The organism is Methanosarcina sp. UBA411 (assembly GCF_002495725.1).
GTDB lineage: Archaea > Halobacteriota > Methanosarcinia > Methanosarcinales > Methanosarcinaceae > Methanosarcina.
This window is the reverse complement of sequence record NZ_DAGK01000034.1, coordinates 69064-126734: the sequence shown is the minus strand read 5'-3', so window position 1 is coordinate 126734 and position 57671 is coordinate 69064. Positions and strand designations below refer to the sequence as shown.

Below are 57671 nucleotides of genomic sequence, written 5' to 3'. Positions count from 1 at the left end.
TTGTCAAAAGCATCCGTAAATTCTATTCCAAAGCCATCCCGGACCTCACGTTCGTACCAGCAGGCTGAAGGGAAAACCGTGGCAATAGAAGTAGTTTCCATCCTGACAAACCGCATAAAAGCAAATACATCAGTAAAACCATTAAGCCTGAAAATATAAAAAAGAGTAAAATCAGGGCTTTCCTCAAAATCCTGGACACAGAACAGGCTTATCAGCACAAAACCCTTCTCGGGAAGCGAAAGTACGGTTTTTAAAAACTCTTCTTCTCCAAGAGGAATATAATATTCATTGTTTTTTCCCCTCCTGATTTGTGGCTTTTTGCCTGCAATGTTGACGATTAAATCCGTAGCGTACTGAGTCGCCAGAAGTGTAGAATTCACTGGAATCTGGTAATCCTCTCTTAATTGCAGGCCTGCCGGGATTAGGGAACTTACTGTGTTTTTGTTTGAATTCATCATCTCTTTGCCTCCCATTTACAGGTATCCAAGTTCATACACGATTACGTTCAACAGGTTTTCCAGAGGTTCCGGAAAGAAGACTCCAAGGGCCAGAATCATTAAAAGAATGGATAATATTGGAAATTTCATACCACTTCGGACTGTATAGGGAAGAAGTGGAGTTTCCAGACTTTCGGTTCCGGTTTCTTTTGAGCTCCGGGTAAAGGCTTCGATTAAAAATCTTGCAAATGCAGCTGATGCAATGACCAGAAGAAGAAGAACTGCAAAGACAAGAGATTTAGAAAACCCGAAGGCTTCCAGCAGGATAAAGAATTTGGCCGAAAAAATCGGGAAAGGAGGCATGCCTATGATTGCAAAGCTCCCAATAACGAAGCCCCAGCCTGCAATTGGCTGGAGTGAAAAAACGTCTCTGATATCCTGAATCATATTACTTTCATACTGCCTGTGCAGAATGCCTGCCGAAAAGAAGAGTGAGGCCTTGGTCAACGAGTGAGCAAGGATGTAAAAAAGCGCCCAGAAGAGAGCAAGAGGCGTTCCAATGCCTATTCCAAGGAGGAGAATACCCATATGTTCTACACTTGAAAAAGCGATCAGCATTTTCAGGTTTTTCTGCAAAAGCATATTCAGGACTGCAACTGCTACCGTAAGCAGCCCAAAGCCCAGAAGGAACTGAGAGATCATATCTTCGGCCTGGGTCTGCCTGACAATTGCGTACATCCGCAGAATTCCGTACATGCCTATATTCAAAAGGACTCCGGATAAGATGGCGCTTACTGCTGAAGGGGCTTTAGAGTGGGCGTCCGGAAGCCAGGTATGGAAGGGGAAAATCCCGGATTTCGCTGCAAAGCCAATAAACAGAAACACAAAACTTGCAGTCAGCATTTTAGGGGACAGAAGAGCTGCATTTTCAAGCAGTAGGGTCCAGTTCAGAGTTCCGCTGCCCAGGACTTCCCCGGAAAGCGTGTATAAAAAGATCAGCCCTATAAATGAAAAGAGCATGGCTCCCGAGGCTATGAAAATGTATTTGATGGCAGCGTCGATGTTTTCTCTGGCAGACAGGATTGCCACGAGTGCAGCTGAAAAAATTGTTGTCAGCTCGGCAAAGATCCAGAATAGAGCAAGGTTATCCGAAAAGAAAGCCAGGGTTACTATCGTAAGCAGGAGGCTGAAATCCATATAAAAAATTTTCAAGTTATTCCTGTGCAGTTCCTGGGCCTGCATTAGGCTCTCTACATAACCATTTGCATAGACAGAAGCCAGGAAGAACAGTAAGGCCGCAATCAGAACTTCATAGAGGCTGAGATGATCCACATAGAAATATTCGCTTCCGGTCTCAAACGGGACAGTGGTGGTGAACAGTGCATAAATCCCGATTGCAAGAAATGTAAGGGTGTGAAGGATGAAGAAGGCATTCATTGTCTTGTGGGACTTTGAAAGTGTGATAAGGGCAAGAACTATGGCTCCCACTGCCAGATAACTGAGTATTATCATTAATCTTCCCTCCCTGACCAAATTTTAAGTGTCTGGAGGCGCTGGTGATATTCCTCCCTCGTAGAATCGAGACCAATCGCCAGGATAGTTGTCAACAATACGAGAATCATAAGGTCTATTACGATCAGGATTTCTATGATAAAGGGAAGATCCGCAACAAAGATTCCAAAGAGGAGTACTCCATTTTCCATTGTCAGGTATCCTATGACTTTTGTAATCACCTTTTTCCGGCTGAATATCACAAGCATACCCATGAGAGTTAGGGATAAGCCTATAACAGCCCCGATGAAAAACAACTTCCCTAGGATATACTCACTGAAAAAGCCTGAGAGGAAGACATAGGCAAGCAGGATCAGGCCTATACTAACAAGGAGGGAAGCTGTCGGCTCCAGATAATTAAACTTCAGGTCACGGCTGATTTTGATTTTTTCCCCTATGAGGTTTATAAAAAGGGGAATTAGTAGCACCTTGCTCACAAGCGTAAGGGCTGCAATCGCAAGTAGCGTTTGGTTTCCCTCAATCATGTAAAGGAAAGAGGCGATCAGGACCAGTAGCAGGGATTGGACAGCATATACGGTCAGTAACGAGGCGATATTCCTTGTGGAAAGGGTAAAAGCTGCAGTGATCAGTACAAAGACAAAAAGGATTCTAATTATGCCTTCGAGAAATTCCGGATCTGCAAGGAAGGAAAATATCATGCGAACACCTCCATTAGGATGGTAAGTGCGGAAAAGAAAAACGCCATCATATAGAAGCTGGGTAGCCTGAAAAGCCGCATTTTTGCAATGGAAGATTCAAAAAGGCCTATTATTCCTGCAAGCAAGCTGGCTTTTACAAGGAAATATAGGCATGAGACCACAAAGCCTGCGATAGTAAGCTCGGTTGCAAGCCCCCAGGGAGCCAGGATATTTATCAGGACTGCCATCAAAATTGTCTGTTTAACAGCATGGGCAAGCTCTATTAAAGCTAGGTTTTTTCCGGACTGCTCCAGAATCATCGCTTCGTTCATCATGGTAAGTTCAAGATGTGTTGCCGGGTTGTCCACGGGAATCCTTCCGGTCTCCACTATAATAATAATGAAAAGGGAAATCGAAATAAGAGGCAGGGTTGGGCTTTCCGGGATTGTGGATCCGGCAGTTATTGCAAACATTTCATGAAAATTCATGGTTCTTAAGACATATGCAAGCGCAGCAAAAGCTATAACCATTGTAGGTTCAATCACGGCCGAGAGGCTCATTAAGCGGGAACTGCCCATACCTCCGAAAGTGCTACCTGCATCAAGCCCGCAGAGCGCCATAAAAAAGCGTTCTATTGCGAGCAGGTAAAGGAAAACTATTATGTTTCCGATTCCTGCAGGGGCATCAGGGATAAAGACAATCGGGACAAAGAGTGAGGCTAGGAGAAGGACTGCCAGGTTGAGGTAAGGAGTAATTCTCATAATTCCGGAAGAGTTAGGCGAGTACACAACCTCTTTTTGCAGAAGCTTGCGCAAATCGAAATAACTCTGCAGGAGCCTCGGGCCTTTTCTTCCCTGGGCAGATGCCTTAACCTTTTTAATCAGGCTCATAAAGAATGGTGAGACCAATAAAATAAAGCCCGTATTTAACAGGGCGAATAAGAGGAATGAAGCATTCATGCAAAATACCTCGTAAATGTCATCAGTGTTAGTACTGCAATGAAAACGTAGAGTACATAGGTATCCAGCTTCCCACTCTGCATTCTGGAAACCTGGGAAGAGACATGGCTGACCGCAGAGGCTACAGGAAGATAAAGGCGCTTTTCAAAGACTTTTATTAAATACATTCTGGCAGTCCCGTTTTTAAAAATGCTTTCTCTGGTATCTGAATATGTTCTCGTACTGGAGATCTCAGTCCTGTAAATCTTTTTGAAAATAACCACAAGAGGCTCCGAAAAACCTGCAGAGCTATACTCCATTGTCGGGTGCTGGGCCAGGATTCCACAGCCCCAGGTTTCTTTGCTTATCCTCGCTTTCGTAGGGCCGGAATTGCGAACCACAAGCCATACAATCCCGCAGGCGCCTGCAAGAATCAGCCCAAGAGGCAGCATGTCCGGGATCCCAAGGTCAAAGCCGAGCAGATTCAGAATTTGGGATGAAAACAGCCCTGAAAGGATACAGAAAGCTGCAGGCACAGCTTCCCCTAACAACATGGGTTTTGGGACTTCGGCGGCTTCCTGTGCACATTTCGTCCTCGGAAGGGCAAGGAAGGTAATTCCAAAAAGCTTTACAAAAAGAGTTGCTGCAAGCGCACTTGTAAGGGCAAAGACTGAAAGTGTAATAATTAGAAGAACCTTTAGAAGAGGGTCCGGAACTGCTGAAGAGTAGAAATAAGCCTGAAAAAGCATCATCTCACTTACAAAACCGCTTGTTGGAGGAAGGCCGACAATTGAGACCGAACCTATCAGAAAAAGAGCGGCAGTATGGGGCATACTTTTTACAAGGCCTCCTAAGGCCTCGATATTCCGTGTGCCGGTGGCATGGACCACTGAACCTGCGCAAAGGAAAAGCAAACTTTTGAAAAGAGCGTGGTTAAATGCATGGAAACAGGCTCCTGCAAGGCTTAACAGGGCAAGGTACTGAAGTCCTTCCAGTTTAAATATCAAATACAGGCCAATTCCTGTAAATATGATGCCGATATTTTCGATACTGCTGTAAGCAAGCAGCCTTTTTATATCGCTTTCTTTAAGGGCGTAGATTACCCCTAATACGGCTGAGAGACTTCCTACTATAAGGATTAGGGTACCCCACCAGAGTTCTGGGGCGGAGACCGAGAGTAAAAATCGCAGGAAACCGTAGATTGCAACTTTCAGCATGACGCCTGACATTAGAGCTGAAATGCTCGAAGGGGCTGCAGGATGAGCATAGGGCAGCCATTTGTGGAATGGAACAAGTCCTGCTTTAATTCCAAAACCTGTAAAAAGGCAGAGGAAAGGCAAAGTCAAATCGTTTGTCGAGTAATCCAGCGGTCCGAATTCGGCAGAGTCCGTCAGCCTGAACAGACTTATAAAGCCCATGAAAAGAAAAGCTGTACTCAGGCTTGTCATTATGAAGTAGAAGAGCCCTGCTTTTTTGTTCTCTTCCGAGGAATAGTCGTGGAGTACAAGCATTAAGGAAGAAAGAGACATTATTTCCCAGAAAACAAGGAAACCTACCATGTTTCCTGCAAGCACGACCATGAGCATGGCAAGAATAAACAGGTTTGTAAGTGATACCTGAAGACTTTTTCTGGCTTCACTTTTAGCGTGTTCCACATATTCAATAGAATATATCGAAACACCTGACACAACGGCTGCAATCAGCAGAATAAAGCCTGCCGAAAGTCTGTCTGCAACTAAGGTGAAATCCAGTCCTGGCAGAAATCTGAAAACTGGAAAAGTAGGCCCTTTTCCTGTATAAAGGACCGTGCCTGCAAAAACCAGAAGCAAGATTGAAGAAAGAAGTGATAGGCCAAAGGAGGCCTTTCTTGCATTCTTACTGCGACACAGAAGAGGCAGGACAGTTCCGGAAATGAAGGCTATAAAAGAGACGTAAATGAAGGCTTCAAGCAAATTGCTTCACTCCTTAAACCGGGTTGTGGCGGTTAAAACGAAATCTGAAAATTGTATTTCAGTCCGAACCGAGCGTTGAAACTCTTCATCCCATATACCGCTTAAAGCGAGATTTTTGAAACTTTCCTTCCTATAAGAGATAATGGAAATAATTCCATAAGTCGTGTTAGCATTCCCCCGTAAACCTCTATTTCAAGGGTTTTTCCCGGTAATTTTTGGCCCAATATTTCCTATCATTATACAGATTTACTTTATAAACTTTTTTGTAAATATTTGACTTCTCATTCATGACATTCACTTTCTAAAAAATGAGGCTAGTCGAGCTTCCCAATATTTAATAAAAAAGCTTTTTTCCTATTCTAAAAGGAATACATTTACATTTTTATTTTATCTCTCTATTTTTATACTACTTATGTTTGTACAACTCTACCTGATAATGTCTATTACACATTTAAAATAATTAAAAGCCTACACCACTGAGAAAAAGAGATGGATTTGACTTTTCGGCCCGATTCTCGATAAGGCAAACACTGAAACCTATGGAAACCCTAAGCTACAGTTGTTAATATAGGTGTGAGAAACAGGCCAGGAATCCTGATCCGCGGACACGACCTTCGGGATCTGGAACAACTTCTTGAGCAGACAAAGGGCACAGGAATTGACATTTATACGCATGGAGAAATGCTGCCAGCAAATGCCTATCCTGCCTTCAAGAAGTATGATAACTTCGCAGGTAATTACGGGGATGCCTGGTGGAAACAGAACGAAGAATTCGAAAAGTTCAACGGCCCAATCCTCATGACTACAAACTGCATAATTCCTCCAAGAGGATCATATAAAAATCGGATCTATACTACAGGGGCCGTTGGATTTGAAGGGCTCACCCATATCTACGAAAAAGAAGACGGCACAAAGGATTTCACTCCTCTCATCGAGCAGGCAAAAACAAGCAAGCCTCCCGAGCCGATCGAAAGCGGAACTATAACCGCAGGACTCCCTGAAAAAGATGGGAAGATGCATTTAATGTTTCTCCCTTCCCATCTTTTTATTACTCTAACACACCATCCTTCAACCTTATTATCCGGTCAACGTACTCCACATGCCAGTCCTCATGCGTGACCATTACAATCGTCTGCTCCACCTCTTTATTGAACTTCCTGAATAGCTCAAGAACCTGCTTTGAAGCCGTACTGTCCAGGTTCGCACAGGGCTCGTCTGCGAAAAGAACTCTTGGTTTGTGGGCAAGCGCCCTGGCAATCGAAACTCGTTGCTGCTGGCCTCCACTCATTTTGGAGGGTAACTGCTTCAATCTGTCTTCAAGCCCAACGGCAATCAGCATCGCAGAGGCTGCCTTTTGGCATTCCTCTTTGTTCTTACCCTGCATCATTAGGGACAGATATACATTTTCAATTGCGGAAAGTTCGGGCAGCAGGGCATAGTCCTGGAAGACATAGCCAAGGTTGCGTAGACGAAATTCTCCTTTTTCTTTTTCGGACATTCTGGAAGTGTCAACAGAATCGATAATAATGGTTCCTGAGGTAGGGATGTCAAGGAGACCTAGCTGATTTAAGAACGTAGATTTACCACTACCACTTGACCCCATTATGGCTACGAATTCTCCGCGTTTGATCTTGAGGCTCACATCGCGGAGGGCGCGAACTTCAACTTCTCCCATCCAAAATGTCCTTGTGACATTCTGCGCTTCGATAATCACATTACTTTCTGTATTATTCTCCATTTGATTCACTATCCCTGATTTTTATTTGCCCCATATTAATTCAAGAAGACCTTTTTTAGACAATTTATAGGCAGGAATGAAAGAACCTATCACAGCTGCCAGGAAGAGGAGAACCGCTCGACTTAAGGCTTCGAAATTTTCTAGTATCAGGCTGATAGGGCCTACGGCGATCTGGATGGGATGAGTGATAGTATAAGGGCTTATGATGTAATGCATGATGAGATAACCCAGCATAATTCCAATGAAGGCATAGAGCATAGCCTGGATAACAAAGGAGTTAACGATAACTTTTTGATCAATTCCTATGGCTTTCTGGACTCCAATCTGACGTTTTTTGTTTACAATGTTTACGTAGATCACAACAAAGATGATCACGAATGCGATCAGGAGGCCAATTGCACTGAAAACATTTCGGAGCATTGTAAGGGTATTTTCTATCGTCTTCAGCATACCTGCAAACTCATGCCAAGTCCGAACCTCTTCCTTTATCCCCAGGGAAAGCAGCTTCATCCGAGCATCTTCTTCATTGATATCTGAAGTAGTTTTTACGGCAATTTCATTCGCCCGGTTCTTTACGCCGATGATTTCTTCCATATCTGCCTTGTTAACATAAGCCGAAGAGTCGGTATTGGAATAGAGAGTGCTATAGATGCCCTTTACTCGAAATTCGCGATTTATGCCTTCAATTTTGACGTCTACAGTATCTCCTACCTCTACCCCACCAAGGGATTTGGATTCCATAAGAGCTCCATACCCTCCAGAAACTTCCCGCCCAAGTATTATCTCTCCCCGGTCAAGGCGGCTTATAAATTCCCCGTCGATCATGGCTGATTCCAGATGGGTAACCAGAGATTCGTCCCCGGCATCAATACCGTAAATAGCAGTTCCCACTTCTTTTCCCTGATAACTGATGACTCCTGAATTTCTCAAACGAGCTGAAGACCCAATAACTTCTGGAAGTCCTTCTATTTTTTTCTGGAGGGATGAGGTATTTTCGATATATTTTTCTTCTTCCGAGGGCTCTATGACCAGGTTTCCTGTTTGGTAATCCACCATCAGTTTATTGAACTGAATCGTAACTCCGCCAAGAATACTTGAAAAGAGTACAATCTGCAAAAAGATAAGGGTCATGACTAGAATCGTAAACGTCGTGATCCCTTTGTTGCCTCTTATAATGGAGCGGCTTGCAAGGAAAAAGGAGACTTTCTCTTTTTCAAGAATAATCAGACACCTCTTTCAGTTTGTTTATCTGATTTTTTTCCCTTCACTTTTCCCTTTATCTTTCCAAAACGAATGGCAAGAGAACCCATACGTCCCCACGGACAGACTTTTCCATGAGAGCAGTTTTTCCAATTGGGACAGACCTTCCTTTTCCTTATTACTAAAAATATTATAATAACCGGTATAACAAGGATGAAGAAAGGAACTTTCACGGAAGGAATTTTTGAGTTATTCCCGAGCACGTTGAGGTTAAGGTCTTCGTTAAGCTGGTGCTCTCCAAAATCATCCTCATATTCTATTAGGAGGGTCACTTCCTGCTCGCCCGCTTTTTCAGGGACAAAAGTGAAGACTGCAGGGGCATCATCATTCTTTCCCAGGCGCCCAAGGAAGGCGCTTGTGCTTCCGTCGCCTTCAAGCCCTTCAAGCCTGGCTTTAACGATGCGGGCTTCCCCTTCTCCTACATTTTCAAGCCGCAAGATCATGGATACCTGCTGCCCCTTTACAGGCATCCCTTGATCAAACTTTAGACTTGAAATGTCGATCTTTGCCCGGTTAAGGACGTTAATTCCAATCTCCTGGATTTTGTCTATCTGGAAGGTTTCAGCGTCATTTGAGGCCGTTATCCTTAAGGGTATCTTGTAAGGCTGAACAGGTGCATTGCTGCCTAGAAGGAGTTTGAATGATATATTTTTGGAGCTATCTGTACTCAGGTTTTCAATGAAGTGAACATTATCTTCCAATGGGATTAAAGGTGAGGACTCATTAAGGCCAAGCATTACCCTGACATTTTTTGCGTCCCCGTTTCCTGCGTTCTTAACTGCTGTCCTGAGGTAAAATTCCTGTCCTGGAACTATGGCTCCTGATGACGAATTATCCTCGTTTACAGGAAGAATTTCAGTGCCTGTAAGTACAAGGTCCGGGTTTCCATCCACCCGAATCGGAATTATTTTAGAAAAACTTGTTCCGTTATCGTCTTTTATAGTAAATTCAAGCTGGTAGTCTCCAGATTCAGCATTTGCATCCACTCTGAAATAGAAATTTAGTTCTACCTTTGAACGCTGCCGGATCTGATCAATTTGAAAGAAGCGTTCTGTGTTCGTTCCGGAACCATAAATCTCTGAGGTACTATACTTAAAAATAAAAGGGGAAATTTCCTCAATTCCGACTATCACGTTTTTTGCGGGATCATCTCCAATATTCTCCACATTAATTTTTATAAGTAAATCTTCGCCCGGTCTGGCAGGGTTAGGGGAGATTTCAGAGACTTCCACTCCAAGATGAGTGTTTCCTGAAACTACAATTGCAGAAGTTAGGTTTGTCAAAAGGATGACTATCATCAATAAAGAGATCAGGAAACGGGAGGCTAATGAGAAATCTGTATTTTGTTTTATGACCCGTTGTTTTTTATTTGGATTAATTGATTTCATATTACTATCGAACCTGAGTTTGGTATATAGCCATTATACTCAGTTTGCAACTCACATTGGGGGTATTACTCATCACAAATATCGGAATTGAAGGACAGGATAGTGATTCCAAAAAGAAATGTCTAGTGTCAGGTAATTATGGCATTTATGGTTGTGACTAAATATCAAAGATAAGGGCCATATTTGGATTCTTCTTGGAAGTTGTTATTAATTATAAAAAATATGTGGATGTTTATAGGGGAAGACTTCTGTAAGGAAGACAGAAAAGCAGTTTTCAGAAAGAAGGATTCTAAATCACCATTCAATAATATAGAACTTACACTGTTGGAATCAAAAATCAATAACATTAAATCTTTAATTTCTGCCCCAGAAATTCTTATACATGTAAACGCTTAAAATGATTCCTTTTTAATTAAATAAAAGGGGTTTTGGATAACCTTAATGCAAATTTCTGATATCTTTGAGGCATTGCTGCTATCCTGAAGCTCTACAAATTCTCAACATCATCATCTGCCTATCCTCATACCCTAAAATCTACTTTAAAACCTGCTACGAACGTATATCTATTTTTTATCTTAGTTCCTAGGTGCAGGAATAATCCCTAGCTGTTGCATCAGCCCAAAAAGGTTAGCCTCGCCCCATATCTCAGTAATCTTACCGCCCTTAATGCGGAAGATCTCTATACCAGTCATGGTTATTGGCTTGCCTGTAGCTGACAAATCCATAAAATCACCTTTATGTACGCCGCGAGCTGTGAAACGAACAGCCACGTTATTACCCTCGGCAATCATATCCTCAATTGTAACATTAAGGTGCTCAAAGGCTGCCCTGCATGTGGTAATTATTTCTTTCATTCCTTCGATTCCAGGAGATGCAGGAAGAGGACCATGTATAGAGAAATCAGGTGATAACAATATGTCAGCGATGCTTAGATTTCCTTTAGAAGGGCCTTCTTCAAAGAATTGGCGAACTATTGCTTTGTTTTCTTCTGTAGACATGTTTACCCCATTTGTGTCTTATCTGTCCTGTTTTTAGTTTCTTTGTTTGCGATCTGTATCTTCTCAGAGTAAATAACCCATATTTTTGAGCTTTTTTATAATTGTTCTCCCACTTGCTATACACTTTACAGCAGCCGTGTAGATGCAGTTTGCCTTGGTGCTTTTACGACCAGCACCCGGAAGATATCATCTCCGGGGTTCAGGAGGCGGTGGGGGATATTTGCAGGACTATCTATTAACATGTCCTTGCTGACTTCCTGTTGTTCGTCACCAATCTCAACAACACCTTTTCCCTCAAGAATATAGAAAAAGACGTCTGTGGGAGTGATGTGTTTTCTTAAGGACTCCCCTGGCTTGAGTTCTATATGTGCTGCCTGAGCATGTTCCGTATCATAGAGCACCCGGACGCTTACATTGTTAGGGTTCGGCTTTTCAGGTGCGGATTTCATTTCAACAACTTTCATTTCATTTACTCCTTTTGACAACAATTTTTGTGTTTTTCAGCATTATGCCGGTCATGTAAGTGACTTTGAAAATTATTTTTTTGGCTATCCTTTATATCCCAGATTCCATTCTGAAACTTGGTATATAGCCATTATACTCGGTTTGTAACTCGCATCTAGTGTATTAGTATTAAATTTTGGAATCTGGGGATATGGTCGTTCTTCAAAAAGAGGTATTCAGGTTTTCGGGCAATTCATGGCATTCATTGCTGTAGATTGTAGGTAAATGAACAGGGAAGTACGTAAAGAAGATAGATGAGGCCGTTTCCAGAATATGAGATTCTGAGGCACTATCAACGATAGTTAAGAGTTCAAGAGTGTGTCCAACTTTTTACCGGCATATAGAGAAAGAGGATAACGACTTTTTTCCAATAGCTAATGCTCGTCTAACTCAGAGGGTTGAGGGGGTTAACTGAAGCCCTTTGAAATTATAGGGTTTTGAGAAATGGAGACATTTAAGCATGAGGAGTTCAACAGGTTATTGTATAGTCTGAAAGAGACATATGTGAAATCCAAATTAATTATTCATTCCGTAGCCTTTTCTTCCAGCTCAAATATCTTCCCTACTTTCCACATTATATCGAACTCTTTCCGAAGGCTTTTGGCAAGATCAGCATCCCAGATTTTCACAACTGAAATGAGCCGGTCTTTATCTAGGGGATGAGGTTGAAGTAATATCACCAGATTATTGTCAATGATCCCAAAATGCGAATTGGTACTTCTGACGGCTCTGATTTCCAAGTTTTTTTTCAATACTTCTAAAGTTTTTTCATCTTTTCTGGAAAGAAAAGAAACAAAGTTATTAAACTGTGGGGAAACCAACATTTTGACTTTGACCCCTCGTTCAAGGGATCTTACAAATTCATCAAATATTACAGTCAATACTGGCATTCCTAGAGAGTGAGGAACTACACATGACGACTCTCTTGCTTCGCTGAAGAGAGAAATTACAACTTTTTTAATATCGGTTTCAGTGACCGCAGTTGCCCAGAATATCTCATCTTTTGTTTTAAGAGATGAGGTAGTCATTAGTATCTTTTTTAATTCATCAGTCTTAAGCTTCAAAGCCTCCAGTTCTTTTTCGACTTCAGATTCCTTTTTTTTAATAACTCTATCTAAAGCAATGTCTGGCTTGACTCCCCTGAACTTTTTGGGTCTTGAACGCTGGACTTCAACAAAACCCTTTTCTACCAAGGAATCAAGGGCGCTGTAGACTTTCCCATAGGGTACCTCTGCATCCTTATAGATAGTACTTGCTTCGGAAACGCCTAATTTCAGAAGAGAAAGATAGATAGCCGATTCATAAGCACTTAGGCCAATTTCCTTCAGAAGCTTAGTCTTTTGCATATTGAAATTTAAATCTTGATTCCTTAAAGTAGTTTCTAAGGGAAAGCATAAATTATATAGTGTGAAAACCCACAAACATTATCAAAAATACCCTCATGTTATGCAAAAATAGATTTTCATCTTATGCAAAATCCTGGGGCAGTAACTATGAAATCCAATTTTCTATCTTGATGATATTGCAAAGCACGTAGAATGTACTTTTTATAACAGCAAAAGCTACACAGGTACAGTAAGGTATACAGTATTTCTTCTATGATAAAGCTCTTCTTTGTAAGATGTTTCAGGAGTCTTCCGAAATAAGTAAGAGTCAAAAATTATTTATTCAATTGGTTATATAAAACTATTAATTCCAGACTGTATAATTTGGAATTTTAGTTTGGATTCTCACATAAAAACTATAGTAAGTTTGTCAAGAGGGGGTAATGCTATAAGAGCATATACTATGCTATTTACAGCATTTTTGGTTATCTTGGGAATTGCAGTTACGACGCCTGTAAGCGCACATTGTGATACTATGGACGGCCCGGTTGTCAAGGCGGCCCAGGAAGCGTTGGAAACGGGAAATGTAAACTTGGTCTTAATCTGGGTTCCAGAGAAGGACGAAGCCCAGATTAAAGAAGCCTTTAACAACACCATCGCTGTCAGGAAACTGAGTCCGGAAGCTAAGAAGCTTGCAGACATGTATTTCTTCGAAACTCTGGTACGTGTGCATAGAGCAGGAGAAGGAGCGCCTTATACCGGCTTGAAACCTGCAGGGCTTGATATGGGGCCTGCAATTCCTGCCGCCGATGAAGCTCTTGAAACCGGTTCGCCTGATAAGCTTGTAAAGCTCTTAACCGATGCAACGGAGAATGGAACTCGCGAAGAATTCAGTAAAGTAATGGAAAAGAAGAATTTCAGCGCAGATAACGTCAGTGCCGGCAGAGAATATGTTGAGACCTATGTCCCGTTCATTCACTATGTGGAAAGAGTCTACGAAGCTGCTACAGCTCCTGCAGAAGGCCACTATATAGAAGCAGATAACGAGAGTGGAGAAATACAGATCCATGCTGAAGAGACAAAGATGGCCTCTGCTAAATGAATAAAGTAGTTCTACGAGGCTCTTGCATAAATATTATGCTGAGTAAGGATAAATAAAAATTTCCAGGAGGAAAGGGTTTGCCACCACATTGTGATACAATGGATGGGCCTGTTGTTAAGGCAGCAAAAATGGCTTTGGAAACAGGGAATATCAATCTTATACTTCCCTGGGCACCGAAAGAAGCCGAGGACGATATTAAGAATGCTTTTGAGAAAACTCTGAATGTAAGAAAACTTGGCAAGGAAGCTGCGGAGCTTGCAGATTATTGGTTCTTTGAAACTGTTGTGCGTCTGCATAGAGCAGGAGAAAGGGCGCCTTATACGGGACTGAAGCCCGCAGGGCTTGATTGGGGTCCAGTAGTTCCAAAAGCGGAAAAAGCTATTGAAGAAGGAGATGCAAAAGAAGTAATTGACTTATTGTTGCATACAGTTGAAGAAGAACTGCAAAAAAGATTCAGAAACGCAATAGCTAAGAAGAATTACGATGACAATGATGTGGATGCGGCAAGAGAATACATACAAGCGATGCTTGGTTTTGTCCTATATTCGCACCACCTGTATGCATATGTAAAAGACGTAGGAGAACATGACGCAGAAGGAGCTCAAGGGCACAAGGATTGATTATTTGTCTGTATTCAGAACTACAGTTTCCAGCTCTTTCACTTCTTCAAAACCCTGTAAACCAGACGTACATATTTCTTTTCCACAATTTCATTTTTTAAAAGTCCAAGCTGAATCCCGCTTTTCTCAAGATTCCTGAAAAGGTTTGTCCCATTTTTCCCTACAATCTCAGGGGTAAGAATCAGGCTGATTTCCTCGACGAGATCCTGTTCGAGTAAAATGCTATTCAGTATCCCACCGCTATCCGAAACTACAAGTTCAAAACCGTACTTTTCGTTTGCAATCTCCAGTGCCTGTCTGATGTTTACACGATCTGCTCCGGTCTGAATGAAATCATAATTTCTTTCTTTAAGGTAATTTATATAAGCTTCAGGAGTCTTTTCCGAAACAAGAACAATTACATCTTTGCTGAACTCGGAACGCCTGAAAACATGCATTAACCCTTCAAGGATTCCTCTTGAGTCAGCAATTAGCCAGTATGCCCTGGGATCGTCGGGTTGGATTTCAGGTTTTTTGAAGTCCGATTCCTCTTCAGGTGGAATTTTTTCGCAGAAGAACTGAGTTCCAGTTTTTGCAGTGTTTGAGCCTACTATCATGGCATCGGGCTGATAACTGCTCAGGATTTTATAGTGAACTTCAATATTTGCTTCGAAGCCAGTAGTAGAGCCGTCGAGACTTATACTGTTGTGAATAATTACTTTCGGTATCATACTATCCCCTGGATTTTCCTTACTTATCCTGTTGAACTCCCACTAACTCTTTTAATGCTGAAAAATTACTTTTAAACGCCTAATCAGTTTTTAATTAATTTGAAGTTTCTATAATATATCGAAGAAGTTATCTGTATTGGAATGTATTTAATTTTAATGCATACTATAGAATTTGAAAACGTATCAAAGTCTTTCTCAGAAAAGAGTGTTCTCGAGGATATATCGTTTTCAGTCAGGCAGGGCGAGATATTTGGGCTTCTCGGGCCAAACGGAGCAGGAAAGACAACACTTATAAGGCTTCTTCTTGACATTATAAGACCGGACTCCGGGGAAATACACATCTTTGGGGATTTCCTGAGCCCTGCTGCAAAAAACAGGATAGGATACCTTCCTGAAGAACGGGGACTGTATAAGAAAACAAGACTTCTTGATATGCTGGTCTATCTTGCACAGCTTAAAGGCGTACCAGAAAAACAGGCTCATTTAAACGCCGAATTCCTTCTCAAATCCCTTGAATTAGATCAATATAGAAATAAAAAAGTTGAAGAGCTTTCCAAAGGAATGCAGCAGAAGGTCCAGTTCCTTTCCGCAATTATCCATGAACCTGAGCTTTTAATCCTTGATGAACCCTTTTCCGGGCTTGACCCTGTGAATACGAAGACGGTTATGGCCAGAATCCTGGGACTCAGGGAAGCAGGAAAAACAATAATCCTTTCTACACATATGATGGAGCAGGCCCAGTCACTTTGTGACAGGATTCTTATGCTTAATAAAGGCAGGAGAGTACTTTACGGCCCTGTAGATGATATCAGGAAGGAACGTGGAAATAACTCCCTGATTGTAGAATTTGCAGAAAAAGGGGATTTGAAAGCAATTAGGGAAATTTCTGGCATAAAGAAAGTAATAGAACATGGAAAATCGGTTGAAATTTTCCCTGAAGAAGGAATAAGCGCCCAGATCCTTCTTGAAGAGCTTGTCCAGAAAGCAAACCTTATACGTTTTGAAAAAACACTTCCCTCCCTGAATGAAATCTTTATTCAAACTCTGGAGAGTGCCTCAAATGAATAATTTTCCCGGGAAAACCTTTATTGTTGCAAGGCATGAGTTTTTAAAAACAATAAAGCATAAAGAATTTATTTTTATGACCTTCCTCTTCCCCCTCCTATTTGCAGGAATCACTATTCTTCCGGCAGTGCTTTCAGGTATGAACCAGGCAGAAGACCAGAAAGTAGGTTATATTGATATGACTGGCTCTCTTGGATTTCCAGAATCAATCCAGAGCAAAGGCTTTTCTCTAGAGCCCTCAGAGGCAAAAACCTCAGTTGTAGAATTTGTAATATACAAGGATATTTCCGATGCAAGGCAGGCCTTACAGGCAGGACAGATTTCTTCCTACCTCGTTATTCATGAAGACTTTCTTAAAACCGGAACAATAGAACTGTATAGCCTTGAAAAAGAAGCGTCTATGCAAAATTTTGAACTGTCCGCCGAACTCTCTAATATCGTTATTACTTCCCTCCTTAAAGACAAAGTGGATGAGCTAACGCTCAACAGGATCCGAGATCCGGTTAACATAAGGTTTTATAATGTAGGAGAGAGTGGAGAGTCTTCCGAGCAGGGTATTGCTGATATCTTTGCCAGCTTTGGCCTTCCTTTTCTTACAGCTTTTCTCCTCTTCTTCAGCATTTTTTCATCATCTGGCTTTCTGCTTCGCGGTGTTGCCGAGGAAAAAGAGAACAGGATAATAGAGATCCTGCTGTCTTCCGTAACTCCTTCCGAAATCCTTACAGGCAAGATCTTTGGTCTTGGCGCAGTCGGCCTTCTGCAGGTTGTAATCTGGCTTGCGGCAATAACACTCGGGAGCGGGTATGCCCTTACTGTAAAAATCGAACCTATCACTCTCTTCCTTGCTATCATTTATTTCATATTTGGTTTCCTCTTTTTTGCCAGCGTGATGGCAGGAATCGGGGCTGTTACCAGTTCCCTTCAGGAGAGCCAGCAAATTGCAGGATTTTTCACGTTTGTAGCCGCATTTCCCCTCATATTCATGCAGATGATTGTTACAAACCCGGACAGCTTATTTTCAGTCTTTCTTTCTCTCTTTCCCATCAGTTCGCCTGTAGCCATGCTTGCCAGGATGGGAACTACATCTGTGCCTCTTTACCAGATTCTTGCCAGCATCTTCATTCTGTTGATTTCAGTTTATGTTGTGATCTTGCTTTCCAGTCGGCTTTTCAGGACTTATCTGCTCATGTATGGAAAAAGACCGAAAGTAAAAGAAATCTGGAAGAATATCTGGACAGGATCAAGATAAAGGAAACAAAACGATGCTTTTAATTGTCGTATAAAACTCTTAAACTCTTTATTCGATTAAAAGGGTTTTTGAGTACCTGATCTTTAAGGGAGGCAAATAGTAAAGTTGCCTCCTAAGGCTAACTTGTTAAAATGCCAGAATAATAAGACCCTTTTTTAGGTAAACAAAGGTGCTCAATTGATTAATATAAAAACTTGTTAAATATATTACACTTCTATCGTTAGTATTTTATAATATTATTTACATACTAATTATTGGTTCATAAGGGAGTAACTGTGAAATGGAGGAAAATGCCGGGCAGCTTCAAAACTGACCCAGTCATGAACTTCATTGACATAGAACAAACCTTGTGAACCACCTAACTCACCTTTTCTAGATGACCTTTTAATTCTACTCTTTAATCTTTAACTTCTTTTCCCAGGCTTTTTTCAGTTCTATCCTCAGCTTTTCATTTCATTTTCTGTTGTGAATCCAGCAGTCTCTCGATTTCTACAGCAGCTATTTCGTTGCTTTGCCCTAAGTAATCCAGAATGTCCATTGGGATGTTGTGGTTTGCTCGTCCTGACAGCAATTTTTTCGGCATCAAACTACCTTCTTCATGGGATCTTTATGAGGGTTTGGAGGGTTTTGAAGCTTATAGTAGTTCCTTATGAGAGTTCCGCTTGAATGCAGACCGGAGCGATATAGTTTACCACCTGGAGAGCAGTACTCTCTAGGAAGTTTCGAATATTCAAGGGAATTCTATCCAAGGTATGGGAGGTGTAGTTCAGGCTGCCTACAATTTCCCCTCTGTATTTCAGAGGGATTATAGCAACAGCCTTTATTCTTTCTCTCTTTATTGCGTCAGCCATTTCATCGGAGTAGAACTCCAGTGAATATATGGGCTTTCCAATCTGGATTTGCTTTGCCTCCAGAGAATCTGCCTTATATCTGGAAATATTTTCTCTAAACTCGGGGGAAATTCCCCTAGATGCTACCAGGTTTATCTGATCCAGGAGTTCATCCTTAAGATATATAGCTCCTGCATCGAGTCCGTTTATTTGCAGGCAGGCATCAAGAACCAAGTTGAGCATTGTCTGGAAATTCCAGGTAGTGCTCAGTTTCGTCCCGAGTTCTCGCTGGATTTCAAGCATTTTCTGGGCTTCTTTTCTTTCTGTAATATCAACTACAAGGCCCTGGAAATGGGTTGCTTTTCCATCTTCATTTCTCTGGATAAAGGTTTTCTCATCTACCCAGAGCATTTTTCCGTCCCCGGTAAAAATCCTGTATTCTACGTCGAAGGAATCCTGTTTCTCTTCGATGTTGCGTTTGAGGGTTTTAATAACTGAACCTATATCATCTCTGTGAATAGTGCTTTCGTAAGGAATTTTCCCTGAGGTAAAGTCTTCTACCTTATACCCGAACTGAGTTACATTTTCGGAAACGTACACTGTTGGCAGGTTTTCTTTGTTCTCCCATAGAAAAGCTACTGCCTGGCTATTGTTTATTATGGTTCTCAACATCTTCTGAGTTTCTAAAGACTTTCTGAGGGCTTCTTCGCTCTTCTTCTTCTCAGTTACATCCAGCACAAGCCCTTGCAGGTGAGTCACTTCTCCGTCAGGACTCCGCTGGATAAATGTCCTCTCATTTACCCAATGGAGGTCTCCGGCTTTTGTAAAGATTCTATACTCTATATTGAAGTCGACTTCACCTCTCCGGATACGCTCTTTAAGTGAATCCTTAACCCTCTTCAGGTCATCGGGATGGATAACGTCTCCATAGAGGACCCTGCCTGAAATAAAATCCTCAACTGTATATCCAAACTGGACTACGTTTTCAGAAACAAACTCTGAAGGCCATTTTTCTTCGTTTTTCCAGAGAAATACTACTGCATGACTGTTATTTACAACTGTCCTGATTATTTCCTGCATCTCAAGGATTGAAAGTAAATCCACGATTCCTATTGCCGCAATAACCTTCCCGTCCTCTGAGAAGATTGGAGAAACAGCCACGTTCCTACCCAGATACGTACCTTCTTTGGGCACTCCGCGTATGGTTTTTCCGGTCCTGAGCACCTCTTCAAGTATAGGGCCTGTATAGTCTCTGTCAAGGATTTTACCATTCTCAAGGCGAAGTCCCTTTCGATTGAGGCTGCGGATAGTGGTTGGAAGCCCGATAAGGGAGTGCACCGCGACCGCTATTGACTCAAGTTCCTTAGGTCCTGCATTTTCAGATATCAAAGAAGTAATCTTCTCACCCCCAGAGAGATTCTGAAAATTCTTAAAAGTAAAAGGTAGGAGAGTTTCAGCAGGAAGAAACTAAGAGCTGAACCCTTTATACATTGTTTTTTCCTTATTTTTCCTTATTTTAATACATTTTTAGTGGTTATATAATGATTCTTAATTTATATAATTAAGATTTCCTCAAATTTCGAGATTCCAATTATCTTTTAGATGGTTCTTTTCTAATCTCCATCCCTGTTAAAATTCCGGGGTCGGCATTTTGTCTGTATTACGGAAGGAAAGGATCACTGCCCACTTAAAGACGAGTCTTCGGTTCTTGAGCAAAAGATGCATGCCGCTGATGGTGTTATTTTTGCTACTCCTGTCTATGTCATGAATGTCTCTGCACTTATGAAAACGTTCATTGACCATTTCTCTTATATTTATCATCGCCCCCGCTTTTTCGATAAAAAGGCCCTCCTTCTCTCTACTATCCTGTTTACAATGCTATCGGCTGGATCTCCGAACAGATAGTGGAAAGAAAAGCACAAAAGGAAATGGCTGAATTAGGAAAATAAATCCTTTCTTAAATCAGCCGCCAATTTTTACTTTATATATAAAAATTAGATTATAATCCTGAGCGGTTTTTTCCTCGGTTACTGCTGGAATGATTGGGACTACTATTATTAGCGATTGAAAGATTAGTTCTGCAGTAATTGAGATATTAACGATTTGGATCCTTGGTAGGGCTTATGAACCTGAAGGGCAACGTAGAAAATGAGAAATATGTCATATAATGAGAAATATGTCATATATCATGATCTAATCACCTGAAGTCTCAAGCTACTTGCTTTTCAGTCCAATTTTGTAAGTCTTACGGAATTGAGGAAAAGGACATGCTTAATGAAAAAGAGTCTACGCTCTTAGAAAATATATATTTATAATGAGTTCATCCCAAAACTTGAAATTTGCTTCTTGGACCTTGTATTTCGAATAATCAATCAAGCTCAAGATCATGAAGACAACTTTGAATATTCCCAACGATTAAGAATAAGGTGGCTTTTGAGACAGGCTCAATATATTTCCCGATTCACTTATTTTTATATTATGTAAGTCGATATTAACTTTGATCTTATTTCAATTCTTAGTAAGTGAGTAATATTCTTGTAATGTTATACAATAAATGAGAATAAATTGTGATAAATATCATTACTGAAGACATATCTATGGTAATCTGATACAATTATTTCAGATTTTTAATATTTATTGGTTTCGTATTTATATTTCTATTGATATTATATTTTCTCAATGATAATCTCGTAGTGATACAATTTGAAATCGCTTTCATAGGCACATAATACATCAAGCATAAAATAAAAAAAGTACATGAAACATAAAATAAAGAAAGAATGATCAACATACTCTTCAAAAAATAAACCTGGACGATTAATTAATAAATTAAGTAGTATTTGCTCAAGACATCTGCCTGTGAAAAATGATTATAAAGCGATAGCTTTGAATTGTATCAATTTTAACAAATGTTAGGGGTATAGACAAATATGGGGGAACAAGCATCTATCATAAAAAAGACGCTGGTCATCTTGCTGGTTGTCTTTTTTGTAGCATCTCTGACAGCTGCATCAGCAAGCGCCGCTGATGGACACGATGGAACAGGATCTGGTGGACAAGATAGAGCTATATCTAGTGGGCAAGATGGAACTGGATCTGATGGACACGATGGACATGATGGACACGGCTGTGACTGGCGGGGCGGTTGTGATAGGAACAATGGGTATAGCTGATGATTGCTGAGATGTAGGTGTCTTTATCTTACTTTCCTATCCACTTCCTCACTTTATTCCTTCAATAAAACAGATTTCTTTATCTTATTCTCTCACTTCTCTATTTATTTCGTAAAATCGATCTCTAAGCCTGGTTGGGATGGGCTCTGTCACTATTTGTACTCTACTTCTTCTCCCTTCAAGTCCTCTTTTTTAAGGGACGTGGCAACGTTTGAATTTTCTACAGTGCAGGGACAAAGGCTTATTGCATCCGGCGCTGGAGATAATATTGTGAAAACTTCATTTCGAATGCGATCTCAATCATTTCTCTAAAAGTAATAAAATTTATAGATCTCTATAAATAATGACTTCAGGACGCGACCAGAGTTTTGAAAGAGCTTAAAATGAATTAAAAATCAATTTGTGAAACCGTGAAATGCTTAGAGACCAGTCCAGGCAAGGAAGATACAATGAAGATTGATAAATCCTATCTGAACAAGCATAAACAACAGAGTTTAAAAATAATATTTGGTTAAAATTATTAAAAATATTTTTATAGTCCTGGGCGCCCTATTAACTACCTGGCTCTAGTGACTTGGCTGGCTTGACAGGCTCCTAGCTTGCTGTTTCTACAAGTCTTTGAACTCCTCATTATTCTCCACGATAAAACTTGGAAATATATTTATCTCCATACAACATTGGAGAATGTGTGAATCCGGGAAACAATTCTATAGTTTTTCACGGTGACCTGCAGCAATTATTGAAAAAAGTAGAAACGGGCGAGATGATCCCCAAGCTGCAGGCTTCGCATGCTCCCATGTGTAAATTTTTTACTTCATACTACGTCATCAGCGGTATTCGGCATGTTGTACCTCTTGTCCATGGTCCTACCGGATGTCCGCTGTACATGTCGGATTTTGTCAGGACACGGGAGTGCTGTGAGATCCGTGGAGTTCCGCTCGAACCAACAGCCTGCACTGCTCTTAATGAGAGCAACATCATTTATGGTGGCGAGGGGAAACTCCTGGAAGCAGTAAAGGAAGCATACGCCAAGTATCACCCAGATCTCATTGTCATCCTCTCTTGTTGCTGCTCCGGGATTATCGGCGATGACGTTGAAAGCATTGCCCGCGAGGCAGAGAAGCTAGTGGGCTGCCGGGTATTGGCCCTCCGCAGCGAAGGATTTGGCGGTGATTTCCGAAGTGGCTATGAGGATGCTTTCAAGCTCATCATGGATTTGATGGAGCCTCCTAAAACAAAAATGAAAGGAACAATTAACATCCTTGGAGCCCGTTGGGGCCCTACCCCCACAGAGTTCAACTGGGACATGGATGAAATAGAAAGACTCCTTGGTGAAGTCGGAATAAAGATTAACGCCATCATCGCTGGAGGATGCACAGTCGAACAAATCAGGCATGCTAGAGAGGTTGAACTGAACGCCTCATGGTGTTTTGATTGGGGACAAAAATTGGGCGACCTGATGCAGGAAAGGTTCGGCATCCCTTATAGCAAAACAGGGCAACCCTATGGGCCTGAAGCCACAAAGGAATGGCTGCTTGGAGTTGCAACACCTCTTGGAATGGAAGCTGAAGCCATTAAGGTAATTGAAAGAGAGTTAAAGGAAGTGAAACCGGAAATTGAATACCTGAGAAAGGCTCTTTCAGGGAAAACAGCCATTATCGAAATCTCAGAGTTTCCAGGGCCGATACGAGCACTTTCACTTGCACGGATGGCAGCAGAGTTTGGCGCCCATCCTGTCGTAATCAACGTCCACCCATACACTATCAAGGAACGTATGCCAAGCATCAAGTTTCTCCTGGAAAGTGGGGTTAATCCGGAGATTATTCTGACAAAAGGGCTCTTCCGTCTGGGGAGTTTTAGGTCGTCAAAAGAGACCGAGGACGAACTCGAGGAGATCGTGAAGGGGTATGACAATCCAATCTTTTTCGGGAATTCCGGTCGGTTTCCTCCCTGTCCGGTAGTAAATTTAACACTCATGAATCCGGCATTTCAGCCCCAGTACGGCTTCAGAGGGATAAAGAACATTGCAGCTCTCGTCAGGCAAGCCCTTGAGAACAAAGACCTTCCACGTTCACGCTTATTTAGGGGGATGCTCTATGGAACAAGAACCAATTAAGGAACCAACTGCGCCGTTAGCCTCATCTTCGGAGAATTGTACTGACCCCTACCTACGCTGTGCTTTCAACGGCGCTGCCCTTACAGCATTGGGAATATCTAATTCTGCCTTGTTAGCCCATTCTCCGCAAGGATGTGAGTACCTTGTCAACAATGCCTTCGCCTCACAGGAGTGTGACTACATGGAGACGATGACCCTATGTACGAAGCTCTGTGTAGATGAGATCGTCCATGGCGGAGAGGATATACTTGCCCGCACAATCCGGGAGGTAAAAGATCTTCCGATCTCGGCCCTGTTTGTACTCAGTGCATGTGGACCTGAGATAGTGGGAGATGATATCGTGGGAGTGTGCGAAACCTTGCAGCCTGAAGTGAATTTCCGACTCATTCCTATTGAATGTGCCGGATTTAGGGGGTCGCAGTATGACGGCATCGACATCGCACTTGATACAATCCTCAAAAAGCTGGTAAAAGAGGACGTTGAGAAAGTCCCGAATTCAGTCTGCCTTATTGCTCCTCATGCAAATGCCAATCCCACATGGCCAGCAGACCTTGCGTGGGTGAAGCAGGTTCTCTCCCGGATGGGTGTTAAGGTTATAGCCACGCTCACACACCGAACCCCTATTGCTGAAATCAAGAATATTGCATCTGCTGAGGCATCCCTCCTGTTGAGTCATGATGCCGGACAAAAAGCAGCGGATTACCTTTCTGCAACATATGGCATCGAGCAGGTCTGCAAAGGAATACCCCTGCCTATAGGAATGACAAACACGAAACGCTGGCTGATCGCTTTGGGAGAGAGATTTAATTCACTGATAACGGCAGAGGAAATGGTTGCTGAAGGCGAACGCATGGTGATGGCAACTTGCAGGCGCAAATGGCCGATGGCAAGATTCCTATACCGAACCCCAGCAGCAATTGTTGCCGATGCTACAGTAGGGATACCGCTTGTTCGTTTTGTCACCGAGGAGATGGAGATGACTCCGGAATTAGTTGCTCTATACACTTCGCAACGGCCAGTGCGGGAATTGCTGGAGCGAGAACTCCAGACTCTCGGGCTTAATCCTAAGGTTGTGTACGGAACAGACGTGTATAAAACACGAAAGAGTCTCCAGGAGGTCAGGCCTCAGGTCGTGTTCGGCAGTACAATCGAAAGGCACGCCAGCGAGGGACTTTCCGTTGCCTATGTTGTGGAAGTAGTCAGGATGATTCGCCAGTTCAGGATGATCAACCGGGAATACTTTGGGTATAACGGCATCCTTAACCTATTAGAGTGCGTCCAGAACGAGTGGACGATGGGATGGCGTTCGAAAGAAAAGAGATATGGAGCAAAGTGGTGAAAGAACTATGAGACAGATCGCGATCTACGGCAAAGGTGGAATCGGGAAGAGCACTATCTCCTCGAACCTGTCCGCCGCATTAAACGAGATGGGGCATACTGTCATGCAGGTTGGTTGTGATCCCAAGAGAGATTCGACGAGGATCCTTGCAGAGGGAAAGTTCATTCCCGCAGTACTGGAAGAGCACCGGGAACAGCTGAGGGTAGGAAAAGACGAGTACGCGATCAATCTGGATAACATAGTGTTTAAGTCCCCCGGCGGGGTTTACCTTGTCGAAGCTGGAGGACCGGAACCAGGTATAGGGTGTGCTGGTCGAGGCGTGCTGACCGCACTGCAGATCTTAAAAGACCTCAGGGCGTTTTCGACTTACAATATTGACGTGGCAATCTATGACGTACTCGGTGATGTCGTATGCGGTGGATTTTCAATGCCGATTCGCGAAGGATTTGCAGAAGAAATCTATCTTATCTGTTCTGGGGGGTTCATGAGTATATACGCTGCAAACAACATTGCACGGGCCGTACAACGCCTTGCAAAGCGAGGAGACGTAGGGCTTGCCGGAATTATTTGCAACAGCAACGGCGACGAGGCATTTGAGCATGCGTTTATTCCTGCATTTGCAAAAAAACTGGGAACCTCGTTTGTCCAGTTTGTCCCCAGAAGTCCTTTGATTCAGGCTTGTGAACTAGAAGGAAGACCCCTTGTGGAGTATGCCCCTGATTCACGAGAAGCAGAGATCTTCCGGAACCTTTCAAAAGCGATTATGGAAAATGACTCACGGGTGATCCCAACACCGATAAGCGACCTTGCCGAGCTTGAAACGATGTACAGGCAATGTCTGGTAAAGAGATGAGAAGCAAATCATTTCACGGAGGTAACATGTATGAAATATGTCGACGTCGACAAGATTTACAAGGAGACACCGCTTGATAAAATTCCCTGGAATAGCGAGACACCTCCAGAAGCGCTTGTCGAGCTGGTACAGAGTGGGAAGGTCCGGCCTTGCAAAACCATTGATCTCGGTTGTGGTGCCGGCAACTATGCAGTATACCTCGCAGGCCAGGGATTTGAGGTAACAGGTGTCGATAGTTCCCCGACTGCAATAAAGATCGCTACTGAAAACGCACAAAAAAGGGGAGTCAAGTGTAGGTTTATTGTCGCTGATCTCCTCGGGGACTTGCATGAAGTAAAAGAGACTTTTGACTTTGGATATGACTGGGAATTTTTGCACCATATATTTCCGGAAGACCGGGTAAAATATGTAAAAAATGTGTATAATCTCCTGAAACCAGGAGCACAGTATCTTTCTGTCTGTTTTTCTGAGAAGGACCCACAGTTTGGCGGCATGGGTAAATTCCGGAAAACCCAATTGGGAACAACATTGTATTTCTCTTCGGAATCCGAAATAAGGGATCTTTTTTCACCTTACTTTGTCATAAAAGAACTAAAAACGATAGAAATTAACGCTAAATTTGCATCGCATTATGTAATTTATTCGTTCTCTGAGCGGCGCTGATTTCGTTAAGTTTCTCAAACTAATTGCCAACGCATTAGATTTACCTTTTGTATTGACATTGTGCAGGTTAATAGAAGAACTCCTTGATCTGACAATTCTGAAAAATAAAATCAACCAGGTAACTGTAGGCGACCAAGTTTTGGAATGAGCCCATTAAATATACAAACTGATTAAATAAGTTTAATGAAATAACTAGTTTTTTATAATAGTATTTACATAATATAAATTGGTTCATGAGGAAGTAATCTGTGGAGTAAATTCAGGACAGCTTGAAATCTGATCCCGCAATATACTTCATTGCGCGTATCTGTAAAATGGAGCAAATTCAGGACAGCTTAAAAACTGATCCCGTAATATACTTCATTAACGCGTATCTGTAAAATGAAGCAAATTCAGGACAGCTTGAAATCTGATCCCGTAATATACTTCATTGGTGAAGGTCAAACCTTGTGAACCACCTTACAACCAACTTTTTTACTCAACACTTAGCTTGTAGATATTTTTTTCATCTTTTACTGCTTTTCCATCTGCCTTTTTCGTTTTCTTCTTTTCTCCCGTCTTTGCCGGGCTGTAATCGTTAGAGCCTTCGAGCATATAACTTAACCTCACATCATCGTCTTCAAGGACAAATATCGAGCAAGAAGGGTTCTGACTATTACCTTCTTCCCAAAAGTACAATAAATGTAAAAAGAAGTTTGAAAAATAGTAGTATTAATTAGAATTATTAAAAATGATTTTATAGTCCTGAGCGGATTCGAACCGCTGTCCCGGGCTCCAAAGGCCCGAAGGATTGACCACTACCCTACAGGACTGCACATTAAAGCTTTTACTTATAGATTAATTCATGTACTTAATTTTTGTGCCAGATCAAGACTATTTTGTGTTAATTTATCCATCAAAATCTTTCTATACCTTCATTTATTTATACAGTTCTTTTACGGCTTTAAAATATTTCTTATTGAATGATTTTTCGCTTACAGGCAATTTTTCAGATAATTAATTTAAAATAATTTATTTCATTACTATATTGTGGAGTTGGAAGAGGATACATACGATTGAATAGCTAAGTAGCGGGTTGTGACAGAACTGCCCGGGAGCTGGAAGTTCTTGCTTCAGGATATGTTAAGATGGGAGCATATCGGAAGCGGCTGTATGGGGGATACGGTAAAGGAACTGAGTTGCTCTCGGGCTTCTTCTTACTTAACTTTAATGTTCTTTTCTATTTTTTGGTATTTTATTATTTTATTAATACTATTACCTTTCTGCCTTTTCCTATATATTCAATTATTTATCTGCTGATTCTGTTATTTACCACGTGCTCAGATTTGCCAACAGCTTTTCATCTCACAAACTTTTTTGATCTAGACTATTAAACTGCTATTGACCAAAAAATCTTGTTCCACATCCGATTCTATGCTGATATTGAAATCTTTTATCTCAAACTACTTTTTGATTAAAAACAAATTTTCATATAATTAATTTAAAATAATTTATGCTCTTAGTATATTATGGAGTTAAGAAGTGAGGTGGGCTTACCACAATAGATAAGAAAGTAACCTGGAGGCTGGTGATTCTTCTTCGAATCAGTATGCTTGGGGGAGCGTAATATTCGAAGAGACTTTATTGGGGGATACAGCAAACGAATTCAGGGCCTCCAGGTATTTTCTTACTGTTTTCCTACTTTTTTTCCGAGTTTACCAAGTTTTTCGTTCTTTTCTACCTTTTTATTATCTTACTACTTTTTAAGAGCTTGAAGTATTGAAAATACACCGTAAACTTTTATTAATAGCTTCCGCCAGATTATGAATCATAGATTCACTCATGATTATACCTTTTTTAATATATTTCCTTTTTAAGGCTTTTTAATCCTTGGTTAACGCTAAAAACTCGTTTAATATGAAATTATAATTTGATTTTAAAACTTTTTATTCGAAAGCATTTTTCGTTCGAGACTAATTTTTGGTATAATTAATTTAAAATAATTACAGGGATTATTCTATATCGTACTTGGATGGAGATAACAGAACGAGTAAGTAACGGGTATGAATAGTAAATAAGTAAAATAAAGAATTGCCCGGAAGCTTTTGATCCTGTTCTGAATCATATGCTTGGGGGAGTATATCTTCAGACCAACCGTATCGGGGGCTATGGTAAAAGGAACAAAAAGCTTTCGGGCTTTTTCTTATTCTTCAATAAAGGATATTTTTTCCTATTTTTCTATAACGGATAAGGTCTATATTCCTGATAAGATACTTTCACTCAAGGTACTTTTACTCATAACTCGTTTATGATGAAGGTATGACGAAGGTATCGATGAACCATTGATACCTATCCTGATTTCTCAGGTTTTCAGGGTAGTATATTTAAGTCTAAGGAAGAGAACCATAAATTTCAAATTCAGTAGTATTTCAGTAAAATTCAATTTTCGAAAATCCTTGAGACAGCTCTTCTCCTAGAAAATTTTCCACTTCTTCTTTCAGGTTTTCAATAGCTTCTTCAATAGTGGTTCCCTTGCAAATTATATCAGCTTCAGGGCAGATTGAGATATAAAAACCGTTTTCTTGAAGGATAGTAGCAGAAAAAGGAAACAAGATTGTCATACTTTAAAATATCTATCAGTTTATGTTAAGGATTTCGTACCTTCTTGTACATTTAAATCGTTTTTTGCAGAAAAATCCCCCTATGAGCGCAGGACTTTTATACTAAAGCTAGTACCACATTCTAAATATATATTGTCAAGTTCGTGGGGCCTATGTTAGCAGAATTTATACTGTCCTCTCCTGTACCTTTACCTGATCTTTCAGTGCTTATTCTTCTGGGTGTCTTTATACTCACCGCTCTCAGGCAAGTCGGATCTTTAAGGCTACAGATCTGGCAGATCATGACATTTGGAGCGATACTGGTGTTATTGCTTGGTGAGATTTCCCCGCAAGAAGCTCTTGCCGCAATTAATATGGATGTGCTCATCTTCCTTTTTGGGGCTTTTTGTGTGGGCGAAGCACTTAACAGGAGTGGGTATCTTGCTTGGCTAGGGAACCGGATAGTCTCCAGGGCAAGAGACACTGATCAACTTGTTTTGCTTGTGCTCTTTTCTACAGGAATTCTTTCCGCAATTCTCATGAACGATACCCTGGCTATCATGGGTACTCCGCTTGTTCTGGGTTTTTCTAGAAAGTACAATATCTCTCCCAAACTCATGCTCTTTTCCTTGGCATTCGGGGTAACTACAGGAAGCGTTATGAGTCCTATCGGAAACCCGCAGAATCTCCTCATAGCAATTGGTGGAAATCTGGATTCTCCATTTTTAACATTTTTGCGTTCACTTGCCCTGCCAACCCTTATATGCCTTTTAATTGCTTATGCCGTGCTAAAACTTTTTTTTCGGGAAGAATTTGGAAAATCAACCCTTACTCATTCTGAAGAAGTCATTACCGACCCTGAACTTGCCAGTGTCTCAAAAATGGCTCTTTCCCTTTTGCTGATTCTCATAGCCTGTAAGATTTTCCTGGTGGAATTTTTGCCTGCCTGGGATTTTAGTCTTAGCTGGATTGCCCTTTTCTCCGCGTCTCCTGTCCTGCTTAGTAGAAAGCGTGTTGAGATCCTGAAAAATATTGACTGGGCAACTCTGGTTTTTTTCGTTTCAATGTTTGTACTAATGCAAAGCGTATGGATTTCCGGAACATGTCAGGAATTGCTTGCCAGGATGTCTCCTCAGTTAGGCTCTGTGTCAATGATTCTAGCACTCAGCATCGGGCTTAGCCAACTTATCTCTAACGTTCCCTTTGTTGCGCTCTATCTGCCTGCCATAGGTAGTACAGCTTCTCAAGGGCAGTTGATGGCGCTTGCTGCGGGAAGTACAATTGCAGGAAACTTTCTTATCCTGGGAGCGGCAAGCAACGTTATAATTATTCAAAACGCGGAAAAAGAGGGAAAAACCCTTTCATTTGCCGAATTCTCCAAAATTGGGATCTTAATAACGCTTTTAGACGCCATTACTTACTTTATCTTTCTCTAAACTTCAAAAGTTATTAATTCTCTTATTTTGTACTTTGAAGGCTTAATATCTCTTTATATTAAATTTAGAGACTTATTAATCCTTAATAAGCTCCCTCTTTTCTTTTTACGGGTATATAAATGAAGCTTAACCCTCCAATAAACTTGATATACTCAAAGCACATACACTTTTTTGTGGAAGATCTAATATCATGACCCAGAATAATACAGATCCAAATACCAGGCGCAAACGCGCCAGGGGTACTGTACAGATGAAAACCTTTGGGCCTGTTGAAGACCTTGAGACTCATGTCCGGTCCGACTGGTGGCAGACTCTTTTTAACTCACTTTACCTTAAGACCGATGCCGATCTTCTAGATGATATGGAGGTTACCAAGAAAGAGGTAGATCTCATTGTTTCCATTTTGGGGGTGTCTCCTGAAGAAAAAATTCTTGATCTTTGCTGTGGACAGGGGAGACATGTACTGGAACTGGCAAGAAGGGGCTTTTTGAATATTGAGGGATATGACAGATCCCAGTACCTTATAAGGAAAGCTAGAAACAGAGCACAAAAAGATAATCTGCAGGTCCGGTTTAGAGAAGGAGACGCAAGAAAGCTTTCGTATCCCTCTGATACTTTTGATGTAGTCACTATTTTGGGCAACAGTTTTGGTTACTTCGATTCAACACTCCAGGATAGAAAGGTTCTTGAAGAAATCTTCAGAGTTTTGAAGCCAGGGGGCAGAGTTTTCATTGATGCTGTTGACGGAGATCATATGAAAAAGAGCTTCCAGCCAAGATCGTGGGAATGGCTGGATAGAAAGTATTTTGTCTGCAGGGAAAGAGCTCTTTCAGCCGATGGGGATCGGCTAATCTGCAGGGAAGTAATAAATCGTATTGACAGGGGGGTAATTGCAGACCAGTTTTACGCTGAGAGATTGTACAATAAGGAAAGCCTTTTTGAGTTACTTACCGCATCAGGATTTAGCAGTCCAGCTTTTCATACTACTTTCAGCCCAGTATCTTCAAGCACTCAGGATGCGGGTATGATGGAGCAGAGAATCTTGGTCTCAGCCTCTGTTGAAAAACCCTGGCCTCCTTCTCTTCAGGAAGCCAGGAACAAAAAGCCAATGAATATTGCAGTTGTACTCGGAGACCCGAGAAAAGAAGATCAGGTAAAGCCTGCATGTGTGTTTGATGATGATGATTTCGATACGCTTGAGAGAATGAAAAAGGCACTTGCAGAAATCCCTCTCATGAGATTTACTTTCCTTGATAGGCATGAAACACTGCTGGAGGACTTGAAGAAAAAGGCAGCAAAAATTGATCTTGTACTTAATCTTTGTGATGAAGGGTTCTATAACGATCCCACAAAAGAGCTTCATGTTCCGGCTTTGCTTGAACAGCTCAATTTCCCGTATACAGGAGCAGGCCCTCAATGTCTTGCCTTTTGCTACGATAAGTCCATTATAAGGGGCGTTGCCAGAGAGATGAATATTCCTGTAGCAAAGGGAATGCTTGTAACCGAAGACTCAGATCTTTCAAAGCTCTCTCTATCTTTCCCCTTGCTTGTAAAGCCTAATTCAGGGGATTCAAGTTTTGGGATTACACAGAATAGCATTGCCCACAACCTTGAGGAGCTTCTTGAAATTCTTGCGGCAACCCGGGAAAAAATGGGTTCTAGCAGGCCTTTTTTACTGGAAGAATTCCTCCCCGGGAAAGACATCAGTGTTGGGATTATTGGAAATCCGCCTGCATGCACTATACTTCCTATTACGGAAGAAGATTACTCGAGAGTGCCGGACGAACTTCCAAAAATCTGCGGTTATGAAGCAAAATGGCTTCCGGACTCTCCTTACTGGAATATCAAATCCGTACCTGCCGATCTTACGGAAAAAACCAGAAAAGAGATTGTAAAATCTTGTCTTACTCTTTTTACCAGGCTGGGCTGCCGGGATTATGCTCGCTTTGACTGGAGGCTTGATGCCGAAGGCAAACCAAGGCTTCTGGAAGTAAACCCAAACCCTGGCTGGTGCTGGGACGGTCATCTGGCAAAGATGGCAGCTTATGCCAATATCTCCTATTCCGGAATGCTTGCAGCCATTATCGAAGCTGCAAAGGAAAGATATGGCCTTGGAAATGACGGAAAAGTTGAGCTTTCCAGGAAAATGTCTGAAGCCACTCCCCGAAAAAGTCCGGCTGAATATGCTGCCGAGTTTGAGGAAGAAATCGAAGCTAGCAACTGTATGGAATCCGGAAATAATCGAAAGAAAAATGTTTTCTCAAATCCTTCCAAAACAGTACATGCCTTTGAGAGCGTATAAATTAAAAAAATGTGAGATGCGAAATTAATCTTTCTCTTTCGCCTCTCTGCTTTTTTACTTTTGGATGATAATTGTAAGAATATCTTGGTCCTGCATTCTATGGTCTATGCCTACTCTCTGTCCCGGATGTTTTGCAGATGTACCCCATATCTGGGCATAGCGGAATTTCCTGCGAAAATCCCTGTGCAAGCGGTCACAAATTTGGCCTATATTGGTCCCACTCATGACTATCAAGGGCTCTTCCATGTCTGCGGGCTGACCTTGTGGTTTTAAGTAGACTCGAATGAAACCCAATCTGTCATAGATAGCATCTTTGAGAGTCTCGATATTAATGCCTTCATGGGCTGAAATAAAAATCGAGTTCGGGTATAGCTCTCTACATTCTTCAATCAACTGGGGATAGGCTAGGTCAACCTTGTTAACAGCGATAAGAGACCTCACATAACTGCGGTTGTTCAGGACAATGTCAATAAGCTGATCAACAGTTATGTTTTCCCTTATAAGTACGCTGGCGTTATGGATCTTGTACTCATCCAGCACAGCCTTGATAGTTTCTTCATCCAGGTCAAGATCAATGGTTGAGTTGATCTCTATCCCGCCTCTCTCTTTTTTCTTGATTACAACATCAGGGGGCTCCTGGTCTATGCGAATGCCAGCCTGATAGAGTTCGTCCATGAGTACTTCGTAGTGCTTGGGCTGGAAGACATCAAGCAAAAATATAACCATATCAGAGTTCCTGATAACTGATATGACTTCCTTCCCGCGCCCACGCCCCGAAGATGCGCCTTTTACAAGTCCCGGGACGTCAAGGAACTGGATTGTTGCCCCTTTATATTCCATTACGCCTGGCACAACTGTAAGGGTAGTAAACTCATATGCTGCCACTGCGGACTTGGCACCCGTGATTTTGTTCAGAAGCGTAGATTTTCCTACTGATGGAAAACCTACAAGGGTTACGGTTCCATCTCCTGATTTTCTGACCGAGTACCCATCCCCTCCTCCTTTTGCTGAGGCTTTCTTTTCCACCTCGTCTCGCAGGCGGGCTAATTTGGCTTTGAGGCGGCCTATATGGTGGGAAGTTGCCTTATTGTACACGGTCTTTCGAAGTTCGTCTTCGACTTCCTGTATTTGCTCCTGTATGCTGCTCATCTGGAACCTGCCGATTTCGGGACTAAAGAAATGATTTTCATATTATAGGAAAAAGAAACCGCGTCCAAACGGTTTCTACAAGCCTTTTTGATCCAAAAGAGATCCGTATCTGGATATTTTATCCTGAATAGTTGAATGAAATATATATACCTATGGAATGGTTTTATTTACTGGTTCTTAATAATAGGGCTACTCAGAATATTTATATCTCATAATAATTATAATAATACTTAAAGTTTATTGAAAACTGCTGCCGGTGAAAATTTCTTCACCAGAAGCTTGTTCAAAGAAAAACCTCTAATGTTCAAAAAGAGTGTCTCTCTTATTTAACTCTCTTATTCAAGGGAGAAACTATCTCAAAGGGGCTTTCTCTCCTATTCGATAATATTAATTTTATTCAAAGAAGATTATCTCTCCTGTCCTCTCATACACGTGTAGCCCGTCGGGAAGCTTTGAAGCGAATTCTGCGGAATTAAGAATTTCCAGAAACCTGCGGACTTCAGGAGTTTCCATAATTTCCTTCCTTATCAGAAAATCATACTCTTCCTCTGCAAATTTTATAAATTGGAGACCATTCTTTTCGGTACAGGCTTTCTTTCCTATGCCTACCTCAGCCTTTCCTGAGGCGACTGCCTCACAGACAGCTACTTCCGATTTTACTCCTGAGTCATATCCGGAAATTGAATCCGTAAACTCCTTTTTACTAATTCCCTTTCCAGCTACAAATTCTGCAATTTTCAGGTCTAAAAGAGCTCTTGTGCCTGAACCCAGGTTCCGGTTAATCAGGTTTTTTCCCGGGAGGTCCGAAAGCCCGGAAATCGGTTTATCCTGACTGACAAGAAGCCCTACTTCCCGCTTGTACCCCTTCACAAGGACAACGCCTGAAAGTCCCATATTCTCAATTGTAGGGATGTTATACAGGACTCCATCCTGTCCTCTGGAATCTCGTGAAGGCATATTCACGCCTGCAATATCTGCCGTATTTGCGGCAATTGCGCTGAAGCCCCCGCTTGAGCTTGTGTAAAGGGTTCTGAAACGAAGTCCGCTGAGATCTTCAAGCAGGTCAAGGCCAGGACAGGAGCCGCCTGCTATCAGGAGGTCAGGTTTTTCAACCTCGCCGAAAAGGGTTACTTCTACAGGGGTTCCCGCTTCAATAAACTCTGTACTGGACGGAATTTCAATAAAGCCATCTGCCCCGGAAAGAGAGGTTATGGCACCTGAGCCTCTATCCGCAGGATAAATCTTTCCCCGGATCAGGCCTACAGGAAGAAGCTGTTGTCGTCCTTCTGAACGGAAACCGGTACCCATAATTCCTTTTTCCGTTTTTTTGAGTTCTTTACCTTCTCCAAGGGCTTTTCTGAGTAGGGGGATAACGAATTCGTTAAAAATCATTAATGCAGATGTAGGGTTTCCGGGCAGCCCTATTATGGGAACGCCTTTTATTACTCCAATAACCACAGGTTTTCCAGGCTTTATATTTATGCCGTGGGCAAGAGTTTCTCCTATTTCATCTATGAGCCTGTACATCACGTCTCCGGCCCCTGATGACGTACTCCCAGAAGTCAGAATCAGGGCACATTCAGAAACCGCAGTTTCAAGTGCCTCTTTCATGGCTGCCTCGTTATCTTCTACAATCCCGTAAAGCAGGGGGAAAGCTCCGCATTCATGTATGCCGGCATATAATGTATAAGAGTTTGCGTCGTATATCTTTCCGGAGGTAAGTTTTTCTCCGGGACGCACAAGCTCGTCTCCTGTTGAGATTATTCCAACTTTTAATTTAAGGACAGGAACATCCTTTTTTCCGATAGAAGCAAGCACTCCGATTTCTCTGGTCCCAAGCTTCCGTCCTGCCCTGAGCACACGTTCTCCCTTCCGGATGTCCGAACCGGCTTTCATGATATTTTCTCCCACAGTTACAGGCCTGTAAATCGCTACGGTCCCACCTTCTTCAGAGCTGTACTCAACCATGACCACTGCGTTAGCGCCTTCTGGAATCGGGGCTCCTGTAGCGATTTCAACGGCTTCCCCTGCCGAAACCTTAAATTTTGCATCAGAGCCTGCAGGGATGTTTCCAAGCAGCCTGAATTCTACAGGTTCGGTTTCGCTGCAGGCATACGTATCTTCTGCCCTGACTGCATAACCATCCATTACAGCCCTTGGAAAAGGAGGGACATTAATTTCGGTAATGATATCCTCTGCAAGGATTTTACCGTACGCGCTTTCAAGGGGAGAGGCTTCCTTTCTGGGAAGCACCTGCAAACTGTTTATTATTTCTCGGGCCTTATCCACTGAGATAAGTTTCCTAAACTCTTTGCGCTTCATAAATATCAAATCCTGACCTACGGCTTTCAGATGGGTTTTTAGTTTAATAGCATTACCTGACCTGTTTTATACTTATTTTTCCCTTTGAGGGAATATATTGCAAGCAGTTAACGCAAAGGCGCCCCTTTTCAAGAAAGGCCATCACAGAGAGACCAGCCTGGAAGAAATCATTTTTCAAAGACTGCATGAAAGGAATCTGTTAGTGGAAACTTAAATGGGAGGAGCTAAGGAAAATTCAAAACAAAAGTACAAAAAGGATTACAAAGTGAAGTTCAAAAGTGATTTTAAAAGGGATTTCAAAAGGAGTTTAAAATGAAGTTCCAAATGGAAATTTCAATCCTAAAAAACTGATAAAAAAGAATCATGGCGAGAAAATTCTCGCATGATTTTATTCTTTTTTTGTTTCTTTCATTTTTCAGGCTGCCCTTTACTCATAAATTGGGGTGCCTGTGCTCTTGGTTATTTTTTCAAAGGCTTCAACCATCTTCATTGTCATGGGTCCGGGCTTGCCTGTACCTATAATTCTTCCATCAAGTTTGGTTATTGGGGCAGCTTCAGCGGCGGTACCTGTGACGAAAATCTCATCGGCTGTATAAAGGTCAAACAGGCCGAGATTTGCTTCAATGGTGGGGCATCCCATCTCATTCAGAAGTTCGATGGCTGTGGCTCTGGTAACCCCTTTTAAGTTGCTGATTGTATGGGGAGTAAGAACCTTGTTGTTCTTGACTATGAAAATATTATCTCCTGAACCCTCACAGACAAAACCATTCTGATCAAGGAAAATGGCTTCGTCTCCTCCTTTCTCATTGGCTTCGATCTTTGCCAGGATATTGTTCAGGTAGTTCAGGGACTTGATATTCGGGGATATAGCATCAGGGGCATTTCTCCGGACACAGACACTGACGGCTTTGAGCCCGACTTCATACAGGTCACCGTACATGGCTCCCCAACCCTGGGCTATGACAACCACGCAGGGCTTCTCACAGCTGCGGGGGTCAAGCCCGAGATCTCCAGCTCCCCTCGAAACAACCGGACGGATATATGCATCTCTGAGGTTATTTTTCCTAAGAGTTTCAAGTATTGCTTCACTCATCTCTTCCTTTGTAAGAGGGATATCCATTGCAATTGCCTTTGCTGAGTCATAAAGCCTGTCAACATGCTCTTTTAACTTAAAGACACGTCCATTGTATGCCCTTATGCCTTCAAAAACACCATCGCCATAGAGGAAACCATGGTCATAGACCGAAACTTTGGCTTCGGATTTGGGAACAAACTTCCCATCCAAGTAGATCAGTAACTCACTCATTTGCGAACAATCCTCTGCAATCTTACTACTTTATAGGGTTTACCTATTTTCTTGAGAATGTCAATTAAATGTGGTTTTAATACACAAACCCTATAAACCATTTACTTTTTTCACTCATTGACAGTATGTAAGCTCTGCGCGGGGTTTTAAATACTCAAAGCCTCAGGGAAGTTTCCATACTGGCAAATTCCTAAGTAAAATGCCGAGTAAGTGAGTATATACTAAATATATATTACAATTCCGCTTCTATTCAAACATTTTAAGGCTTTTACAGCCCCAATTAACGTATCCATACAAAAAGCTTTTATGCTAAAACGCGCATTTCGTATTCCGCAGTAGAAAAAGCAAAAAGGGCTCGTGGCTTAGCCAGGATATAGCGCTGGGCTTCTAACCCAGACGTCGGGGGTTCAAATCCCTTCGAGCCCGCTTAATTCTTTACCTTTTTCTAACTAGTCTTTGAAAGTCATTTTTAATTCTTTTCTTACTTCAGATTTACCTACGTAAACTGTTTTCGCTCTCTTCTCTTCTGACATGCTTGCCCTCTTTCTGTAAAGCTTTATACTTTCTACCTCCCCCTCTGTTTTTCTGTTTATTCTGGAGTAAAGAGCTTTGACATAGCTGCAGCTTTACCAGAGTACGCGCAGCTTTTGCTTTGGAAAATCTCATTTCAAAAACATAGGAGATATAGATAGAGTAATTACAAACGTTCTGTAAAATCGGAAGCTCAAAAAGTCACTTAACCAGATTTATTCTCATAATAACAAGTACCTCAGTCCCAGTGCGAAAAACATTACTCCTGACATTACTGATGTAATCAGGCCGATCTGCCTGATACTTTCCACTTTAGCTGCGAGGCCCAGTGGCACCAGCAATATGAGATAATATGAGGTTCCAATAAAAAATCCTCCAAATAGTAGTATGCTGCCTGTAACATTGGTATAAGACAGAGCTGCGGACATCGCCAGAAGGAATGGAGGACACACATTGATTCCTGTCAAGAAGCCAAAGAAAGCAGGATAATTCACGTATTTTTTACTCAGCTTGCACAACCCGAAATGAGGCCATTTTTTTACCACCACGAAGGTTAGCATCAAGATGGACAGCATAATCATAGCAGTCCCTACGGCTCTGTTGAGCCATGGACCGTCTATCTGCTTGCCGAGAATTCCCAGGATCAAGCCGAAAAATAGGTAGGCAATTAGTCTACCCATTGCAAGCTCTCCAATGGATAGTATATTCTGCCGCAGCTTTCGATCTTCCGATAGGACAAATGGCACATATACAGGAGCGCAGGTGACCAGGCAGAAAATGCCCGTGGACAGTCCTAGCAGCATGCCCTGGGAAATCGCCTCTATGATCATTAACCACCGCTCATGACTTCGCCAGCAATGCAAAACCAGCGACAACGATGAGGACCATGTACAGATACATTACCCATATCCTGATATTCTTTTTGTCAATAGCCATTTCAGAACCTTCCATTATTACCAGTCAATAAGTAAATGCAATCATCCGAAACTCCCTATCTCACCGGTCATCAGGTAGTGTACAATCATCCATATGAAGCCTGACACAATAAGCAAGTTAAAGATAACTGCCAGCGGAATAAAACATAATCTAATTCTCTGGTCAGTAAACATCAGCTTGTAATCGATCGCACCTGCAGGACATTTGTCCATGCACTTTCCGCACTTAGCACACTCGATTGTCGTTTTTCCTTTCGCAAGCGATTCTTTGGTAATCGCGAACAGCTCACAACTTTTTACGCACAAGCCACATTTCTTGCAGAGGCTTGTGTCGATTTTTACCTTAAACGGATTGATGACCCCAATTATAGTATTGGCAGGCATAAGTGGACATATAAAGCTACAGAACAACCTTTTCTTTGTGAGCAACGGGCCTATCACCAGGAAGATTAGTCCACCAGTCACGAATATAAGTGCTGTAATCCACTGGAAAGTAGTCGTCACGCCAGGCGGGTCATATATTATCCGGAGTGGGCACATGAAAGCACAGAAGACAGGTATCAGAAAGACAGCACTGACCAGGACCAGGAACAGCATCAATGCATAAGGAAACAGCTTTGCCCATTTTGGCGGGTTTTCAAGAGGTATAATAGGCTTCTTTAATAGAGATGCGAAAAACTGATCCATCCATCCGAAGAAACATATCCAGCCGCACCACCCTCGTCCCAGGATAAGTACAAGACCAAGCCACATAAAGAGAACGGCAAACAGAGATGAGACCGGGGATGGAAAGACCATTTTTCCCTCGGTAAAGTATGGTACCGCTACGAACGGGATAGTGATCGGACAGATGGGAGCGCTAGTACTGTTCAGGATTTGATCGGTCAGCAGAATGCTGCCCCTATGCACTTCATGTTCCAGAGAGAGTGCTATAGTGAAAATTAAACCATCCATTACAACAAAAGTTACCATGCGGAGAAGGTTGACTCTACCAGTCCACAGGATGAAAAAAGTCAGTGCTGTACCTACTATGACAATAAACGCGGTGATTGCCAGATGAGCTGAAGAAGAATCTCCCTGTCCTACAAGAAAAAATATGATTAAACTAGTGATAACTGCCGCAGTAAAACTGACCGCGAAAGAATACTTTAAACGGTCTGTACCGCATTTGGCTCCTTTATTATCGCTTTTGTTTAATTGACACACTTGTTTACCTCATCTGGCACCAAAATATTGGGCATGTTAAATGATAAAAAGAATTTTTCCTGTCAATTATATAAAAACTTATCGAAGTTTTTTGGCAACATGTCCTGACCATTTCAGCGCCAGCTAGAAGTTACTACTGTTGTTTTCTGAGGCTTTAGAAACTGACTGACTTAAAAATTAATAAGTTAATGTTTGCTCAGAAAGGTCACATACTTGCGATTTGAGTATCGTTTTCACACGGTACTGATCAGGATTCTCTGAATGCAGGTAAGTTAAGAAAAGAGTGCAGTTAAACAACATGTATTGCATGACAAAATATCCAAACATTTGATTTCAGTTTACAGAAAAGTTGATACGCTTCCTATAGATAGGCTTAAAAGCTGAAAAATCGGAAGCTAAGAGAATGAAAATCTAAAAAATAAAACTTTGTAAAATTCCATCGCTGGAAATCACCGCTCAGCTGGGAACCATTTCAAATCTCTCTCCCGAGGGCATAATTATTGCTAGGATTATATAAAGGACAATACCAATTCCTTCCAGAGCAAGAGCTGCAAAAGCAAGTCTTATAAAGGTCGGGTCAATGCCAAAATATTCTCCCAACCCTCCACAGACTCCAAGGAGCATACGGTTTTTCTTGCTTTTAGTCAGGCGCTTTTTCATAGTGTAAGTAGTGCGTTTCTCTTCTCTGGCCTCTTCTCTGGCTTCTTCCCCGGCTTCCCCGGTTTCTTCCCTGACTTTCTCTCTAGCCTCTCTGGCGGCTTCCTCTTCTTTTTTCTCCCCAGGTTCTATAATGACTCTCTCTTCCATATCTATAGGCTTTGTCCAGGATTCTTTGGTATAACCAGTTTCAAGTTCTCCCGGAGCCTTGAATTCGCTTTCTTTTGGGATTTTTCTCTCTTCAAATATGGGGCTTCCTGTGGCTTCCTGTTTTTCCATGTCTCTCTCAGGTTTTGCCCAGGATTCCTCGGTATAGCCAGTTTCAAGTTCCCCTTGAGGTTTGAATTCACTTTTTTTCGGTTCTTCTCTTTCCAGAGGTGCAGTACTTCCGCCGATTTCCTCTGCGTTTTTTCCCTCAGGTCTCGCACCTGGTTCCTCTTTAGATTCGGCTTTAGGTACCCCTGGCGCTTCAAAAAAGTTTCCTTTAGTTACCTTTTTTTCTTGAGATTCGGGATTTTCCTGCATATTGTTTATTCTATTTTTTAGGATTTATATTATACTGGTACCTTTTCTATCTTCTTTACTATCTTCGTTTTCCTTCTATCGAACTTTTGAGTGTCTGAAAAGCCGCATCCATCCTCGTGATACTGTCTGAATTCGGTCCTATCAACTTCTTTGTGCTGCTTTTTCAGAGAGTCAAAATAAGGATTATAAAAAGTGCTAGGATAAAAAGGGCTTTCCAGTCACTTTTCTGCATTGAAAGCTCATGTATCGATGTTCTTCGACTTCCCTGGTAACACCTGCTCTCCATGGCTTCTGTCACTTCTTCGGCCAGGATGATCGACCTTCTTATAAGGGGCACTACAATTGCCGTGGTTCCCCGGCGCAGGTCGTGCCTGAAGTCAAGGCCCCGAGCGAGCTGGGCTGACCTGATAGTTGCTGCGTTTTCCAGAAAACTTGGGAGGAAGCGGATGGAAAGTGACATCATGGTGGCTAGGTCGAAGGAAGTCACTCCTAGGTAACGGAGCGGCAAGGGACGGAGCAAGCGCTCGATCCCGTTAGTAATCTGGCTCGGGAGGGTACTTGCCGTAAGGAGAGCAGCATAAAGCAGGAGTAGCCCAAAGCGTAAGGAAAGCAGTGCCCCTAGCCTCAGCCCCTCATAAGTAGGAGTAAACACCGGCAAGGGGACAATGGGAGTTCCTTTAGTTTCAAAAAGCTGAAAACAAAAGATGATGATAATAACGAAGAATAGGGGGCGGACCGATCTGAGCAAAAAGTAAAGGCGTACTCCCGAAATCCCGGTGAGCAGGAGGAAAAAAGCAATAAGTAATCCCATCCCGGCAAAACTCCCTTCCCTGAAGATGAGGATGCTCAGGCACATCACTGCCCCAAGCTTGGTCCTGGGGTCCAGCCTGTGCAGGAGGGAATTCCCGTAGACGTAGTTGAACGCAATTTCATACATTTTCCTGCATCACCGTCCCATCTATTTTTTCTGATATTTCCCTCTCTTTTTCCTGTCTAAGCTTTTGAAGTTCTTTCAAGGCCTCTTCTGCCGTAAAGATATCCTCCCTGAGGTTGGCTCCCTTCCTGTTCAGTTCTTTCATAAGCCTGGTAAGCAGGGGCACAGGGGAATGCCCTACCCGAAGGTATTCTTCAGGGCTGCCTGTAAACAAGATCTTGCCCTCTTCCATCGAAATGACCTTATGGGCGAAGGGCAGGATTTCTTCCATGTTGTGAGACACAACAATGATTCCAACTCCCTTTTTATGAATATTTTGAAGCCTTCCGAGCAACTTGGTTCGGCTTTCGGGGTCCAGACCCGCGGTGGGTTCGTCAAGCACAAGGTAGGTCGGACGAAGCGCCATGATTCCCGCAAGCGCAACTCTGCGTTTCTCCCCCCCGCTCAGGCTGAACGGAGAGCGGTTCAGGATCCTGGTATCAAGATGTACGAGAGACAGGGCATCATACACCCTTTCTTTAAGTTCTTCTCCCCGGATCCCAAAGTTCGAAGGGCCGAAGGCAATTTCCTTGTATACGGTTTCTTCGAAGAGCTGGTCTTGAGAATGCTGGAAAAGCATACCCACTTTTCTGCGCACTTCCCGGCTATTGGTGTCCAGGCCGTCCACAGTTACCCTACCGCTTTCGGGGGTGAGGATCCCGTTGAAATGTTTGATTAGTGTTGATTTTCCTGCCCCTGCGGTTCCGGAGATGACAGCAAATTCCCCTCTTGCGATCTCCAGGGAGACGTTTTCAAGGGCAGGCTTCCTTTTTTGGTTCCCGGGATAGGAATAGCTCAGATTTTCCACCTTGATTCCCATATCTCCTCCGCAAGATTTTCTATTGAATACAGCCGTGCCCAGTCAAATGAAAAGCCGCGGGATTCCAGGCTGTTCAGCAACTCCACGACCGGGGGGATTTCCAGACCAAATTTCTCCGTGTCAGGGTCTTTGAAAACAGTTTTTGGTTTCCCTTCCCGCACTATTTCCCCCCTGTCCATTACGATTATCCTGTCAGCATACAGGATTTCTTCGAGCCTGTGCGTCACATACACGATAGTTCGGGCTTCTCCCCTCAGCTTTTGAATGATTTCCCGGATCTGTTCCCTGGATTTTGAGTCTAGCATGGAAGTTATTTCGTCAAAAACAATACACTCGGATTTCATTGCAAGTGCCGAAGCGATAGCTGCGCACTGGCTCTGTCCTCCACTCAGGGTTTTTGGGGAATAGTTTTTGAAGTTATCAAGTCCTACCACTTCCAGAGCCCTGTCAACTCTTTCCTGGATTTCTTTTGGGGGCAGGGCAAGGTTTTCGGGCCCGAAAGCCACGTCTTCTTCCAGGGTGGTGCCCACAAACTGGGTGTACGGGTTCTGGAAGACCATACTCACGGTCTGCCGAATTTTGAGGAGATTTGAAGGATCTGCCGTGTCCATGCCATTTATGGATACTTTCCCTTCCATCGGCTTCAAAAGCCCATTCAGGTGCCGGACAAGGGTTGACTTCCCCGAACCGTTCCTGCCAACTATCCCAAGAAATTCTCCTCTTTCTATTTCGAGATTTATCTTTTTCAAGCCCTGTGTCCCATCAGGAAAATTGTAGCTAAGATCCTCTATCCTGATCATTATTTTTGACTCTTTGCTATTTTGGATTTTTACTTACTTTTTCAGATCCTGTACCTGGAAGCTATATAGGCGGCAATTGCCAGTTTCAGAAGGTCACCAAGAATAAATGGAAGCACTCCCAGGGTTATTGCTTGCAGGAGGTCAAGTTTGGCTACAATTGCCAGCTGGGTCATCCCCAGGGCATAGTCGATTACGAGCCCTATGCCCATATAAAGAGCATTTGAAAAGTAGTCGTTTTTTCCACTCTTCTCACTAAGATATCCTATTACAAACGCCGCAACTATGAAACCTATTATGTACCCGCCTGTGGGTCCCAGGATCACGCCGAGTCCTGAGGCACCTCCTGCAAAGACAGGCAGCCCGGCAATTCCCAGCAGAGCGTATATCAGCACGCTGAGAGTCCCCCATTTGCTCTTAAGCATGCTCCCTGCCAGGAAGACAAAGAGGGGCTGCATGGTAACTGGTACCGGAGAAAAGGGAAGTGGGATTTTAATGTACGCCCCCACTGCAATCATTGCAGCGAAAAGGGATGAAAACACTAATTTTCTAAGTTCCGAGGATTGGGTAATGCCGTATGTTTCATTTTTCCCTTTCATTCTTTTGTCTCTCCTGTTTCTATCTTTTCAAAGTTTAGTCCCGCATCCCGTATCATCTTCAGATCATTTTCTGGACTTCTACCTGCAGTGGTCAGGTAGTTCCCGAGCATCAACCCGTTGGCCCCGCAAAAAAGGGCAAGGGACTGCAGATCCCTGAGATTCTTTTCTCTTCCCCCGGCAAGCCTGATATTTTTCTCCGGTAGAGCGAGCCTGAAAAGAGCTATACTTTTAAGGATCTCCATCGGGGGCAGAGGTGTTGCATTTTCCATCGGAGTTCCCGGAATTGGGTTTAAGATGTTGATTGGCACTGAGTCTACGTCCAGTTCTTTCAGGGTAAGTGCCAGCTTTATCCGGTCTTGTATGCTCTCCCCAAGCCCCAAAATCCCTCCTGAACAGACTTCAAGCCCGGCTTCTTTTGCAGTCCTGATTGTCCGTATCCGGTCGGCATACGTATGTGTGCTACAGATGCGCCTGAAAAAGCTTTCCGAGCTTTCTAAGTTGTGATGAATTCTTGAAACCCCGGCTTCTTTCAGCTTCCCCGCCGATTCCGGGCTCAGGGCTCCGATTGACGCACAGACTTCAAGTCTCGTCCCGCTTTTTATCAGCCTCACGGCATCCAGGATGCTTTCAAGTTCCTCTAACTTCAGTTGGTTTCCACTTGTGACTATAGAAAATCGGTGTACTCCGGATTTTTCAGCGTTTTTTGCATCTTCAAGTAGCTTTTCGGGGCTTAGCAGTGGATATTCCCCGGTTTTTGCACAATGGTGAGCTGATTGGGCACAGAACTTGCAGTCTTCGGGGCAGCGCCCGCTTTTTGCGTTTGTAATTGCACAGAGGTCTACATTGTTTCCCAGCTTTGATCTCAAGCGGTTTGCGATGGAAAAGAGGTCGAAGAGGTCGGGCCCAGTAAGTGCCGCAAGCTTCATAAACTCCTCCTCTTCAATAGGGAGTTCCTTATTGAGTTTGTCTCTTATCGTAGGGATTATCCTAGCAGTCTCTTTCATTGTTAACCTCTTTCTATCCACCGGTTAACTATAAATCCGGGACTTGCTTATTAAAGTTTTCTCTCAACTCTAATGAAAGACAATCTATGTTCTCCTTTTTGCCAGGATCCAGAGGCTTTTTCTCTTCTCCGGGCGATAATTAAATATATAACTTATGCGGGTATTATGAATACTTCACCTGAAATACAGTTTTACTATCTGTTTCATGCTGTGTTCAGGAAGTTCATCGTGGGCGCGTGGCCTAGCCCGGATATGGCGGCAGCCTCCTAAGCTGTAAATCGGGGGTTCAAATCCCTTCGCGCCCGCTAATTTCGTTTAATCTATTTTTATCAGTTTTCTCCGGAGATAAAAGTCTATTTTCAAACTATAGTTTTTTCTGGATATTCTGCTTACTCAGAAGAAGAATCCGAGCTTCCTGAATACCAGGATATATCCATATAAACTATGGAAAATTTCTTATCTAGAAAGTGAGTATTCCCCTAGCATTACGCAGTAAAGTTTTATAAATCATAAGCCAGTGCAGTCTATTCTATAAGAAAACAAAATGCCACCTCAGAGGAAACACAAATTGATCCGGAAAGCCAGGGTAGATGACGTTGTTGTAATGAAGCAAATCATCAATACTTATTCGAAGGAAGAGCTAATGCTCGCCCGTTCGCTGAGTGAAATGTACGAGAACATCAGAGATTATTATGTCTGCGAGATTGATGGGGAAGTTGTGGGCTGCTGTGCCCTGCACGTGGTGTGGGAAGACCTTGCAGAAATACTTGCCCTTGCCGTTAATCCAATATTTGCAAGAAAAGGAATTGGTACAAAGCTTGTCTCAGCCTGCCTTGAAGACGCTGAAAACCTTGGTATGAAGGAAGTTTTCGCACTTACTTACGTGCCTAGCTTTTTCGAAACTCTTGGCTTTAAGGTTGTGGACAAGAACAGCCTTCCCAGAAAAATCTGGTCCGGCTGTTTGCGATGCCCCAAGTTTCCGGACTGTAATGAAATTGCTGTTCTTAAATCGATTAATTCTTAAATCGCTTCTGAAATCCTTTCCTTAAATCTTTATTTTCTATTTTTTTCCGAATTCAAGACTTTTAACTCGAAACTATATAATCTCGATTTACAATGTTTAAAATATATACAAATAACTAAAAATCAAAAATTATTTATTCAGGCAGTTTCATTTTTAGGGTATCCTAATTATTGGGTCTGGAGTCAGGCATGAGATGATATCAATGAATATAGATCGATTTGAAGAATATCTTGAAACTATTCTTTACCTCATTAGAAAGAACCAGAGCCCTGCAAAGACCAAACAGATCTCTGAAGAACTCAACGTATCTCCGCCAAGTGTAACAGAAATGATAAAAAAGTTATACTCTTCGGGTCTTGTAGAGTATACACCCTATCAGGGAGTTGAATTGACAGAAAAAGGAACTGATCAGGCTCTCCGGATCAAAAGGAAACATCAAGTGCTTGAAACTTTTCTGGTTGATGTCCTTGATTTCGATCGAAAGGAAGCCCATAAAGAAGCCTGCGAGCTTGAGCATGCTGTTTCTGATGCTGTACTTGAAAAGATCTACGAATTTCTGGGATGTCCCGAATATTGTCCTGACGGGAATCCTATCAACGTTGATAAAAATAATATCAGGCTAGAGGAAAAAGTCATCCCACTTGATGAAATGGAAGAGGGGAGTTCAGGCAAAGTTGCCCGGGTAACCCTTCCAAGAGAGACGAAAGAGCGCCTTACCTCCCTTGGTATTCTTACGGGGGAAGATATTGAGGTCAGGCGCAAGCAGAAACAGGGCTGTATTTCGGTTATAGCAGTGGGGTCCGAAATTGCCCTCGGAAAAGATATCGCAAAAAAGATTTTCATAGCTCCGAAAAGCAAAAGCTTGTAAAAGGGCAGAGAAGGCATAAAACTGGCGTGGAGTAAGATAACCGGAGACGTGATGGGAATTTCCAGCTCATGCTGTACTTCCGGAAGCGAAAGTAAGAGCGAAACTCCTTATGATCTGACAATCGCTTTCATAGGGAACCCAAGCGTTGGGAAAAGTGTTTTCTTCAGCAGACTCACCGGGGTAGGTGTAGAGGTATCGAATTATCCTGGTACGACAGTTGCACTTAAGAGAGGAATTGTAAAGGCCCGGGGAAAAACTATTGAAGTAGTTGACCTGCCAGGGATTTATTCCCTTGGAGTCACAAACGAAGATGAGAAGGTAACAAAAAGATTTCTTATTGAGGACAAACCTGATATCATCATCAATGTCCTTGATGCAAGTAGACTTGAGAGAAATCTGTACCTGACTCTGCAACTTCTGGAACTCAATATCCCTATGGTTGTTGCGCTAAATCAAGTGGATCTGGCTGCAGACCTCGGTTTCCTCGTTGATGCGGACGAACTCTCTGAACTGCTTGGTTTGCCTGTAGTGCCAACGGTCGCGACCTGGGGAGTAGGGCTAGATGAGGTAATGCTTGTAGCCCTTGCAGAACAAGGTAAAACTCAGGAGCATCACCATGTAAGGTATAGCCAATGGATCAGGCAGGCTCTTTCCAGCCTAGACTATGCTTTTCCCGATATTCCTCCAAGAGTAAAAACTGCAGCTCTATTAAATGATGCCGAGTTTGTAGAACTCTGCTGTATGCCGCCTGAGGCTAATGCCCTTCTTTCTTCTGCCAGGCGATTAAGGCAGAATCTGGAGATGCAACATGGAATTTCGGTACCTGATACGGTTGCAAGAGATCTCTATGGGGAAGCCGGATATATTGTGGACAGTGTGGTTTCAAGGTTTGAGCCTAAAAAAAGTTTGAGAGATCGAGTGGATGCCATTCTTACCTCCCCTAACTTTGGAATTGCAGTGCTCGTATCTGCCCTGCTTATTACCTTCCTCCTTGTTTTCCGTGTAGGAGGTTTCCTTGAGACCTGGATTGTGAATGAGATCTTTGAGCCTCATGTGATTCTGCCTGCAGAGGCCGCAACTTCAGGCATGTCGCCTATACTGAGAAACTTAATCGTGTATTCTCTTCGCGGAGTAGAGGCAGGATTCGCAATTGCAATTCCTTATATTGCAGTTTTTTATGCCATTCTTTCCATATTCGAGGATTCGGGTTATCTTACTAGAGCAGCTTTTCTGCTGGACAATCTTGCGCATAAGCTTGGGCTCCACGGAAGAGCCGTGATCCCGCTGGTTCTTGGCTTTGGATGCAACGTCCCTGCGATTATGGCAGTGCATGCCCTTGGCACGCGGCGGGAAAAGAGGATAGCTTCCCTACTTATATCTCTCATTCCCTGCTCTGCAAGAACTGTTATTATCCTGGGGCTTGTGGGAACTTTTGTAGGGTTCTGGCCTGCAGTTTCAATCTATGTTCTGGAAGTCCTTATTATTGCTGTCGTGGGCTGGATTCTTGGAAAGGGCCTGCCTGGTCAAAAAAGCGGTTTTATTATGGAAATGACTCCTCTAAGAAAGCCAGAGTTAAAATCAACTCTCAGGAAGACATGGATGAAAAGCCGGGAATTTTTATATATCGCTTTTCCACTTCTGCTCGTTGGAAGTGCTTTTCTCGGTGTTGCCGATGCCTTAGGCCTTCTTTCGATCTTCCAGGACTTTGTAGAGCCCATATCCGTTGGCCTGCTGGGTCTCCCAGCATTTGCAGCAACAGCTCTGGTTTTTGGGATACTTCGAAAGGAAATGGCCCTCCAAATCCTTGCCGTACTTGCAGGTACAGCCAACTTTGCAGCCGTAATGACACCTGTCCAGATGTATCAGTTTGCTGTAATTACGACCATTTATGTCCCATGCGTGGCAACGATTGCAGTACTGAAGCATGAGCTTGGAATGAAGGATACGGCTTTGATAGTCCTTTTCACTGTATTCCTGGCTCTTGGGGTGGGTATTCTGATCCGAATTATTGGGCCTTATTTTTTACTAACTTAAATATTTTCTTACTTACCTTAGCCTCGAAAAGCAGTTTTATTTTCTTATTGGCTAAATCGGTTATTTTTTAAAAGGAAAGGTTCTCAATGCCGGGCACAACATTTATATGTTAATAAGGTTGTTCCCTCTATTTCGGGGTATTTTGCTTTTAACACAAATTATTTATATTTGATACATCGTGTTTATTTCCGATGACCAGAATTACCAATCACTTACACAAAAACGTGTTGAGTGTTATTATGGATATAATTGAAATGGATCATTTTCGTGAGCCAGAGCTTGAGGAGGTTCAATTTTTCCTTGAAAGCATCGGAACCCACGGTTCTATTGTTAATGAAACTGCTGCGGAAATGGACTGCACCTCTTCCAGAATTCAATCAAGGGAGAATGTACTGGTCGATTTTGAGGGCTCCTTTTCATCCATTAACTAACACTTCCCCTTAAAAAATTTTCATCCCCTTATTGAAATCCAATTCTTTAACTCCTTATATTTTAAAGTTAAGCTTGGGTTTCATTCCCTATTTTCGCGATATTATCAACCTTTTCTCTTAGGATTTGTCCATGGATCTATCCTATATTTGAATATTATTCTCGCTCGACTTGCTCAGGGATGCGGGATGTAAACCGGTATTTCCTATTTATTGTTTTTTTACAAAGGATATGTCGAAAATTATTTATCTAAATTCTTATTCGGTTTATTATTCTCTTTTATTTCATGACTTTTTTATTCCTAGTTCTCTGTTATTTTCCTTTATTGCCCTTTTATTATTTCCTTAAAAACCTGTATTTCATTTCTGGAAATTTTTTCTCTCGGCTTTCCTGCGTCTCCAGCTAGTTTCTGTGAAATATTTCGACAAAAATTAATAAAATGATCTTCTTGTTATTACGTGCTATAGGGCCGGAAAAACTATCGATTACCATATATATTTAAAGTAAGATTACATGTACTTTGTACATATTATTTAAATTCCTATGATCTAATCAATTTAATTATATTGTGCTGATCTGCCTTGTCACCAGAAAATTCCAGGCAGTCAGGAACTCGGAACCCGAATTTATCATAAGAGGTACTTTTATGAGAACTGGACAGAGGGACGTGCATAATACACCGCTTAAAAGGCGACTATCGATAACCTATGAGGAGCTCGAGACTCTCAAGAAATCGATTAAGGTTTCGGTTCTCAATGAACTGCGGGCCGAAATGGAAAATGATTCCGATCCGGACTCCATCAAGGATCTTGTTCTCTCCGAAATCAGGACAGAGCTTATGGGAATCCCTAACCCTGCTTTACTCAAAGCTTCAATCCTCAATGAATTAAAAACTGAACTGAAAGTATCAGGGGAAAATGACCCGGGAATGGTTGACCGGAAGCTGAGGGAACTTGCAGGCATTCAGGATGGGCTCGTCCGTGAACTGCTCGACCAGAAAACGCTTATTAAAAAATTAGAAACGCAGATCGGAGATCTCGCTAAACAGCTGGAGGATGCGAAAAAGACCACTCCCGTTGCTCCACCTTCCGTTGTTCCATCTTCTATTACTCTAGCTCTCCCTGAAGATCCTTTGGACCTTCCACCTCTTTCCAGAAAATCCAAACAAAATTCTGAGCTCAGAAAAGAAAACCCGGCATACAGACGGGGTCAATTCAAGGAAGCTCCTGCCTTCCTACCAGGTACAGGTGCAAAGGTTCAGCTGAAGTTCAGGGAGGTCGAGCCAACAGAGCTTGATAGAGAAGAAGCCGAAACCAAATGTGAATATATTATTGCAGAAAGCGGTGATAAAAGAGGGCTTAGAGGCACTATGAGACAGGGGCCTCCGATTAGAGAACCTGCCAGGCAACAACCATCGATTAGAACACAGTTCCGACAGCAAGCTCCTAGACCATCGTTCCCTGAAAGGCAGCCCTCTGCTGTTAGGACAGATCCTGCGAAAACTCAATCTGCAGATGATTATAAATGTGAATATATAATCGCCGAGAGGCCTTCAAAAAAGCATTTGATAGAGGAGTCCGTGGACGTACGGGAAAACGAGGATGCTGAACTTATTACATGTAGCCGGAAAAGTTCTCGTGCGTAATAAAGCTTAAAAGACAGAAACTTTCTCAAAAACGTAAAATTGCAGAGGCATTCTGTGTATATAAAAGAGATTGAATTTGTTAATTTTAAGTCTTTCGGAAAAAAAGTAAAGATTCCCTTTTATAATGACTTTACTACAATTTCGGGCCCGAATGGGAGTGGGAAGTCTAACATAATAGACGGGATTCTTTTTGCACTGGGGCTCACCAGTTCAAGGACTCTTCGGGCTGAAAAACTTACCGATCTGATTTACAACGGTGATACATCAAAAAAGCCTGACTTTGCTCAGGTCACGATCCGTTTTGACAACTCTGACCATAAGTTACCTCTGGAACTTGATGAGGTTGAAGTCTCAAGAAAGATCCGGCGGACGAAAAGCGGATACTATAGCTATTTTTATTTTAATGGAAAAGCCGTAAGTCTTGGAGAAATCCATTCCCAGCTTGCAAAAGCTGGAATAACGCCTGAAGGTTACAATGTGGTTATGCAGGGAGATGTTACGCAGATTATCTCCATGTCCTCTGTAGAAAGAAGAAAGATTATCGATGAAATCGCAGGGGTTGCAGAATTTGATGAACGTAAGCAAAAGGCGCTTGGGGAACTGGAAATTGTAAGACAGCAAATTGAGCGTGTGGATATAATCCTTGAAGAGGTACGCACTCAGCTAGAAAAACTGGCAGGGGAACGCGACCAGGCTTTAAAATACCAGGCACTTAAGGCTGAAAAAGTCAAATTTGAAGGATATGTCCTTCTGTCTAAACTCAAGGACGCAAGGGCTGAACTGCAGAATGTGGATAAGGAACTTGCAGGAAAGGAAGAACATCTCGAAAAAGTCCAGCTCCTTCTGAACGAAAGAATGCAGGAGCTTCAGGCCCTTGAAGAAGCCCTGGAAAGTCTTTCTCTTGAGATTCGGAAAAAAGGAGAGGATGAACAGCTTCAGATTAAGAAGGATATCGAAGAGACTAAAGGAGAAATTTCTCGCTGTGTAGATAGTATCGAGCTTTCGGAATCTGAACTTGAGGAAGCTGACTCCAGGCGCAGGAAAGCCTTTGTAGATATCGATTCCACCAAGGGCAAGGTCGGGGAACTCGAAGAAAAAATTGAAACCGAAAACCTTAGAAAAGATAGCATTTCTTCCGAACTTTCCGAGCGCAAAACCGAGCGCATGCTGCTCCAGAGTAGGATTGCGGATGTAGACGCAAAATTTGCTGCTACACGAGACGAACTCATGGCTGCCAGGAAGAAGCTTGAGGATGTAAAAAACGAGAAAAACGAGCTAATCCGAACCGAGGATAGGCTTCTTGATACCCTCCGGAGAAAATCTTCGGAACTCCGGGAGATTGAAAACCAGATAAGGGACGCCGAAGCAGCTGTTGCTACTTCTGACAGTGATACGCTTTCTGTCAGGTACGAGCTTGAAAAGCTTTCCGAAAACTTGGAATCCCTTATTCGTGATCGTGATGATATCGAAAGCAGCCATTTCAGGATAAAGGAAGATATCAGGAAACTTGAGAGCCGGCTTCACAGTCTACAGCAGGAATACACGATTACGGAAGCAAGAGTGCGTGCTTCTGAACAGGGCAGAGGCTTTTCCAGGGCTGTGGAGAGTGTGATACTAGCTGCAAGACAGGAAGACCTTTTCGGAATTCATGGAACTATTGCCCAGCTTGGAAGAGTGGACAGGCAATACTCCACAGCTCTGGAGATTGCTGCAGGAAACCGGATGCAGGCTATTGTAGTGGATACAGATGCAGATGCTACTGAAGCAATTGAATATCTCAAGCGCAGAAAAGAAGGGCGAGCTACTTTCCTTCCTCTCAACAAAATGAAAGCACCTAGACCGCTTGAAAATCTCAGTTATGAAAACGGAGTAATAGGGTACGCAATTGACCTTATCGAATTTGATTCCCATTTTGAGCCTGCTTTCTGGTATGTTTTCCAGGACACTCTTGTTATGGAAAACCTTGCAAGTGCCCGCCGCCTCATGGGAAAGGCAAGAATGGTAACCCTTGAAGGTGAACTTCTGGAGAAAAGTGGAGCAATGGTAGGAGGGTCAGTCTCCTCTAAATCGGGAATTTCTTTTGCGGCTGCAGAAAAAGATAAACTGCTTGAACTTGCAGAGGAAATTAAGTCCTTGGATGCGAGCCGAAATGCAGCCATAAGCAAGCAGGACAACATCGAAAGCCATCTTTTCGAGTTGAGCCGGAAAATTCGGGACTGTGAGGCTACGATTTCAAGAAAGGAGCACCAGCTTGAGGAAATCGCAGGCAGGGAGACAAAACTTGCTGAACTTCTTGAATCCAAACAAGCTGACCTTAAAGCAATTGAGGAATCCAGAACCGAATTAGGGGCTGAAATGGAAAGGGTAATTGCGGAAAAAGCCGACAAGGAAAAGGTTGTCTTCGAACTTGAGACGCAGATCTCCGAACTTGAAGCAAAACTTGCGGATTCTCCTCTACCTGAAATCAATAAGAAGCTAGAATTCGTTGATGAGGAACTGCGCAGGCTTGAGGGGCGCATCCGGGATACTGAAGCTACCCTGAACGCCTTGGAGCTTGAAAAAGAATATGCAGAACAGAAGATTGCCGAAGCGAAGGAACTTATCAGAGAGCTTGATGAGAAGAAAGCTTCAAAACTGGAGAAAGTTCACTCTCTTAAAATAAAAATAAAGGAATTTGAAGAAAAGCTCGAGGAAAAGAAAGCCAGGGAATTTGAACTTTCGGATGAACTTCTAGGGCTCCAGCAAGAACGGGAGAAAGTTCAGGCCGAATACAATGCGGTCAAGCGTAGGGTAAGTATTGCGTCGACTACGCTTGAAAAAGCAAAGCAGCAGGTACTTACGCTCACAGCTACGAGAAATGCTCTTTTTGACCAGGAAAAGCAGTTTCTTGAAGAAATTCTCAAAAGAGGCATAGAGGAAACTGATGAAGTTCCGAATTACGAGACCGTTTACATGCGGATTCAGGCAATAGATGAAGCTCTCCGGCGGCTTGAGCCCGTAAACATGCGAGCAATTGACGAGTACAATGAGGTAGAATTAAGGCTTTCGGATTTACAGGAAAAACGGGATATTCTCTTTACCGAGAGAGAGCAGCTCCTTGAGCGCATCGACCAATATGAGCAGTTAAAGCGGGATGCGTTTATGGAAGCTTACACGGGCATTAATTCCAATTTCAAGGAGATTTTCCATGAGCTTTCTGACGGCATGGGTGAACTCTTGCTCGATGACCCTGATGACCCTTTTGCAGGGGGTATGACTCTTCGGGCGCAGCCCAAGGAAAAAACTCTCCAAAGAATCGAGGCAATGTCTGGAGGAGAAAAAAGTCTTACCGCACTTGCTTTCATTTTTGCCATCCAGCAATACCGTCCTGCTCCTTTCTATGCTTTTGATGAAATTGATATGTTTCTGGACGGCTGGAATGTGGAAAGGGTTTCAAGGCGTGTTAAAACCTCTGGATCAAAAGTCCAGTTTATTGTTGTCTCCTTAAGAAAACCTATGATTCAGGCCGCTTCCAGGACGATAGGAGTTACAATGCAGGAAAATAACCTTACCAGCATTACCGGGGTGAAGCTTAATGGCTGAACTTATGAATAATGCTGGGGCAGCGTTTGAACTTCCTCAACTCCAAGCTCGTAAGGTTAGTGAATCCGGGGAAAACGACTATCTTTTTGCGGATCCAGAAACTTATGGGCTGCCAGGTACTCTTTCGTGCCTTGGAATTGATTGGAACTTGCTTGATATTTCGGAGTTTGAGACATACGAACCCTTGGGTATACTGGTTGAGCTTGCAAGAGGCGGAAAGATCGATCCTTGGGATATTGATATCGTACAGCTTACTGACAGTTTCCTGGGAAGAGTGGAAGAGCTCAAGAAGATGGACCTTAGAATTTCTTCAAGGACACTTCTTTATTCTGCTATTCTTCTTCGCATGAAATCTTTGGGAATCCTTGAGGTCGAGGAGGAAGAGATCGATGAGTTTGAGTCTGATTTTCCTGACGATTTCGATTCCCCTAAGCCTGAGGAGTTTCCTATTCCGAAGCTTCCTGTCCGGCGCATTTCCACAAGGCCAGTAACACTCAATGAACTAATTCTTGAACTCAAAAAAGCCGAAAAAAGCCTCTCAAGAAAAAAAGAAAAAAAAGCCAGCAAGGTTTCAGAAGAATCCAATCTTCGTCCTCAGCTTACTACAGGGGATGTATTGGGCATTGCTCATGACGAGGCTATTAGCTCTCGGCTGTCCCTGATGTGGGAAAGGCTTGCCGAACTATTTACGAAGCAGTCTGTAGTAGCCTTTTCCAGTTTTCTGGAAATAAGCGAAGACCGGATTATGGATTATCTTTCTCTTCTTTTCCTTGCCTCAAGCAGGAAGATCTGGCTTTTCCAGAACGAATTTTTCGAGGAACTATATATCTATCCGGGAGAGGAATCCGGCTTCTCCACTGAAGCAAATCCACCTCTTTTTCATAAGATGGTAACACAATCAAGAGCCGAACTTCCAAAAACTGAAATTGAAGGCTCTTCGGGACAGGAGTCTACAGTGGAAATCTATACACACGAAAATCTGGATGAAGAGCCTAAGTTAACCGCACCTTGAATATTATTTACACTTCGGAGCACCATCTTATTTAAAAAATGTATAAATTATTGATTAAATCCATCCTATTATTAATTAATCTGAATAAAGAATATTTTTATTCTTTTTCTGGAAGTGAGATTTATGAGTGAGCTTGAGATCGTCGAAGCCGCGCTTTTTGCTGCTGGCAGGGCAGTAAGCCTCGAAAAGCTTACGAAAATCACAGGAAAACCCAAGAAAGCCGTTCTTTCGGCAATACAGATATTGACAGAAGCTTATTCTTCCCGAGGATCCAGTATAGAAATTCTTGATCTTGGGGAGCGATATGTCATGCAGGTTAAGCCTGAATACTCCGAGCTTATGCGGGAAGTTGCTCCAAAAGAGCTTTCAGCCCCGAAACTTCGTACTCTTTCTATGATTGCCTATCACCAGCCCCTGCTCCAGTCAGATCTTATTGATATGAGGGGAAGCGGAGCTTATGACCATATAAAGGACCTTATAGAACGAGGCTTTGTAGAATCCGTGCCTTGTGGGAGAAGCAGGCAGCTTTCCACAACCCCTCTTTTTGCAGATTATTTCGGACTTAAAAGAAATGATCCGAGTGCCATAAAAGAGAAAATCCTTGAACTTTTGAAATCTCAGGGCGAGCAGAGTGAAATCAATCTCTGGATAGGAAAGAAGACCATTGCAGTAACTCCCATGTATGAATCTCTTATGAATATGTGCGGGATCAGGGAATACTTCGTAGTAAATGCCTATTCACCCTCAAAGGAAGAAATTTCCCACCTGCTTGAGGCAGACGTGGTCGTGATTTCGGCCGGGTACGCCGATAATGTACGGCAGTATTGCGATGGAGAAATCCTTGAGATGCATTCAACAACTTTTGAAGACCTCATAGAAGCAATCGCCCTACTCGCTGAAGAACTTCCTGATGAAGTGGACCTCAAAATAGTGGAGAACAGTATTAAGAAAATTAACGATACTAGGGAGAGATATACTTCTTCTGCTGTTCTTATTGAGAAAAAGGTAAAGCCGGCAACTGAAATGGTTTCAAGAATCGTAAACGACCTTTCTCTTGGAATTTCCGCAGATGGAGTTCTTATCGCACCTGACTATGGTATTTCAAAAAGCGGGGTTAAAATCGAAAAAGGAGCTCAGATCCTGATACCCACTCACCGTAGTGTTGAAGGTGACCTTCTCCAGAGAGTCTGTGTAAAGTATGATTCTATTCTTGAAGGTCTCAAGAAGTTTGAAAACTCTGGTTCCTGAAATGATAAATAGCTTCCTTTTATATATTTAATTTTTTTTGAATTACGGGCGCCTTTAATTTAAGTTTTTCTGTTGTATTTATATCCTATATATAGTGTATTTATATAGGATACTGGGTATTTAACTATAGCCTTATATACTGGTTAGAGAATATTACCTTTGCTTTATATACTGAGGGTTGACTAATGAGCGAATCTAGCATCAAGATCGAAAATGTGGTTGCATCCACCAAACTCGCT

General features: G+C 42.5%; 47 protein-coding genes, 3 tRNA genes and 1 pseudogene (1 of these 51 running past the window's edge). 23 read left to right on the top strand and 28 right to left on the bottom strand.

The features are described 5' to 3' along the window. The 5 genes in view from BP861_RS13865 to BP861_RS13845 are tightly spaced (at most 15 nt apart) and all read right to left on the bottom strand, a layout consistent with a single transcriptional unit that may run on beyond the window. Positions 1-458 carry the 5' portion of an NADH-quinone oxidoreductase subunit C gene (locus tag BP861_RS13865; RefSeq protein WP_292376511.1) on the bottom strand. 1219 nt of this gene lie to the left of the window's left edge, so 458 of the gene's 1677 nt are visible here — the first part of the coding sequence; it begins with the start codon at positions 456-458; its stop codon lies off the left edge, out of view. Positions 459-473: 15 nt separating this feature from the next. Further along, on the bottom strand, positions 474-1949 hold the full coding sequence (locus tag BP861_RS13860) for a proton-conducting transporter membrane subunit (RefSeq protein WP_292376509.1): 1476 nt from the start codon (positions 1947-1949) through the stop codon (positions 474-476). Beyond that, entirely contained in the window at positions 1949-2647 is a 699-nt protein-coding gene (locus BP861_RS13855; RefSeq protein WP_292376507.1) for a hydrogenase subunit, read from the bottom strand. Before BP861_RS13855 ends, BP861_RS13860 begins: the two co-directional genes overlap by 1 nt. Then, complete coding sequence (locus tag BP861_RS13850) at positions 2644-3585, bottom strand: respiratory chain complex I subunit 1 family protein (RefSeq protein WP_292376505.1); 942 nt, start codon at positions 3583-3585, stop codon at positions 2644-2646. Before BP861_RS13850 ends, BP861_RS13855 begins: the two co-directional genes overlap by 4 nt. Further along, a complete protein-coding gene (locus BP861_RS13845; RefSeq protein WP_292376503.1) occupies positions 3582-5516 on the bottom strand; it encodes a proton-conducting transporter membrane subunit in 1935 nt (644 codons plus the stop codon). The genes BP861_RS13850 and BP861_RS13845 overlap by 4 nt, the downstream gene beginning before the upstream one ends. Positions 5517-6027: 511 nt before the next feature. On the opposite strand from BP861_RS13845, the pseudogene BP861_RS13840 reads away from it, so the two are divergent. Further along, a pseudogene (locus BP861_RS13840) lies at positions 6028-6509 on the top strand (hydroxylamine reductase); the annotation flags it as partial. Positions 6510-6564: 55 nt separating this feature from the next. Here BP861_RS13840 and BP861_RS13835 read toward each other — a convergent pair. The 6 genes from BP861_RS13835 to BP861_RS13810 form a co-directional block, all read right to left on the bottom strand. After that, on the bottom strand, positions 6565-7254 hold the full coding sequence (locus BP861_RS13835) for an ABC transporter ATP-binding protein (protein WP_292376501.1): 690 nt from the start codon (positions 7252-7254) through the stop codon (positions 6565-6567). 21 nt (positions 7255-7275) lie between these two features. Continuing rightward, on the bottom strand, positions 7276-8385 hold the full coding sequence (locus tag BP861_RS13830; RefSeq protein ID WP_292376499.1) for an ABC transporter permease: 1110 nt from the start codon (positions 8383-8385) through the stop codon (positions 7276-7278). Between the two features lie 92 nt (positions 8386-8477). Continuing rightward, positions 8478-9902 carry a COG1361 S-layer family protein gene (locus tag BP861_RS13825; RefSeq protein ID WP_292376498.1) on the bottom strand — a complete coding sequence of 475 codons (1425 nt, stop codon included), beginning with the start codon at positions 9900-9902 and terminating at the stop codon, positions 8478-8480. 575 nt (positions 9903-10477) lie between these two features. Next, positions 10478-10900: an ester cyclase gene (locus BP861_RS13820; protein WP_292376496.1), complete on the bottom strand. Its 423-nt coding sequence runs from the start codon at positions 10898-10900 to the stop codon at positions 10478-10480. Between the two features lie 125 nt (positions 10901-11025). After that, positions 11026-11364, bottom strand: coding sequence for a cupin domain-containing protein (locus BP861_RS13815; protein ID WP_292376494.1), 339 nt, complete (start codon positions 11362-11364; stop codon positions 11026-11028). Between the two features lie 564 nt (positions 11365-11928). Next, positions 11929-12750 (bottom strand): TrmB family transcriptional regulator, encoded by an 822-nt coding sequence (locus BP861_RS13810; protein WP_292376492.1) that lies wholly within the window; start codon positions 12748-12750, stop codon positions 11929-11931. Positions 12751-13156: 406 nt separating this feature from the next. Between BP861_RS13810 and BP861_RS13805 the strand changes: the two genes are divergently transcribed. Together BP861_RS13805 and BP861_RS13800 are read left to right on the top strand one after the other, a co-directional pair. Beyond that, positions 13157-13831, top strand: coding sequence for a DUF6448 family protein (locus BP861_RS13805; RefSeq protein ID WP_292376490.1), 675 nt, complete (start codon positions 13157-13159; stop codon positions 13829-13831). 77 nt (positions 13832-13908) lie between these two features. After that, positions 13909-14451 carry a DUF6448 family protein gene (locus BP861_RS13800; RefSeq protein ID WP_292376488.1) on the top strand — a complete coding sequence of 181 codons (543 nt, stop codon included), beginning with the start codon at positions 13909-13911 and terminating at the stop codon, positions 14449-14451. 38 nt (positions 14452-14489) lie between these two features. On the opposite strand, the gene BP861_RS13795 is transcribed toward BP861_RS13800, so the two are convergent. Next, complete coding sequence (locus BP861_RS13795) at positions 14490-15161, bottom strand: RibD family protein (RefSeq protein ID WP_292376486.1); 672 nt, start codon at positions 15159-15161, stop codon at positions 14490-14492. 156 nt (positions 15162-15317) lie between these two features. On the opposite strand from BP861_RS13795, the gene BP861_RS13790 reads away from it, so the two are divergent. Then, entirely contained in the window at positions 15318-16229 is a 912-nt protein-coding gene (locus BP861_RS13790; protein ID WP_292376484.1) for an ABC transporter ATP-binding protein, read from the top strand. Then, positions 16222-17475, top strand: coding sequence for an ABC transporter permease (locus BP861_RS13785; RefSeq protein WP_292376482.1), 1254 nt, complete (start codon positions 16222-16224; stop codon positions 17473-17475). Before BP861_RS13790 ends, BP861_RS13785 begins: the two co-directional genes overlap by 8 nt. 448 nt (positions 17476-17923) lie before the next feature. Here the strand turns inward: BP861_RS13785 and BP861_RS13780 are convergent, their stop codons facing one another. Together BP861_RS13780 and BP861_RS13775 are read right to left on the bottom strand one after the other, a co-directional pair. Beyond that, positions 17924-18058 carry a hypothetical protein gene (locus BP861_RS13780; RefSeq protein WP_292376480.1) on the bottom strand — a complete coding sequence of 45 codons (135 nt, stop codon included), beginning with the start codon at positions 18056-18058 and terminating at the stop codon, positions 17924-17926. A gap of 64 nt (positions 18059-18122) precedes the next feature. Further along, positions 18123-19694, bottom strand: a complete 1572-nt coding sequence (locus BP861_RS13775) for a PAS domain-containing protein (protein ID WP_292376478.1) — start codon at positions 19692-19694, stop codon at positions 18123-18125. Between the two features lie 237 nt (positions 19695-19931). Between BP861_RS13775 and BP861_RS13770 the strand changes: the two genes are divergently transcribed. The 6 genes from BP861_RS13770 to BP861_RS13745 all read left to right on the top strand — a co-directional run bounded on the left by BP861_RS13770 (position 19932) and on the right by BP861_RS13745 (position 26449). Next, the gene (locus BP861_RS13770) at positions 19932-20210 is read left to right on the top strand and encodes an NAD(P)H-dependent oxidoreductase (protein WP_349681031.1); all 279 of its coding nucleotides are present in this window, start codon (positions 19932-19934) and stop codon (positions 20208-20210) included. A 1025-nt stretch (positions 20211-21235) separates the two neighbouring features. Beyond that, positions 21236-21478: a hypothetical protein gene (locus BP861_RS13765; protein ID WP_292376476.1), complete on the top strand. Its 243-nt coding sequence runs from the start codon at positions 21236-21238 to the stop codon at positions 21476-21478. A gap of 688 nt (positions 21479-22166) precedes the next feature. After that, positions 22167-23594: a nitrogenase component 1 gene (locus BP861_RS13760; protein ID WP_292376474.1), complete on the top strand. Its 1428-nt coding sequence runs from the start codon at positions 22167-22169 to the stop codon at positions 23592-23594. Continuing rightward, complete coding sequence (locus BP861_RS13755) at positions 23575-24933, top strand: nitrogenase component 1 (protein ID WP_292376472.1); 1359 nt, start codon at positions 23575-23577, stop codon at positions 24931-24933. Before BP861_RS13760 ends, BP861_RS13755 begins: the two co-directional genes overlap by 20 nt. Before the next feature lie 7 nt (positions 24934-24940). Beyond that, a complete protein-coding gene (locus BP861_RS13750) occupies positions 24941-25786 on the top strand; it encodes an AAA family ATPase (protein ID WP_292376470.1) in 846 nt (281 codons plus the stop codon). Between the two features lie 30 nt (positions 25787-25816). Continuing rightward, positions 25817-26449, top strand: coding sequence for a class I SAM-dependent methyltransferase (locus BP861_RS13745; protein ID WP_292376467.1), 633 nt, complete (start codon positions 25817-25819; stop codon positions 26447-26449). 474 nt (positions 26450-26923) lie between these two features. Here the strand turns inward: BP861_RS13745 and BP861_RS13740 are convergent, their stop codons facing one another. The 3 genes from BP861_RS13740 to BP861_RS13730 form a co-directional block, all read right to left on the bottom strand. Further along, positions 26924-27127 (bottom strand): hypothetical protein, encoded by a 204-nt coding sequence (locus BP861_RS13740; RefSeq protein ID WP_292376465.1) that lies wholly within the window; start codon positions 27125-27127, stop codon positions 26924-26926. 61 nt (positions 27128-27188) lie between these two features. Continuing rightward, positions 27189-27261, bottom strand: a tRNA-Gln gene (locus BP861_RS13735). 1596 nt (positions 27262-28857) lie between these two features. Beyond that, a complete protein-coding gene (locus tag BP861_RS13730; RefSeq protein WP_292376463.1) occupies positions 28858-29049 on the bottom strand; it encodes a hypothetical protein in 192 nt (63 codons plus the stop codon). A 152-nt stretch (positions 29050-29201) separates the two neighbouring features. Between BP861_RS13730 and BP861_RS13725 the strand changes: the two genes are divergently transcribed. Both BP861_RS13725 and BP861_RS13720 read left to right on the top strand, forming a co-directional pair. Beyond that, positions 29202-30464 (top strand): anion transporter, encoded by a 1263-nt coding sequence (locus BP861_RS13725; RefSeq protein ID WP_292376461.1) that lies wholly within the window; start codon positions 29202-29204, stop codon positions 30462-30464. A 190-nt stretch (positions 30465-30654) separates the two neighbouring features. Then, a complete protein-coding gene (locus tag BP861_RS13720; protein ID WP_292376459.1) occupies positions 30655-32766 on the top strand; it encodes a methyltransferase domain-containing protein in 2112 nt (703 codons plus the stop codon). 54 nt (positions 32767-32820) lie between these two features. Here the strand turns inward: BP861_RS13720 and BP861_RS13715 are convergent, their stop codons facing one another. From BP861_RS13715 to ilvE, 3 genes are all read right to left on the bottom strand, one after another. Next, positions 32821-33915, bottom strand: a complete 1095-nt coding sequence (locus tag BP861_RS13715) for an OBG GTPase family GTP-binding protein (protein WP_292376457.1) — start codon at positions 33913-33915, stop codon at positions 32821-32823. Between the two features lie 393 nt (positions 33916-34308). Then, a complete protein-coding gene (locus BP861_RS13710; RefSeq protein WP_292376455.1) occupies positions 34309-36237 on the bottom strand; it encodes a molybdopterin biosynthesis protein in 1929 nt (642 codons plus the stop codon). A 427-nt stretch (positions 36238-36664) separates the two neighbouring features. Beyond that, positions 36665-37543: a branched-chain-amino-acid transaminase gene (gene ilvE / locus BP861_RS13705; RefSeq protein WP_292376453.1), complete on the bottom strand. Its 879-nt coding sequence runs from the start codon at positions 37541-37543 to the stop codon at positions 36665-36667. A gap of 351 nt (positions 37544-37894) precedes the next feature. Between ilvE and BP861_RS13700 the strand changes: the two genes are divergently transcribed. After that, positions 37895-37969 (top strand) — tRNA-Arg (locus tag BP861_RS13700). A 326-nt stretch (positions 37970-38295) separates the two neighbouring features. On the opposite strand, the gene BP861_RS13695 is transcribed toward BP861_RS13700, so the two are convergent. The 8 genes from BP861_RS13695 to bioB form a co-directional block, all read right to left on the bottom strand. Further along, a complete protein-coding gene (locus BP861_RS13695) occupies positions 38296-38904 on the bottom strand; it encodes a sulfite exporter TauE/SafE family protein (RefSeq protein WP_292376452.1) in 609 nt (202 codons plus the stop codon). A gap of 147 nt (positions 38905-39051) precedes the next feature. Continuing rightward, positions 39052-40215: a 4Fe-4S binding protein gene (locus BP861_RS13690; protein WP_292376450.1), complete on the bottom strand. Its 1164-nt coding sequence runs from the start codon at positions 40213-40215 to the stop codon at positions 39052-39054. A gap of 456 nt (positions 40216-40671) precedes the next feature. Next, entirely contained in the window at positions 40672-41397 is a 726-nt protein-coding gene (locus tag BP861_RS13685) for a PspC domain-containing protein (RefSeq protein ID WP_292376448.1), read from the bottom strand. 163 nt (positions 41398-41560) lie between these two features. After that, positions 41561-42334: an energy-coupling factor transporter transmembrane component T family protein gene (locus BP861_RS13680; protein ID WP_292376446.1), complete on the bottom strand. Its 774-nt coding sequence runs from the start codon at positions 42332-42334 to the stop codon at positions 41561-41563. After that, positions 42327-43190: an ATP-binding cassette domain-containing protein gene (locus BP861_RS13675; RefSeq protein ID WP_292376444.1), complete on the bottom strand. Its 864-nt coding sequence runs from the start codon at positions 43188-43190 to the stop codon at positions 42327-42329. The genes BP861_RS13680 and BP861_RS13675 overlap by 8 nt, the downstream gene beginning before the upstream one ends. Further along, entirely contained in the window at positions 43166-43990 is an 825-nt protein-coding gene (locus tag BP861_RS13670; protein WP_292376442.1) for an energy-coupling factor transporter ATPase, read from the bottom strand. Before BP861_RS13670 ends, BP861_RS13675 begins: the two co-directional genes overlap by 25 nt. Positions 43991-44031: 41 nt before the next feature. Beyond that, positions 44032-44586 carry a biotin transporter BioY gene (locus BP861_RS13665; RefSeq protein WP_292376439.1) on the bottom strand — a complete coding sequence of 185 codons (555 nt, stop codon included), beginning with the start codon at positions 44584-44586 and terminating at the stop codon, positions 44032-44034. Next, complete coding sequence (gene bioB, locus BP861_RS13660; RefSeq protein ID WP_292376437.1) at positions 44583-45590, bottom strand: biotin synthase BioB; 1008 nt, start codon at positions 45588-45590, stop codon at positions 44583-44585. Before bioB ends, BP861_RS13665 begins: the two co-directional genes overlap by 4 nt. A gap of 230 nt (positions 45591-45820) precedes the next feature. On the opposite strand from bioB, the gene BP861_RS13655 reads away from it, so the two are divergent. The 9 genes from BP861_RS13655 (at position 45821) to scpB (ending at position 57432) form a co-directional block, all read left to right on the top strand. After that, positions 45821-45895: transfer RNA gene (locus BP861_RS13655), tRNA-Arg, on the top strand. 239 nt (positions 45896-46134) lie between these two features. Next, positions 46135-46614 carry an N-acetyltransferase gene (locus BP861_RS13650; protein WP_292376436.1) on the top strand — a complete coding sequence of 160 codons (480 nt, stop codon included), beginning with the start codon at positions 46135-46137 and terminating at the stop codon, positions 46612-46614. A 193-nt stretch (positions 46615-46807) separates the two neighbouring features. Beyond that, positions 46808-47482 carry a DtxR family transcriptional regulator gene (locus BP861_RS13645; RefSeq protein ID WP_292376434.1) on the top strand — a complete coding sequence of 225 codons (675 nt, stop codon included), beginning with the start codon at positions 46808-46810 and terminating at the stop codon, positions 47480-47482. Between the two features lie 48 nt (positions 47483-47530). Next, complete coding sequence (gene feoB / locus BP861_RS13640; protein ID WP_292376433.1) at positions 47531-49516, top strand: ferrous iron transport protein B; 1986 nt, start codon at positions 47531-47533, stop codon at positions 49514-49516. Positions 49517-49755: 239 nt separating this feature from the next. Then, positions 49756-49947, top strand: coding sequence for a hypothetical protein (locus BP861_RS13635; protein WP_292376431.1), 192 nt, complete (start codon positions 49756-49758; stop codon positions 49945-49947). 644 nt (positions 49948-50591) lie between these two features. Continuing rightward, positions 50592-51590, top strand: a complete 999-nt coding sequence (locus BP861_RS13630) for a hypothetical protein (protein WP_292376429.1) — start codon at positions 50592-50594, stop codon at positions 51588-51590. Positions 51591-51644: 54 nt separating this feature from the next. Beyond that, positions 51645-55172 carry a chromosome segregation protein SMC gene (gene smc / locus BP861_RS13625; protein WP_292376427.1) on the top strand — a complete coding sequence of 1176 codons (3528 nt, stop codon included), beginning with the start codon at positions 51645-51647 and terminating at the stop codon, positions 55170-55172. Then, positions 55165-56184: a segregation/condensation protein A gene (locus tag BP861_RS13620; RefSeq protein ID WP_292376425.1), complete on the top strand. Its 1020-nt coding sequence runs from the start codon at positions 55165-55167 to the stop codon at positions 56182-56184. Before smc ends, BP861_RS13620 begins: the two co-directional genes overlap by 8 nt. Before the next feature lie 123 nt (positions 56185-56307). Next, a complete protein-coding gene (gene scpB, locus BP861_RS13615) occupies positions 56308-57432 on the top strand; it encodes an SMC-Scp complex subunit ScpB (RefSeq protein WP_292376423.1) in 1125 nt (374 codons plus the stop codon). Positions 57433-57671 lie beyond the last annotated feature (239 nt).

Excerpts from the sequence above, each read along its gene's own strand:
- BP861_RS13860 (WP_292376509.1), bottom strand. The coding sequence starts at position 1,949 with ATGATAATACTCAGTTATCTGGCAGTGGGAGCCATAGTTCTTGCCCTT.
- BP861_RS13855 (WP_292376507.1), bottom strand. The coding sequence starts at position 2,647 with ATGATATTTTCCTTCCTTGCAGATCCGGAATTTCTCGAAGGCATAATT.
- BP861_RS13850 (WP_292376505.1), bottom strand. The coding sequence starts at position 3,585 with ATGAATGCTTCATTCCTCTTATTCGCCCTGTTAAATACGGGCTTTATT.
- BP861_RS13835 (WP_292376501.1), bottom strand. The coding sequence starts at position 7,254 with ATGGAGAATAATACAGAAAGTAATGTGATTATCGAAGCGCAGAATGTC.
- BP861_RS13830 (WP_292376499.1), bottom strand. The coding sequence starts at position 8,385 with ATGACCCTTATCTTTTTGCAGATTGTACTCTTTTCAAGTATTCTTGGC.
- BP861_RS13825 (WP_292376498.1), bottom strand. The coding sequence starts at position 9,902 with ATGAAATCAATTAATCCAAATAAAAAACAACGGGTCATAAAACAAAAT.
- BP861_RS13820 (WP_292376496.1), bottom strand. The coding sequence starts at position 10,900 with ATGTCTACAGAAGAAAACAAAGCAATAGTTCGCCAATTCTTTGAAGAA.
- BP861_RS13815 (WP_292376494.1), bottom strand. The coding sequence starts at position 11,364 with ATGAAAGTTGTTGAAATGAAATCCGCACCTGAAAAGCCGAACCCTAAC.
- BP861_RS13810 (WP_292376492.1), bottom strand. The coding sequence starts at position 12,750 with ATGCAAAAGACTAAGCTTCTGAAGGAAATTGGCCTAAGTGCTTATGAA.
- BP861_RS13795 (WP_292376486.1), bottom strand. The coding sequence starts at position 15,161 with ATGATACCGAAAGTAATTATTCACAACAGTATAAGTCTCGACGGCTCT.
- BP861_RS13790 (WP_292376484.1), top strand. The coding sequence starts at position 15,318 with ATGCATACTATAGAATTTGAAAACGTATCAAAGTCTTTCTCAGAAAAG.
- BP861_RS13785 (WP_292376482.1), top strand. The coding sequence starts at position 16,222 with ATGAATAATTTTCCCGGGAAAACCTTTATTGTTGCAAGGCATGAGTTT.
- BP861_RS13780 (WP_292376480.1), bottom strand. The coding sequence starts at position 18,058 with ATGCCGAAAAAATTGCTGTCAGGACGAGCAAACCACAACATCCCAATG.
- BP861_RS13765 (WP_292376476.1), top strand. The coding sequence starts at position 21,236 with ATGGGGGAACAAGCATCTATCATAAAAAAGACGCTGGTCATCTTGCTG.
- BP861_RS13755 (WP_292376472.1), top strand. The coding sequence starts at position 23,575 with ATGGAACAAGAACCAATTAAGGAACCAACTGCGCCGTTAGCCTCATCT.
- BP861_RS13750 (WP_292376470.1), top strand. The coding sequence starts at position 24,941 with ATGAGACAGATCGCGATCTACGGCAAAGGTGGAATCGGGAAGAGCACT.
- BP861_RS13745 (WP_292376467.1), top strand. The coding sequence starts at position 25,817 with ATGAAATATGTCGACGTCGACAAGATTTACAAGGAGACACCGCTTGAT.
- BP861_RS13730 (WP_292376463.1), bottom strand. The coding sequence starts at position 29,049 with ATGACAATCTTGTTTCCTTTTTCTGCTACTATCCTTCAAGAAAACGGT.
- BP861_RS13725 (WP_292376461.1), top strand. The coding sequence starts at position 29,202 with ATGTTAGCAGAATTTATACTGTCCTCTCCTGTACCTTTACCTGATCTT.
- BP861_RS13720 (WP_292376459.1), top strand. The coding sequence starts at position 30,655 with ATGACCCAGAATAATACAGATCCAAATACCAGGCGCAAACGCGCCAGG.
- BP861_RS13715 (WP_292376457.1), bottom strand. The coding sequence starts at position 33,915 with ATGAGCAGCATACAGGAGCAAATACAGGAAGTCGAAGACGAACTTCGA.
- BP861_RS13710 (WP_292376455.1), bottom strand. The coding sequence starts at position 36,237 with ATGAAGCGCAAAGAGTTTAGGAAACTTATCTCAGTGGATAAGGCCCGA.
- ilvE (WP_292376453.1), bottom strand. The coding sequence starts at position 37,543 with ATGAGTGAGTTACTGATCTACTTGGATGGGAAGTTTGTTCCCAAATCC.
- BP861_RS13695 (WP_292376452.1), bottom strand. The coding sequence starts at position 38,904 with ATGATCATAGAGGCGATTTCCCAGGGCATGCTGCTAGGACTGTCCACG.
- BP861_RS13685 (WP_292376448.1), bottom strand. The coding sequence starts at position 41,397 with ATGCAGGAAAATCCCGAATCTCAAGAAAAAAAGGTAACTAAAGGAAAC.
- BP861_RS13680 (WP_292376446.1), bottom strand. The coding sequence starts at position 42,334 with ATGTATGAAATTGCGTTCAACTACGTCTACGGGAATTCCCTCCTGCAC.
- BP861_RS13675 (WP_292376444.1), bottom strand. The coding sequence starts at position 43,190 with ATGGGAATCAAGGTGGAAAATCTGAGCTATTCCTATCCCGGGAACCAA.
- BP861_RS13670 (WP_292376442.1), bottom strand. The coding sequence starts at position 43,990 with ATGATCAGGATAGAGGATCTTAGCTACAATTTTCCTGATGGGACACAG.
- BP861_RS13665 (WP_292376439.1), bottom strand. The coding sequence starts at position 44,586 with ATGAAAGGGAAAAATGAAACATACGGCATTACCCAATCCTCGGAACTT.
- bioB (WP_292376437.1), bottom strand. The coding sequence starts at position 45,590 with ATGAAAGAGACTGCTAGGATAATCCCTACGATAAGAGACAAACTCAAT.
- BP861_RS13650 (WP_292376436.1), top strand. The coding sequence starts at position 46,135 with ATGCCACCTCAGAGGAAACACAAATTGATCCGGAAAGCCAGGGTAGAT.
- BP861_RS13645 (WP_292376434.1), top strand. The coding sequence starts at position 46,808 with ATGATATCAATGAATATAGATCGATTTGAAGAATATCTTGAAACTATT.
- BP861_RS13635 (WP_292376431.1), top strand. The coding sequence starts at position 49,756 with ATGGATATAATTGAAATGGATCATTTTCGTGAGCCAGAGCTTGAGGAG.
- BP861_RS13630 (WP_292376429.1), top strand. The coding sequence starts at position 50,592 with ATGAGAACTGGACAGAGGGACGTGCATAATACACCGCTTAAAAGGCGA.
- BP861_RS13620 (WP_292376425.1), top strand. The coding sequence starts at position 55,165 with ATGGCTGAACTTATGAATAATGCTGGGGCAGCGTTTGAACTTCCTCAA.
- scpB (WP_292376423.1), top strand. The coding sequence starts at position 56,308 with ATGAGTGAGCTTGAGATCGTCGAAGCCGCGCTTTTTGCTGCTGGCAGG.